The 57,671-nt window shown below is 37.9% G+C and carries 38 protein-coding genes and 1 pseudogene (2 of these 39 only partly in view); 16 read left to right on the forward strand and 23 right to left on the reverse strand.

The window, feature by feature from the left end:
• The 3 genes from ABD909_RS02930 to ihfB all read right to left on the reverse strand — a co-directional run.
• On the reverse strand, positions 1–734 hold the 5' portion of the coding sequence (locus ABD909_RS02930) for a class I SAM-dependent methyltransferase (RefSeq protein ID WP_345096467.1). The gene continues 199 nt to the left of window position 1, outside the view; 734 of the gene's 933 nt are visible here — the first part of the coding sequence; it begins with the start codon at positions 732–734; its stop codon lies off the left edge, out of view.
• A gap of 149 nt (positions 735–883) precedes the next feature.
• Positions 884–1,180: a lipopolysaccharide assembly protein LapA domain-containing protein gene (locus ABD909_RS02935; RefSeq protein WP_345096468.1), complete on the reverse strand. Its 297-nt coding sequence runs from the start codon at positions 1,178–1,180 to the stop codon at positions 884–886.
• Between the two features lie 8 nt (positions 1,181–1,188).
• Entirely contained in the window at positions 1,189–1,467 is a 279-nt protein-coding gene (gene ihfB, locus ABD909_RS02940) for an integration host factor subunit beta (protein WP_006589974.1), read from the reverse strand.
• A gap of 186 nt (positions 1,468–1,653) precedes the next feature.
• Between ihfB and lptC the strand changes: the two genes are divergently transcribed.
• From lptC to rlmN, 6 genes are all read left to right on the forward strand, one after another.
• Positions 1,654–2,298: an LPS export ABC transporter periplasmic protein LptC gene (lptC, locus tag ABD909_RS02945; protein ID WP_345096469.1), complete on the forward strand. Its 645-nt coding sequence runs from the start codon at positions 1,654–1,656 to the stop codon at positions 2,296–2,298.
• 79 nt (positions 2,299–2,377) lie between these two features.
• Complete coding sequence (locus ABD909_RS02950) at positions 2,378–2,986, forward strand: LptA/OstA family protein (RefSeq protein ID WP_345096470.1); 609 nt, start codon at positions 2,378–2,380, stop codon at positions 2,984–2,986.
• A gap of 6 nt (positions 2,987–2,992) precedes the next feature.
• Positions 2,993–3,787, forward strand: coding sequence for an LPS export ABC transporter ATP-binding protein (gene lptB / locus ABD909_RS02955; RefSeq protein WP_345096471.1), 795 nt, complete (start codon positions 2,993–2,995; stop codon positions 3,785–3,787).
• A 1,145-nt stretch (positions 3,788–4,932) separates the two neighbouring features.
• Positions 4,933–5,397 carry a PTS IIA-like nitrogen regulatory protein PtsN gene (ptsN, locus tag ABD909_RS02960; RefSeq protein ID WP_345096472.1) on the forward strand — a complete coding sequence of 155 codons (465 nt, stop codon included), beginning with the start codon at positions 4,933–4,935 and terminating at the stop codon, positions 5,395–5,397.
• 688 nt (positions 5,398–6,085) lie between these two features.
• Positions 6,086–6,589, forward strand: coding sequence for an invasion associated locus B family protein (locus ABD909_RS02965; RefSeq protein WP_345096583.1), 504 nt, complete (start codon positions 6,086–6,088; stop codon positions 6,587–6,589).
• A gap of 40 nt (positions 6,590–6,629) precedes the next feature.
• Complete coding sequence (rlmN, locus tag ABD909_RS02970) at positions 6,630–7,859, forward strand: dual-specificity RNA methyltransferase RlmN (protein WP_345096584.1); 1,230 nt, start codon at positions 6,630–6,632, stop codon at positions 7,857–7,859.
• Positions 7,860–7,861: 2 nt separating this feature from the next.
• On the opposite strand, the gene ABD909_RS02975 is transcribed toward rlmN, so the two are convergent.
• The gene (locus tag ABD909_RS02975; protein ID WP_345096473.1) at positions 7,862–8,500 is read right to left on the reverse strand and encodes a LysE family translocator; all 639 of its coding nucleotides are present in this window, start codon (positions 8,498–8,500) and stop codon (positions 7,862–7,864) included.
• Between the two features lie 185 nt (positions 8,501–8,685).
• Here ABD909_RS02975 and ABD909_RS02980 point away from each other — a divergent pair, with 185 nt between their 5' ends.
• From ABD909_RS02980 to ABD909_RS02990, 3 genes are all read left to right on the forward strand, one after another.
• Positions 8,686–9,912, forward strand: coding sequence for an argininosuccinate synthase (locus ABD909_RS02980; RefSeq protein ID WP_345096474.1), 1,227 nt, complete (start codon positions 8,686–8,688; stop codon positions 9,910–9,912).
• A 404-nt stretch (positions 9,913–10,316) separates the two neighbouring features.
• A complete protein-coding gene (locus ABD909_RS02985) occupies positions 10,317–11,978 on the forward strand; it encodes a lysine--tRNA ligase (RefSeq protein ID WP_345096475.1) in 1,662 nt (553 codons plus the stop codon).
• Positions 11,978–13,555 carry a peptide chain release factor 3 gene (locus ABD909_RS02990; RefSeq protein ID WP_345096476.1) on the forward strand — a complete coding sequence of 526 codons (1,578 nt, stop codon included), beginning with the start codon at positions 11,978–11,980 and terminating at the stop codon, positions 13,553–13,555. Before ABD909_RS02985 ends, ABD909_RS02990 begins: the two co-directional genes overlap by 1 nt.
• Positions 13,556–13,648: 93 nt before the next feature.
• Here the strand turns inward: ABD909_RS02990 and trxA are convergent, their stop codons facing one another.
• The 14 genes and pseudogenes from trxA to gyrB all read right to left on the reverse strand — a co-directional run bounded on the left by trxA (position 13,649) and on the right by gyrB (position 38,708).
• The gene (gene trxA / locus ABD909_RS02995; protein WP_345096477.1) at positions 13,649–13,972 is read right to left on the reverse strand and encodes a thioredoxin; all 324 of its coding nucleotides are present in this window, start codon (positions 13,970–13,972) and stop codon (positions 13,649–13,651) included.
• A 111-nt stretch (positions 13,973–14,083) separates the two neighbouring features.
• The gene (gene addA, locus ABD909_RS03000) at positions 14,084–17,557 is read right to left on the reverse strand and encodes a double-strand break repair helicase AddA (RefSeq protein ID WP_345096478.1); all 3,474 of its coding nucleotides are present in this window, start codon (positions 17,555–17,557) and stop codon (positions 14,084–14,086) included.
• Entirely contained in the window at positions 17,554–20,676 is a 3,123-nt protein-coding gene (addB, locus tag ABD909_RS03005; RefSeq protein ID WP_345096479.1) for a double-strand break repair protein AddB, read from the reverse strand. The genes addA and addB overlap by 4 nt, the downstream gene beginning before the upstream one ends.
• 265 nt (positions 20,677–20,941) lie before the next feature.
• Positions 20,942–22,425 (reverse strand): annotated as a pseudogene (tsaE, locus tag ABD909_RS03010) (tRNA (adenosine(37)-N6)-threonylcarbamoyltransferase complex ATPase subunit type 1 TsaE).
• 52 nt (positions 22,426–22,477) lie between these two features.
• Complete coding sequence (locus tag ABD909_RS03015) at positions 22,478–24,943, reverse strand: sensor histidine kinase (RefSeq protein ID WP_345096480.1); 2,466 nt, start codon at positions 24,941–24,943, stop codon at positions 22,478–22,480.
• Between the two features lie 38 nt (positions 24,944–24,981).
• Complete coding sequence (ahcY, locus tag ABD909_RS03020; protein ID WP_345096481.1) at positions 24,982–26,379, reverse strand: adenosylhomocysteinase; 1,398 nt, start codon at positions 26,377–26,379, stop codon at positions 24,982–24,984.
• Positions 26,380–27,064: 685 nt separating this feature from the next.
• Positions 27,065–28,063 carry a complex I NDUFA9 subunit family protein gene (locus ABD909_RS03025; protein ID WP_345096482.1) on the reverse strand — a complete coding sequence of 333 codons (999 nt, stop codon included), beginning with the start codon at positions 28,061–28,063 and terminating at the stop codon, positions 27,065–27,067.
• Positions 28,064–28,107: 44 nt separating this feature from the next.
• Positions 28,108–29,427 (reverse strand): bifunctional folylpolyglutamate synthase/dihydrofolate synthase, encoded by a 1,320-nt coding sequence (locus tag ABD909_RS03030; RefSeq protein WP_345096483.1) that lies wholly within the window; start codon positions 29,425–29,427, stop codon positions 28,108–28,110.
• A gap of 4 nt (positions 29,428–29,431) precedes the next feature.
• Positions 29,432–30,352, reverse strand: a complete 921-nt coding sequence (gene accD, locus ABD909_RS03035; RefSeq protein WP_345096484.1) for an acetyl-CoA carboxylase, carboxyltransferase subunit beta — start codon at positions 30,350–30,352, stop codon at positions 29,432–29,434.
• A 487-nt stretch (positions 30,353–30,839) separates the two neighbouring features.
• On the reverse strand, positions 30,840–31,553 hold the full coding sequence (locus ABD909_RS03040; protein WP_345096485.1) for a sulfate transporter family protein: 714 nt from the start codon (positions 31,551–31,553) through the stop codon (positions 30,840–30,842).
• A gap of 766 nt (positions 31,554–32,319) precedes the next feature.
• A complete protein-coding gene (gene coaBC, locus ABD909_RS03045; RefSeq protein WP_345096486.1) occupies positions 32,320–33,717 on the reverse strand; it encodes a bifunctional phosphopantothenoylcysteine decarboxylase/phosphopantothenate--cysteine ligase CoaBC in 1,398 nt (465 codons plus the stop codon).
• A gap of 69 nt (positions 33,718–33,786) precedes the next feature.
• Positions 33,787–35,373 carry a 2-polyprenylphenol 6-hydroxylase gene (ubiB, locus tag ABD909_RS03050; RefSeq protein WP_345096487.1) on the reverse strand — a complete coding sequence of 529 codons (1,587 nt, stop codon included), beginning with the start codon at positions 35,371–35,373 and terminating at the stop codon, positions 33,787–33,789.
• A 2-nt stretch (positions 35,374–35,375) separates the two neighbouring features.
• A complete protein-coding gene (gene ubiE / locus ABD909_RS03055; RefSeq protein WP_345096488.1) occupies positions 35,376–36,158 on the reverse strand; it encodes a bifunctional demethylmenaquinone methyltransferase/2-methoxy-6-polyprenyl-1,4-benzoquinol methylase UbiE in 783 nt (260 codons plus the stop codon).
• Between the two features lie 117 nt (positions 36,159–36,275).
• The gene (gyrB, locus tag ABD909_RS03060) at positions 36,276–38,708 is read right to left on the reverse strand and encodes a DNA topoisomerase (ATP-hydrolyzing) subunit B (RefSeq protein ID WP_345096489.1); all 2,433 of its coding nucleotides are present in this window, start codon (positions 38,706–38,708) and stop codon (positions 36,276–36,278) included.
• Positions 38,709–39,533: 825 nt separating this feature from the next.
• Here gyrB and ABD909_RS03065 point away from each other — a divergent pair.
• Positions 39,534–40,418 (forward strand): ABC transporter substrate-binding protein, encoded by an 885-nt coding sequence (locus ABD909_RS03065; protein ID WP_345096490.1) that lies wholly within the window; start codon positions 39,534–39,536, stop codon positions 40,416–40,418.
• 13 nt (positions 40,419–40,431) lie between these two features.
• On the opposite strand, the gene ABD909_RS03070 is transcribed toward ABD909_RS03065, so the two are convergent.
• Positions 40,432–41,964, reverse strand: a complete 1,533-nt coding sequence (locus ABD909_RS03070) for a YifB family Mg chelatase-like AAA ATPase (RefSeq protein WP_345096491.1) — start codon at positions 41,962–41,964, stop codon at positions 40,432–40,434.
• Positions 41,965–42,374: 410 nt separating this feature from the next.
• On the opposite strand from ABD909_RS03070, the gene ABD909_RS03075 reads away from it, so the two are divergent.
• Complete coding sequence (locus tag ABD909_RS03075; protein WP_345096492.1) at positions 42,375–44,333, forward strand: autotransporter assembly complex protein TamA; 1,959 nt, start codon at positions 42,375–42,377, stop codon at positions 44,331–44,333.
• Positions 44,333–48,976: a translocation/assembly module TamB domain-containing protein gene (locus tag ABD909_RS03080; RefSeq protein ID WP_345096493.1), complete on the forward strand. Its 4,644-nt coding sequence runs from the start codon at positions 44,333–44,335 to the stop codon at positions 48,974–48,976. Before ABD909_RS03075 ends, ABD909_RS03080 begins: the two co-directional genes overlap by 1 nt.
• A gap of 666 nt (positions 48,977–49,642) precedes the next feature.
• Here the strand turns inward: ABD909_RS03080 and ABD909_RS03085 are convergent.
• Positions 49,643–51,409, reverse strand: coding sequence for an ABC transporter ATP-binding protein (locus ABD909_RS03085; protein WP_345096494.1), 1,767 nt, complete (start codon positions 51,407–51,409; stop codon positions 49,643–49,645).
• Positions 51,410–51,623: 214 nt separating this feature from the next.
• Positions 51,624–52,142 (reverse strand): translation initiation factor IF-3, encoded by a 519-nt coding sequence (infC, locus tag ABD909_RS03090; RefSeq protein ID WP_345096585.1) that lies wholly within the window; start codon positions 52,140–52,142, stop codon positions 51,624–51,626.
• A 179-nt stretch (positions 52,143–52,321) separates the two neighbouring features.
• Between infC and ABD909_RS03095 the strand changes: the two genes are divergently transcribed.
• From ABD909_RS03095 to dapE, 3 genes are all read left to right on the forward strand, one after another.
• Positions 52,322–53,104, forward strand: coding sequence for an alpha/beta hydrolase (locus ABD909_RS03095; protein WP_345096495.1), 783 nt, complete (start codon positions 52,322–52,324; stop codon positions 53,102–53,104).
• A gap of 32 nt (positions 53,105–53,136) precedes the next feature.
• Complete coding sequence (locus ABD909_RS03100; protein ID WP_345096496.1) at positions 53,137–53,880, forward strand: M48 family metallopeptidase; 744 nt, start codon at positions 53,137–53,139, stop codon at positions 53,878–53,880.
• A 216-nt stretch (positions 53,881–54,096) separates the two neighbouring features.
• The gene (dapE, locus tag ABD909_RS03105) at positions 54,097–55,269 is read left to right on the forward strand and encodes a succinyl-diaminopimelate desuccinylase (protein ID WP_345096497.1); all 1,173 of its coding nucleotides are present in this window, start codon (positions 54,097–54,099) and stop codon (positions 55,267–55,269) included.
• A 100-nt stretch (positions 55,270–55,369) separates the two neighbouring features.
• Here the strand turns inward: dapE and hemW are convergent, their stop codons facing one another.
• Both hemW and ABD909_RS03115 read right to left on the reverse strand, forming a co-directional pair.
• A complete protein-coding gene (hemW, locus tag ABD909_RS03110; RefSeq protein ID WP_345096498.1) occupies positions 55,370–56,569 on the reverse strand; it encodes a radical SAM family heme chaperone HemW in 1,200 nt (399 codons plus the stop codon).
• Complete coding sequence (locus ABD909_RS03115) at positions 56,566–57,216, reverse strand: non-canonical purine NTP pyrophosphatase (protein WP_345096499.1); 651 nt, start codon at positions 57,214–57,216, stop codon at positions 56,566–56,568. The genes hemW and ABD909_RS03115 overlap by 4 nt, the downstream gene beginning before the upstream one ends.
• Positions 57,217–57,517: 301 nt before the next feature.
• Between ABD909_RS03115 and hrcA the strand changes: the two genes are divergently transcribed.
• A protein-coding gene (gene hrcA / locus ABD909_RS03120; protein ID WP_345096586.1) for a heat-inducible transcriptional repressor HrcA crosses the window boundary here: on the forward strand, positions 57,518–57,671 show its start. 917 nt of this gene lie beyond the right edge of the window; 154 of the gene's 1,071 nt are visible here — the first part of the coding sequence; its start codon is at positions 57,518–57,520; the stop codon falls past the right edge of the window.

Here is a 57,671-nt window from a genome sequence, read left to right on the forward strand (position 1 = left end):
CGGCAATTTGTAATCATGGTGGGTAAATGATCAAACAATTGCCAAATTTCTCCATGGGGTCCACGCCCATAGGCAGGAGGATCGAGAAGAATCATGTCATAGTTTTTTTTACGACGCAATTCACGTTCGACAAATTTTACAGCATCATCGCAAATCCAACGAATAGGATAATCTAATAATCCAGCTTTTTCTTGATTGGCTTTAGCCCAAGCGATGGCTTTTTTGGAAGCATCCACATGTGTAACATTTGCACCCGCGCGTGCACCAATAAGAGAAGCAATACCGGTGTAGCCAAAAAGATTAAGCATTTTGATAGGACGTGTAGCTTGAGCAATTTGTTCTTCCATAAAGCGCCAATGGGCATCTTGTTCAGGAAAAACTCCAACGTGACGAAAGGAGGTAAAACGGCCTAGAAAAGACAATCCATTCCAAGAAAGAAGCCAAGTTTCATCAAGCGGTTTTTTAGGAAAATGCCAACGGCCAACGCCTTCTTCATCTCTGTTTCCAGTGAAAATGGCATCAACATTTTTCCATTGCTTTTGTGATAAAGCTGGTTTCCATAAGGCTTGTCCTTCTGGGCGAATAATGCGGTAAGCCCCATAACGCTCTAATTTTTGTCCATTACCAGAATCAATGAGAGCATAATTTGCACTTGCTCCTGTTTCTAAAATAACAGGCAATTTTTCCTGCGGATATCTATTGTTGTGGTAAGACGGAAAACATTGTGCAGACATATAGAATATCACGATAGAGGTATTGTTATAAAGCTCTCAATTTTTTGTAAGAGCATAAAGCCCTAGAGTCAATTAAGTACGTATAGGAAAAAATAAAAAGAGCAGTTTTTTCTGTATTAGGTACACAAAGAAAAACTTTCACTCAAAATTTATACCATATCTGTGATTGATTTTTTTAATTTTTCAAACTCGGCTTTGCTTTTTTTGAGGGCTTTTTTGCATTTATGATATGCAAACCAATTGCTTAATCCTCCCAACAAAATGCCAATACCCCAAAAAATAAAGAGCCATATAAAAAGAGGAGCGTGATAAGTAAAATTTTCTGAGTTTGTCTGAAAAAGATCAAGCGTCAAAGTAACCGTTTGACGATTAGCTACGATAAAAGCAACCAAAATCGCCGTGGGAATCGCTAAAATAATTGCAAAAAAGATACGTTTAAATGTCATAAATTTACTCATTGATTAAGTCTATCACGTAAATCCTTACCAGTTTTAAAAAAAGGAATCCATTTTTCTTCGACAGCGACGGCATCACCTGTTCTTGGATTGCGACCATTGCGAGCTGAGCGGCTTTTAACGGAAAAAGCCCCAAATCCGCGAAGTTCCACACGATTACCATTTGCGAGTGCTGTTGAAATTTCTTCAAAAATAGCGTTCACAATATTTTCTACATCGCGTTGAAAAAGATGTGGATTTTGACGTGCAATAATCTGTATAAGCTCTGATTTAACCAAAATAGCCTCACTTTCACACCAAAAAGGTTTTCTACAATTGTGCATTTCATACATACACACTACAATATATAAATGAATGAAAATAAAACCAAGAAAAAACAAATTGCAAGAAACAAAATTTGAAAATACCTTTTATAGGGGTTATACAGATGAAAAGACACGGAACATTTAAGAGATTAGGAAAGTATGTCCGTACATAATCATTATAAAGCCTTTTCAATACAATCACCTTTGGCTGATGTTTTTAAAAAAGCATCGCGTCATTCGCGTTATATTGGCATATTAAAGTTTTTTTTACCTCTTGCTGCATTGGCTGTAGCACTCATTTTTTGTTGGTTTACATTTTTTTGGGTTCCCACTGCCTCTGAATCTATGACTTCGAATCATGAAGAGGAAGGAATAACCAAATTGACAATGCTCAATCCCAAATTAGAAGGTTACACACGCTCTCATGAACCTTATTGGCTTAAAGCAGAAAAGGCATTTCAAGATCGTACACATTCTGGAACAATTGGTCTTCAAAATATTACAGCTGAGGTATTCGTTGGCAAACACAAACGGGTTTTTCTTGATGCACGAGGGGGGATTTATGATAATACGGAAGGTTATTTACAGTTGGATAAGCCCTTCACTATTAGAACCAATGACGGAATGATCGCACAATTTATGACAGCAAATATTAATTTATCCGAGGGGCAATTAAATACAAATCAACCTGTCAATATTCAACGCACAGGCTTACATCTTGCGGCAAATGCTTTGCAAATTCGAGGAAAAGGACAAAATATATACTTTCATGGCGGTGTGCATTTGGTAATCGGTCAGCAATGAGATCTAAATGATAAATCTTAAATGATTCCTATAAGCAGTATAGGTATCTGTGAACAGAAGAACTGTGAGAAGTGATGAGATGAAGCCGAGGAGATCATACAAAAAATGGATGAGAATTTCTTTGGCTTTGAGCATGGGAATATTAGGGTTTGAAACAGTTTTTGGATATGCTGAAAGTGTCCATTTTGGTATGAGTTTATCAAATGACAAAGAACCTGTAGAACTTTATGCAGATTCTTTAGAAATACGTGATGAAGAGGGGATAGCGCTTTTTCGAGGTGATGTTTCTGTGGTTCAAGGTGAACGTCTTTTACGAGCAACAAAATTGATTATTTACTATGATAAGACGCATAAAGGAACAGATAAAGCTGAAACAGAGACAAAGGCGTTATCTCCTGCTTGGTTTGGTTCGACAGGTGTTCAGAAAATGGAAGCTTTAGGAAAAGTTTATATAAAAATTGCTACACAAATCGCTACGGGTGATAAAGGTGTCTTTGATGGTAAGTCAAAAATAATGCGCTTAACAGGGAAGAATGTTGTATTAACCGATGGTGATAATGTAGCAACAGGGTGCGCACTCACGGCAGATATGAAAAACGGCAAAGCTTTTTTAGAAGGTTGTGAGACGTCTGAGAAAAAGGGCCGTGTTTCCATCATTTTTAAACAAAGTCAAAAGAATGGCCATTAAGATTTCATGTTTGGAATCAAAAGAAAAAAACAGACGGATAGAGATGATTTAGCAAATGAAGCTTTAAGAAAACGCTTAAATGGGACTTTAATTGCCAGTCATTTGATGAAAATTTACCGTGGAAAACAAACGATTAAGGATGTTTCTTTTGGTATTCGTACTGGAGAAGCTGTTGGCATTTTAGGTCCCAATGGGGCGGGAAAAACGACTTGTTTTTATATGGTTACAGGCCTCATAAAATCTGATGGAGGATCCATTAAAATTGATGGATTTGATATCACATATCTTCCTATGTACAGACGTGCTCGTTTAGGTATTGGCTATCTTCCGCAAGAAGCTTCTATTTTTCGTGGTCTTTCAGTAGAAAATAATATTAAAGCTGTTTTGGAGGTTGTAGAGAAAGACCGTTTTAAACGACGCGAAGAGTTAGATGCTCTTTTATATGAATTTAAAATTGACCACTTACGAAAAATGCCTGCCCTTTCTTTGTCAGGAGGGGAGCGTCGGCGGCTTGAAATTGCACGTGCTTTAGCTTCTCGCCCCAACTTTATGTTGCTTGATGAACCATTTGCAGGAATTGATCCTATCGCTATTTTTGATATTCAGCAGCTTATTCGTCATTTAACGAGACGTGGGATTGGTGTTTTGATAACCGATCATAATGTGCGCGAGACATTAGGACTTGTCGATCGTGCTTATATCATTCATGCAGGTCAAGTATTAGTTCATGGCTCTCCTGATGATATTATAAACAATGTTGATGTGCGCAGAATTTATTTAGGAAATCAATTTTCTCTCTGATGATACTTTCATTTACACTTAAAGAGATCAACATAATGAGCACAAATAGCCATATCTTTAAATTGATGCAGTCAAACATATTTCATGGAAAAGATATGAAATTTAGTTTGATTTTTCATAAGCTATTATTGAGATGCATTTTACTATATTAGCGAAAACAAGAGCCGTTCTTTGGCAAGAACTGTGACGATTTTGTTAAAAAAACTTCAATGGATTAAGAAGATACTATTGAGGGGAAGAAAAGGGAATTGAGTTGGAATAGGCAATAAGATTTTTTCAAAAGATTGTGTTTATAATATTATTGCTAAGAAGCATCTTATTTTATGCTAAAATTTTTTTATAATAAATAGTGGAAAGAGAGTTTCATCAAGATGAATGTTTCATTGCTTTATGTGTTTAGTTTGTTTTTTAGGGTGCTATAGAAAAGATATCACTAGATTAACCTGACAATGAATGGTAAACGAGATTATAAATAAATGCGCGTGTTGTTGGAAGGTATATGGTATTCATAATATTTTTTTGTTGAACAAACATATCGATGATGCTGTTTCGGATATTTTTTGCGGTAGTACCCATGGATTATATTACAGTTATTAAATAGAGTTTGTGATATTTTGTTGCTTTGCATTGCCACTTAAAAATAGGTGCATAGCTATGAATATTAAGCCCAATGCGTAATCCCTTTAAAGTAACCATTGAATGATTTAATGCTTTTGGATCTTATCAGGTAGCACTCATGCTACGCAGGAATTGTCAAAGTAAAGTACCATTTTGTTTAAATGTCTTTCTCATTTTATGGAAGCCGATTTTTAAAAGTTAAAGAGGAAAATCTGATGAAGAAGTTGCACACCAACTTTTATACTGGAAAGCTTCAGAAATTTATAAATGATAGGTTTTGTCACGTATCATAGGAAAATTAAATTTATGGACAATGTCATTTCCATGTTTTTTCATGCTGTTAATTAAGCGTTAAATGACTATTTATTATTGCACTGAGAGCGATATGAGATGAATTGGGCCATTACCCGTTATAAATTGGAAATTAAAATCACATGTGATGATGCGAGAAAGTGAAAGAGCTTTAGAAAACATTCTTTACACATTTGTAGATGAGCATTTTAGCATGTAAAAGGAAAATTAAAGTAATGAATTTGAGTGAGTTAATTGCACCGGAAGCAATTATTCCGGCGCTTAAGGCGAATTCGAAGAAACAAGTTCTGCAGGTTTTAGCCAGAAAAGCTGCTGAGCTGACAAATCTTAGTGAACATGTGATTTTTGATATTGTTTTACAACGTGAAAAGCTAGGTTCAACTGGGCTTTGCGGTGGTATTGCAATTCCTCATGGAAAACTTCCAGAGATTAATCGAATCATTGGTTTATTTGCGCATCTTGAAAATCCAGTTGATTTTGAAGCTCTAGATGATGAGCCAATAGATCTTGTTTTTCTTTTATTAGCGCCTGAGAATGCTGGTGCAGATCACTTGAAAGCTTTATCACAAATTGCACGTGTTTTACGTCATAGCGATGTTGTTCAAAAATTGCGCAACACCTATGATGCCGATGAACTTTATGCTTTATTGATTCAAAATTCAAAATCAAATGCAGCTTAAAGGATGATATGGTGTACGATTGTGGATCATGCACTACAGATATGACGTAAAATAATATAGCGTGTATAAAAATGCGGTTTTTATGTGATTTAAGACACATTCGCAAAAGAATCGTTTTTTGTAAGAACGTGAAATAAAAGAGTTTCTAAGTTTTGCTATTTCTTTTTACAAAGCATTTATTATGCGAAGGGATATTCTATAGCTTGGGGATAGGTGCTTTGAAAAAAGGCAAAATAAAGATATCATCCATGCAATATTGGGTACGTATAAATGTGTTGTCATTTGCAGAAAATAAGAGAAATTTATAGAGTGTTTTTTATGGTATACATTTCAAAAATTTTACAGCGAATTTCTTGCAGTAAAAGAGCATAGTTTATTTCTTAATAGGGAGATGGTATATTCGCACTTTATTTTAAGTTCCAATTGCTTAAAGAGATGTTTTTTATACAAGAAACAAATTTAGTCACATTAAATCAAAATATTGTTTTTTAAATCTGGTTATTGAATAAAAAATTCATATTTGTAACAAAAAGATCAAAATTAAAGGTGAAGAGCAGTTCAGGTTAATATGAAAATATTTCGCTTGTTGAAAGGATGGGGACAACGACACTAAAGCATCAACGAGTTTTTGTTGAGCTTTCCAATAAAGAGAATCTTATTAGAGACTAAAGAAGTGAGCTAAATGAAAATGTTTGAAAAGATTGTCATTGCTGTATCTGTAATGGTTTTGGTTACTACCGGGGCAGTATGTGCACAAACACCAAACCGTTTAAATCAATTTGAGGCTTGGGGGACCTATTCTTATAAATCGTCCAAAGATGCAGTTTGCTATGTGTTGTCGGTACCTTTACAGTCTCTTCCCACAACGGTTAATCATGGTGATAATTTCTTTTTGGTTACAAAGCGCTCTCAGTCTCCTATTTCTTTTGAACCACAATTCATGGCGGGTTATACACTTAAAGAAGGATCAAAAGTTACTGTGACTATTGGAGATAAGGATTTTGATTTTTTCACAAAAGATTCATCGGCTTGGTTATCTTCACCAGAGTTAGAAAAGCAGCTTGTTTCTGCTATGCGTGCTGGAATGAATATGACAGTGAAAGCACTCTCAAAACGGGGAACTTCTACGACCTATACTTATTCCTTAAAAGGGGTTACTGCTGCATTGAATGCGGCAGAGAAATGCCGTTAAGGTTTTTGTAACTTTGAATTATGATATAAATTGGAAAACAATGGCCATTTCCTATGACCTTAAACGAGTTGGACTATATCCATCACGGGAAGCAAATGATGTTGTCGTAAGAGAGAATATTAAGCTCTCTTTAATTGGTTTATCGCAAGATGAAATGGCGCAAGCTTTAAAGACAATTGGTATACCAGAACGTCAAACGCGTATGCGTGTTCGTCAGCTTTGGCATTGGCTTTATGTGCGTGGTGTTTCAAATTTTGATGAAATGCGAAATATTTCTAAACCCATGCAAGAAATGCTTAAGAGCCATTTTTCCATTGCGCGCCCAGAAATTGTTGGTGAACAATTATCAAAAGATGGCACACGTAAATGGCTTTTGCGCTTTCCAGCACGTGGGGCGGGAAGAGCTGTGGAAATTGAAACGGTTTATATCCCTGAAGAAGGGCGTGGGACTTTGTGTCTTTCATCACAGGTAGGGTGTACGTTAACCTGTTCTTTTTGTCATACGGGAACGCAAGTACTTGTTCGCAATCTAACAGCGGAAGAAATTTTAGCGCAATTATTGGTTGCACGTGATTGTTTGGGTGATTTTCCTGATAAGGATACGCCAGATGGGGCAATTTTTCCTATTGAAGGGCGTAAAATCACTAATATTGTTATGATGGGGATGGGGGAACCCCTGTATAATTTTGAAGCAGTCAAAAAAGCTTTATTAATTGCTTCTGATGGAGAAGGGCTTTCTTTATCAAAACGCCGGATTACACTTTCAACCAGTGGGGTAGTTCCTGGAATTATCAGAACAGGAGAGGAAATTGGTGTTATGTTAGCGATTTCACTCCATGCGGTGCATGATACACTTCGGGATATACTTGTTCCTATCAATAAAAAATATCCGCTTGCTCGACTCATGGATGCTTGCCGTCAATATCCTGGTCTCTCCAATGCCAAACGCATTACATTTGAATATGTTATGCTAAAAGATATCAATGATAGTTTGGTTGACGCTAAACGATTGATACAATTGTTAAAAGGTATTCCAGCGAAGATAAATTTAATTCCTTTTAATCCATGGCCGGGGAGTAATTATCAATGTTCTGATTGGGAACAAATTGAGCGTTTTGCTGATGTAATCAACCAAGCAGGCTATGCTTCGCCTATTCGGGTACCGCGTGGGCGTGATATTTTAGCAGCATGTGGTCAACTTAAATCGGCTTCAGAACGTTTACGTAGATCGGAACGTTTTCAGTTGGAAAATGCCATGGATAGCTTATGAACTTAATTTTCAGTTATGAGAAGATGGAAGGCAAAGCTGGTAAAGATACCAGCGATAAGCCAGTTAAAAAAGCGCATATAAAGGGGGTTTTGCTTGAGACTTTTGAAAAGTTTATGCGCCATAAAGACCGTTGAAATTGTAATGGGGAGAGAAATAGGAATATAAGAAAGCCCTAGGATGAGGAGCTTTTGTGTTGCCATAGGGTCATTCGCTTTAATAAATTGCGGCAAAAAAGTTACATTAAAGAGAATAACTTTGGGATTTAAAAGATTAATTCCAATACCAGCAAGATAGTTACGTTTAGAGCTCTTATATTGAGATGGTGCTTGTTCAATAGAAAATGTTGCCTGTTTACGTAATGCTTGAATGGCAAACCATAAAAGGTAAAAAGCACCAGCGGCTTTCAGAAGAACAAAAGCGCGCGGTGAAGCGAAAATAAGAGCAGATAAGCCAAGCGCTACACCTGTCACTTGAATGGCAAATCCTGTTGCACTCCCAAGAGCACACATAATACCAGCTTTTTTGCTTTGTGTAATGGTTCGTCCTATAGAAAGCATCATATCAGGCCCTGGAATAAGTGCTAAAATCAACGATGCCACAGAAAATTGTATCAAAATAGGCCATTCAGGAAAAAATGACATATAAACCTCTTTAATTATTGTGTAAAAATATTCAAATAATTCACACTTCTTACAAAAAATGCTTCTTTACACTTTCTTGTATTCTTTTGCATCTTTTAAATATTGTTCAAAGGGAATTTATTTTCATTGTTTGCACAGTTTTAAATCTTTAAATTCAAGAAAAACAAACACAGTGGAATACTAAAATGAAAAAGTGGCAAAATATAAGAAAAGTTGTTTTAGCTTATTCTGGGGGCTTGGATACGTCTATTATTCTTAAATGGTTACAAAGTGAATGGGGTGTTGAAGTTGTAACTTTTACAGCTGATTTAGGGCAGGGGGAAGAATTAGCCCTTGCACGTCATAAAGCAGAAATGCTGGGTGTGAAAGAAATCTATGTTGAAGATTTGCGTGAAGAATTTGTACGTGATTTTGTCTTTCCAATGTTTCGAGCCAATACTGTTTATGAAGGGACCTATCTTTTAGGAACGTCAATAGCGCGTCCACTCATTTCAAAACGTTTGATTGAAATTGCTAAGGAAACGGGTGCAGATGCAATTGCCCATGGGGCGACAGGAAAAGGCAATGACCAAGTACGCTTTGAACTTTCTGCCTATGCTCTTAATCCTGATATTAAAATCATTGCTCCATGGCGTGATTGGGATTTTAAGAGTCGAACAGATTTGATTAACTTTGCACATGCTCATCAAATTCCTGTAGAGAAGGACAAACAAGGAGAAGCACCTTTTTCGGTTGATGCAAATTTATTGCATTCGTCATCAGAAGGAAAAATTTTGGAAGATCCAGCCACTCCTGCTCCTGAATATGTGCATATGCGAACTCTTTCACCGGAAGCTGCTCCAGATAAAGCAACGATAATCACTCTTGGCTTTAAAAAAGGCGATGCTGTTTTGATTAATGGGAAAAATTTATCTCCTGCAAATTTACTTGCTGAATTAAATAATTATGGACGCGATAACGGTATTGGTCGGTTAGATTTAGTGGAAAATCGTTTCGTTGGTATGAAATCACGGGGCATTTATGAAACACCGGGAGGAACCATTCTTTTGATAGCGCATAGGGCAATAGAATCTTTGACATTGGATCGGGGGGCTGCGCATTTGAAGGATGAATTAATGCCGCGTTATGCAGAACTCATTTATTATGGTTTTTGGTTTTCACCTGAACGCAAAATGTTGCAGGCAGCCATTGATTTATCTCAAGAAAATGTTGAAGGTGAAGTGACATTAAAGCTTTATAAGGGTAATGTGATTGTTGAAGGGCGTCAAAGCAAAAAGTCACTGTATTCCAGTAAATTGGTAACTTTTGAGAATGATGAAGGTGCCTATGATCAAAAAGATGCGGCAGGTTTTATTAAATTAAACGCTTTGCGTTTGCGCACATTGGCAGTACGTTCATCAGAATGCAAATAAATGAATCGCGTATTCCATTTACATTACAGAAGATAATCTTTTTTATAAAGTGTTTCATTTTATCGTTTTTCTAACTTATTGATGTTGGCAAAGTGGTTATTTGCTCGTTTTTTAGTTCAATGCTAGAAAACTTTTTTCTTGCTGATAAGCGTAATAAGCAAAGACTAGAATAACAGCAATTAAAACACAAATAATCAAAATGAGCAGATTACATATTCATAATATTTATAGTTCATTGATATAAAAATAAAAGAAAACAGAAGGACAAGAGTAGGGTAGAACCTAGTTATAACAAGAGCATAATAAAAAGATTTTTGGCAGCTTTTCGCTTACTATTATTGACGAATGAATCCAAGAATCATACACCTTACCGTTAAAGAGTTTAATTTTTTAGGATAAAGATAATGATGCGTGATCAATGTGATGCCCTTAGCCTTACGCTTGAATTGAGAGATGCAGCAGTTCAATCGAAAACTTGGCCCTTTGAAGAAGCACGTAAAATTATCAAACGGTATGAGAAAACAGGTTATCCAGAGAGTGTTTTATTTGAAACAGGCTATGGGCCTTCTGGTTTGCCCCATATTGGCACTTTTGGGGAAGTAGCACGTACAACTATGGTACGTCATGCTTTCCATATTCTCACGGAGAATAAAGTAAAAACAAAATTGCTTTGTTTTTCTGATGATATGGATGGTTTGCGTAAAGTTCCTGATAATGTGCCTGATCGCGAAAAGATGGAAAGCTATCTTGGTCAACCTCTTAGCTGCGTACCTGATCCTTTTGGAGATATTTATCCCTCTTTTGGAGCAGCGAATAATGCACGTTTGCGCGCTTTTCTTGACCGTTTTGGTTTTGATTATGAATTTGCCAGTGCCACTGATTATTATAGCTCTGGTCGTTTTGATGAAACACTTTTAAAAATTCTTGCTTGTTATGACAAGGTAATGGCAATTGTTTTACCAACATTGGGTGAAGAAAGGCGGGCGACTTATTCGCTCTTTTTACCTATTTCTCCCTTTTCTGGTAAGGTTTTACAAGTGCCGATGGTTGCTCGAAATGTTGAAAAAGGCACTGTCACCTATATTGAACCTGAAACAGGAGAAACCATTGAAACAGAGGTAACGGGTGGCAAAGTAAAATGTCAGTGGAAAGTGGACTGGGCTATGCGCTGGACAGCACTTGATGTTGATTATGAAATGGCGGGCAAAGATCTTATCGATTCCACAAATCTTTCTTCTAAAATTTGTAAAACACTTGGTGGAAAACCACCAGAAGGATTTAATTATGAGCTTTTTTTGGATGAGAAGGGTCAGAAAATTTCTAAGTCCAAAGGAAATGGCTTAACCATTGATGAGTGGTTAACATATGCTCCAACGGAGAGTCTAGGGCTTTATATGTTTTCAAAGCCCAAAACAGCCAAACGGCTTTATTTTGATGTTATTCCAAAAGCCGTTGATGAATATTATGCGCATCTTGCAGCTTATGGTCGTCAAAGTTGGCAAGAACGATTTAATAATCCGGTATGGCATATCCATAATGGTTGCCCTCCACAAGTTGATTTGCCTGTACCTTTTGCTCTTCTCTTGAATTTGGTAAGTGCTTCAAATGCAGAAAATAAAGAGGTCCTTTGGGGTTTTATTTCTCGCTACGCTAAAGGAGCAAATGCACAAACTTATCCGGAACTTGATCAATTGGTTCAATTTGCCCTTAAATATTTTGATGTTTTTGTTAAACCTAACAAAAAGTTTCGAGCAGCAGATGACGATGAACGGACAACATTAAGGCAAATTGATGCAAAATTAGCCAGTTTGCCTGAAACTGCTGATAGCAATATGATTCAAAATGCACTTCTTGATGTTGGTCGTTTAATAGAACGCTATCAAGATCATAGCAAAAAAAGCCCTGAAGGGGGTCCAGGAGTTTCAAATGCCTTTTTTCATATGATTTATGAAGTCCTTTTAGGGCAAGAACGAGGACCGCGATTGGGGTCATTTATTGCCTTGTATGGGATTAATGAAATGCGCGCACTGATTGCTGAAGCGCTCATGCGACCTGTGGGGATATAATGGAAAAGCGTGTGCAAGAAGTAAAACGGCGTCGCACCTTTGCAATTATCGCCCATCCAGATGCGGGGAAAACAACGCTAACAGAAAAGCTGTTATTATTTGGTGGAGCGATTCAGCTTGCCGGAGAGGTAAAAGCGAAAAAAGATCGTATTCAAACGCGTTCTGATTGGATGCATATTGAAAGAGACCGCGGTATTTCGGTTGTGACATCGGTGATGACGTTTGAATATGAAGATCACATTTTTAATTTATTAGACACTCCAGGTCATGAGGATTTTGCCGACGATACATATCGCACTCTTACCGCTGTTGATAGTGCTATTATGGTGCTAGATGGTGCACGCGGAATTGAACCGAGAACTCTAAAATTATTTGAAGTGTGTCGAATGCGGGATATTCCCATTGTTACTTTTATTAACAAAATGGATCGTGAGGCACGTGATCCTATAGAACTTTTAGATGAAATTGAAGAAAAACTTGCCCTTGATACTGCACCAATAACTTGGCCCATTGGTACGGGGAAGGATTTTGTGGGAACATTTGATCTTCATCATAATCGGTTTCGTCAAAAAGATAATGAGGTAACACAACAGATAGTTTCTGGACCTCATGAAGTTGGAAATCTACTTCCTGAGTATCAACGTTCAACTTTTATTGAAAGTGTAGAACTTGCACGAAATGCTTGCAAAAACTTTGATCTTCAAGCTTTTCGTGAAGGACATATGACACCGGTTTATTTTGGTTCGGCTTTACGCAATTTTGGTGTTCGTGATTTGATCAATGCGCTTATTGATTTTGGTCAAAGTCCACGTGATCAGGATGCAGATCAACGCAGTATTGTTGCAACGGAATCTAAAATGACAGGGTTTGTTTTTAAAATTCAAGCGAATATGGATCCTAATCACCGTGATCGTATTGCATTTTTTCGGGTTTGTTCTGGAACACTTGAACGTGGCATGAAGACAAAGTTGGTACGAACAGGAAAACCAATGACGCTTTCGGCACCACAATTTTTCTTTGCGCGTTCACGTCAAATTGCTGATCAAGCCTATGCCGGTGATATTGTAGGGATTCCTAATCATGGCACATTGCGTATAGGTGATACCTTAACGGAAGGAGAAGATATTCTCTTTAAGGGAGTCCCCAATTTTGCACCAGAAATTTTGCGTCGTGTGTGTTTAGGCGATCCGATGAAAGCAAAAAAACTCAAAGAAGCTTTGCAACAAATGGCGGAAGAAGGGGTTGTGCAATTATTTATTCCCGATGATGGTTCATCCTCGCTCATTGGTGTCATTGGTGCTTTGCAGATTGATGTTTTAAAGGAAAGACTGAAGATAGAATATGGCTTACCGGTGAGTTTTGAGCCAGCCCGCTTTAATATATGTCGTTGGATTTCAGCGCAAAGCAAAGATGAGTTACAAAAATTTCTCAATAATCACCGTTCTGCCATTGCCCATGATCTAGAAGGAGCTCCCGTTTTTTTAGCAGAAAATCATTTTTCATTGAATTATGAAGCAGAACGAGCACCAAAAATAAAATTTGCAACTTTTAAAGATTATCAAACACGCTCTGAATAAACAGGCATTTTTAAAAAGAGAATTATTTTTATGACATCAAATAAGGAGGAGAGGTAAGATTCCTCTCCTTTTTAGAGAAATTCATGAGTAGATTTAACGAAGTGCCTCTTTAATCCATTCAGAAATACGTGCTTTAGGGGAAGCACCAACTATATTCGATGAAACATTTCCACCTTTAAACATTAACAAGGTAGGAATCGAGCGCACGCCATATTGGGTAGCCAGTTCAGGATTTTCATCGATATTCACTTTGGCAATTTTAACTTGATTTTGCATTTCTGCTGAAATTTCGTCCAAAATCGGAGCAATCATTTTGCAAGGACCACACCAGTGTGCCCAAAAATCAACCACAACAGGGGTGGAAGAATTCAGAACTTCATTTTCGAAATTGCTATTATCAACTGTTATACATGTCATTGATTTATCCTTTATATTCATCTCTTTAGATTGGTACGATAACGATTCATATCAAGTTGTTGCCAAGATAAATTATAAAAAGCTGTAAGGGAAAAAGTTTTTCACAATTTGTCAGGCGATTTCATCAAGCAGCGTATTAAGTTTTTCCGGAGGAAGTTTAAACACTTTTACTTCTTTGCTGTAGACAAGAAGTGCTTGGATATCTTTATCGGGATGAATAGTTTGCAGCAATTTTCGATAAAGAGCCATTTGCAACAAATGGTGTGGAGGGATAGAATCTTCATTTTCAGGTGGGAATCCCGTTTTAAAATCAGCAAAAATTATGCTCTCTTCTGTTATGTATAGACGATCAATTTGACCGGAAACAGCTTGTTCTTTTCCACGAATTTTTACCATACCCATTAAGGGGACCTCAGCACGAGAATGATCAGAAAAGAGTGGAGTGAGGTAAGAATGATCTAAGATCTGCCAAATATGACAAAGTGCTTTTTCTTTTTGATTCTCAAACCAATGAGAAGCTTTGGTATTAAGATAGTGTTGGGCGTAATCTCGACGTTTTTTAGGAGGGCAATTAGGCAAATATTGTAGCAATCGGTGAACAATATTACCATATTCAATGAAGAAAGTTTTGTTGCTGTTTGTTTCTCCTAAGACAGGGGAGATACCCAGATATTTTGGATTTGAGGAAATTTCAGGATCAGCTTCAATAGAAAGGCTAGCAACAGAAGGTCTCAGTGGCTTAGGTAGAGCGGGCTCTGCCGAAATTTTATGAGAAAAAAAGGCAGGCAGAGATGGTGGTGTTTGGCATTTAGCACAAGGGGGCTCTTTGTTAATAGGGGCTGGTGAAGAAGGTGTAATACAATAGCGCCAAGCCGCAATATCTTCTGCTGGAGATTCTATAGCAACGGCATGTGGTTTGAGAGCATCCTTTACCAATTGTAGCCATGTATGAGGGAAAGTTTTTTCACCACTATATCCGCACACAAATAGACGATCTTCAGCACGTGTCATTCCTACATAAAGAAGGCGCCTATATTCTTCTTCTGCGCGTTCTTTTAAGACTGACAATGCTTGTTGAGAGGGAGGTATTCCGAATTTTGCATGAGGGCACCAAATAAAAGCATGTTGATTGCTCCATTGAGCATGACTTGAAGAGATTTTAAGCAAGTGTGGAGCATGTTGAGGGTGCCAAATAGCACTTCCTGGGTCAACCAGAAACACAACAGCAGCTTCTAATCCTTTTGCGGCATGAACTGTCATAATACGGATTTCTTCATGATTTTGATCAAACTCACGTTTAATTTCTGGATCGTTTGCACTTAATGTTTCCAAAAAAGCTTGTAACCCTGGTAAACCGGTTTTTTGAATAGTGAGTGTATAATCCATAAAAGCATCAAGTACGTCATTTGCTTCCACTCCTAAGCGAGCCAAAATCTTTTGGCGTCCCTTATCATTGTTTAGAATATGGCTATAGAATTCAAAAACCGGTATTTTATCTACGAGAGAGCGATAATGATTCAAACTTTCAAAAGCATTTTTAAAAGATGCATGGGATGAGGTATGCATAGAAAGACTTTGCCATAGAGAGCCTGTACGATGTGCGGCAAGCTGATAAAGTTCTTCTTCACTAAGGGCAAAAAGAGGACTTTTTAAAACACAAGCAAGAGAAAGATCATCTTGTGGTTGCAAGACAAAACGTGCCAGCGCCATTAAATCACGCACACTAATGTGCTTGATGAGCTGTAAACGATCAGCTCCAGCGATAGGAATGTTGCGGTATTTAAGGGCACGAGAAAGGGCAGAAACAAAGTGATCACGTTTACGAACCAAGATCATAATGTCACTGGCGCGCATGAGACGCCCTTTTGCTGGAAGCATTTCTCCTTTATGTAACCAGCCAGCAATAGTTTCAGCAATTTTTTCTGCCAAACGTGTTTCAGGTGTGTCTAAACGATCAATGCTTAAATGCCAATCAACAGGAAGCTCGCTTGTTTCTTTAGAAATAGCATCCCATACAATAACCTCCCCTGGGCTATGAACACGAATAGCTTCATGGACTGTTTTGGTATTTTCTGCTGAAAGTCCTTTATAATTTTGGGGTGTTTCAAAAACAAGATCAACACTTTTAAGAATATCTGCTGTAGAGCGAAAAGAATAATTCAGTTGTATTTTTTCAAATTTTTGTTTTGCTTGCTGCGCTTTTTTTTGAATGATGCGTCCATTTTCAGCAAAATTTTCTGGTACAGCGCCTTGAAAAGAATAGATGGATTGTTTTTCATCTCCAACAGCAAAAAGAGTACGTATATTTGAACGTTGACTATATCCTGTAAAAAATTCTTGTGCCAGCAGTTGAATAATTTGCCATTGCTCAGGATTGGTATCTTGTGCTTCATCAAGCAAAATATGATCAAGACCACGATCCAGTTTATAGTGCACCCATTGGCTTGCTCCTTGACGTTGTAACAAAGAAAGTGTGCGCTCAATGAGGTCATCAAAATCTAATAGGCCATTGGCTTTTTTAAGATTCGCGGTGATTTTAAGATAGAGGGCACAAAGCTGAAAGGCAGCCCTATTGAGTTTGACGATTGTTGCGCATTGATATTTTTCTAAAAGAACAGAAAGCTTGTTTTGTTTATCTTCAAGCATTTGTTGAATAAAGGGCCAAATTTTATCTAATTTTTTACAAGATAAACACGAAAAATTGCGTGGTTCACCTTTCGTTGTAAAATAAATATTGGAAACAATATCGATAATGTTTGTTTCATCATGAGCCTTTTCTAATTGAGAAAATTTCGCGATCATTTCCTTAAGACTCTTATTGCCGTTGGTTTTGCAATGTGTAAGGGCATAAAGAGGCAAGCGAGCAGTTTGTTGAATTTTTTCTAGCAATTTTTCATTTGTTTCATCAGCTTCTAAATGAAAGAGCGCACGCAATTTTTCTTCTTCGTTTTCAGAGAGAATAGCGGACAAAAAACCAGCCAATTTATGTCGCTTTTCAATTGCCTCATACAGCAATTGGTTAAGTGTGTGTTCACTGATAACTTTAAGCAGCTGTTTCAAAGCGGATTGTGCATCTTTATGTTCCAAAAGTTGGCGACGGGCTTTTTGGAGGAGTTTTTTTCGACTTATGTCATCAAGTAGTTCGAAATGCCCAGCAATATTGGCTTCTAACATAAATTGATGCAGGAGAGATTCGCAAAATGCATGGATAGTTTGAATTTTTAGACCACCCGGTGTCTCTAAAGCACGCGCGAAAAGTTGACGTGCATAGGTTAATTTTTGCGCATTAATGGGTTTCTTTTCAAGCTGCGAGAGGGTTTGTTGCAGCTGTGCATCATCAAGCTCATTCCAGCTAGAAAGTGTGCGAAAAATCCGTGATTGCATAACAGCAGCAGCAGCTCTTGTATAAGTAAGGCATAAAATACGTGCAGGAGGGGTACCGTTTAAAAGCAAACGAATAACGCGTTCACTTAAAACATGGGTTTTTCCAGATCCCGCATTGGCAGAAACCCATACATTTGTTTTTGGATGTGTTGCCGTTGCTTGTGCTTCAAGAGCTGCTTCAGGAATAGAAAAAAAAGTCATGCTTGATCTGCTTTCTGAAGTGCGCTTGACCATTCCCATAAGCGTGCCAAATGGTCATAGTCACCTTCATATTCTCGTTTAAAAGGAACAGCGTTTGAAAGATAACCTTGTTGTGGATTTTGATAATAATCCATTAATGCGATAAGACGTTTCCATGCACTCTCACCAAGATCAATGGCGCTTTGGTGATCTTTTTCTTCTTTTTTTGAAAAAATTGATTGGGAAGTGATTTTACCTTTTTTATTAAGAGCGACATAAAATAAATTTGTGGGAGTAAGATTTTGAAAATCTGGAAAAGCGCCTTGCATAAACAAAGCTGTTTCTAATGCCAATTGCGGAAACAATAAATCGCGCACTTGTTTTGATGAGGGGGGGGTACTGGTTTTAAAATCAAGTATTTCCACTGTTTTATTTGGCAACACATCAATACGGTCCGCACGTCCCGAAAGGGTGACACCTGTTGTACTTATAGGTATTTTTTGCGATACTACCTCAGCATATCGTTCTCTAGGTCCTAAGCTTTGTTCCCATTGGATTAAAAACGGAGCAAGATTTTCAAAATTGTTCCACCAAATTGCTTCAATATCGGCAGGCAAATTGAATTTATCAAATTCTTGACGTCCGATATTGAGGAGTATATCGAGTGCATTTGCAATATTTGGGTTTTTTACTTGTCTACAGAAAGTCGCAAGAATAACGTGATAAAGTGTTCCGCGTTCAGCAGAGCTAGGAGCATGGATGAGTTCTTTAAGGGGTTTAAGACGTAAGATTTTTTTTGCATAAATGGCATAAGGGTCATAGCGTAACGTTGCTATTTCAGTAACGGAAAAATGGCGAGGACGTGTATCAAGAGGTGGTATAGGACAAGGACGTGTTGCACCAGCAATGATATTTGTATGATCAAGCATTTTCGCCCAATGAAGAAATATTTCACCTCGTGCACGCATTTGTTGCCAAACATGTTTTCCTATAACCGTTTCTAAGCGTTGTAACCAGCGAGAAGGAATGGAAGGCGTATGATTTACCCGCAATGCTCGGCTCATCACCACTTTATCCATTCCCATAGCCCATTGAAAATCATGTGCGGAAAGGCCAATACGCTGTTCGGGTGGTTCGAGAGTGAGCATCATTTTCATTGGCCGCGATAAAAATGCATCATTGCGGGTTGTAATTGGCCATGATCCTTCATTAAGTCCTCCGATAACTACGGTATCAACCGTTTGTAAACGCGATTCCAAAGTACCCCAGATAAATAAACGGGAATGCCCTCCTGGGGAAGGCGTAACAGAACGTGTTGCTATAAGGGCTGAGAACATTGCGGGCCATTCATAAAGAGGGAATTTTAATCCTGATTGATCGCTCACCAATTCACGCAAAAAAGTCAACAAAACTTGACCTGCTTCATGTTGATAAAGATGAGCAAGTGAATTGTTTTCATCACGCCCAAAATTCTCAAAAACCTCAACAGTTGCTACCGCGACCTCGTTGATTGTACATTCCTGCTCTTTTTTCATAAGCGATGCTAAAGGCTCCACAGCTTTGATCAAAAGATCACCAAGCAGGCGTGCTTCTTCGCATTTTTTTTGCTCAAGCACATTGGTTTCAGAAATATTATCAGAATATTTTGCAATCCATTTTTCAAGAAATTTGTCGCATTCGCAAAGATTGATACAACTCGTGTTTCCTCGAAGAACAAAGAGTTCAAAATTTTCTGCCATTTCACGTAAACGATGACGCTCTTGTCCCAATGTGGTGAGTGGATGTTTGAGAAGGGAAAGAAAAGCAATAGGATCATAAGGTTGCAAGACATTTTCTAAAAGAAGCCGAAACAGGGTAGCAGGGAGTGTTTGTGCAAGTGGTATTCCGCCTGAATCATTTGCTTCAATGCCAAAACGCTGTAGTTCAGCTGCGACACGGCGTGCTAAATTGCGGTCATTGGTAATAAGAGCAGCGTTTTTTTGAGGCTTTTCGATAGCATTGCGTAAAACAACAGCAATAGCGAGCGCTTCTTCACGCTCATTTATCGCTTCAATGAATGACCAATCGGCACAAAGATATTCATAATCATCACGGACAATTTGCGCCCAACGCTCTGTTGTGGAGGCAGGTCGCAGCGCTTCTGATAAAAGAGCCATACGCTTTTTCTTTATTGCACTTTGTTGACCAATTTCGCACACATCCATGCGGTGGCATTTCATGAGAGAAAGAAGTTTTTTTAAATGATATTGAGGATGACTAAAAGCATTTATTGTATGATCAAAAACATCACAAGCTATTTTTTCTTTACGGGTTATATTTAATGCGTCCCATTGTTCTTCATCCATTTCAAGATCAAGTCCAGGAAGAACGACAGCACCTTTTGGCAAAGAGGCAATGACTTTTAAAAGATCAGAAACGGCGGGTATAGAACCTGATATACCGGCTGCAAGGATAGGTTTATCAGGCCGAGTCTGCCATAAAGTCTCGGCATGTATTTTAAGGGCTTGATTGCGCCATGCAGCGGGATTATTTTGTCCTCTTTCTTGTAAAATTTGTGGCCAGCTTTGTGTAATAATGGTGAGGAAATCGAGCGTTATTTGCCACCATTCCGCGACCATATCCGGGGCGATGTCTTTAAGTTTTGACCAATCTGCTGCTTCTGTTTCCATCTCATCCATCAGCTGTGTTAAATCTTGCGCAAGCCAAATTGCATCGGCAGTATGAGCGGGAATAAGTACATCTTCTGTACCAAACATGGTACGCAAATGAGCAGGCAAATTTTTACGCCATGGACGAATGAGATGTGCGAGCAGCAAAAGGCGTTCGCTTTCTCCCATAGGAGGATTCAGAGCATTGATATGGTTTTCACTAAAAAGGAAACTTTCTTCATCCACATCGCCCAAAGCGCGAATGGTTGGCAAAAGAGTTGAGCGTGTATCATTTCTTTCCACAAAGGCTAAACGCAAAGCGCGCGCAGCACGGCGTGTGGGAACATAGATAAGGGTATCGGCAAGAGCAGTTTGAAGATCTCCATGAGGTGCAAAGTTATCAATAAGAGCACCAGAAAGCAGTGCATCGACAAAATGCGGTAGAAAAGATATTCCCGGAGAAATAGAAAAGACATGTGGTTTATAGGTCATGTGATCTCATTTGGGATGTGTGGAAATGTTCCGCTTTATTAGTTATTTGTATTTTTTTACTTTATACAATTTTTATGAAGGGTAAAACTGAAAAACTGCGTCTATACAAGAGATTATTAATTTGGATTAAGTAACTTTGATAAAAAGATCCATGCATTTTTATAAAGGGGTTGGGAAAAGAAAAAGGGAGCACGGATATTTTCTTTTTTGCATTCTACAATGAAAATGGCTTATTTTTGTAGAGTTAACAAGAGAAGTCTCTATCCTATTTTGGCAATTTGGCAAAGACCTCTATTTTTTGATAAAGATTTTGTAAAGGTCCAAGCGTTGGGTGTGAGAGATTTCGGGCAAGATAATCTTGCACATGGGGAAGATATTGAAGATAAGATGATTTCCCATCACGCTGATGAAGGTGTAGAAAAATTCCTAATACTTCTGAAGCGCACTAAGCACCCGCAAAAGCATAAAGCTTGCGAAATCACTTTCATCAAAGAATTTTGGCTCCTTATAACGTGCATTGCAATAGATATCTAGAATTTTTGCTTCGAGTGTTGGGGAAATAAACACACGCGCATCTTGTGCTAAAGAAACAAGATCATAGACCGTTGGACCTATTAAGCCATCTTGAAAATCAATCAAACCAATACGGTCAAATCCTTCCTTATGTGCACGCCAAAGAATATTGGGTGAATGATAATCACGCATCACAAAGGTATTTTCTCCTTGGGTCAGATAATCAAGATAAGGCTGCCAACAGGCAAAAAAGCTTTACGTTGTCCTTGATCTAAGTTTTTTTGTGTTTGAAAGGGTATATACCAGTCGAGCAACAAGGAGAGTTCTGCCTGTAGTGCTTGGCAATCATAAGGGGAATTTGCAGCGAAAATGTTACAAATTGTTTTTGGGAGGACCATGATTTTTGATGAAAAGAAGAAAGCAATTTGCTACAGGCGATGTAACGCTCTTCTAAAGGATAACCGCTTTGATCTAAAATTCTTTCATTCCCAAAATCAAAAGGCCTTTTTCAAAATCTTTGACAAAGATATGAGGAGCAGAAAAATCATTCTCTAATATGAGTTGATTAATTCCAACCAATTGGCGAAGATCTTTTGTAAGCCGTGCCATTGTTATGTAAGAGGGATCGGTATTTTGTTTCATCTGCATGGTTAGTACATCCATAAGAACTTCTTTATACTGCCCATTATACAAGAGTTCATAGGTATGCCCTGAGACATCACCAGCCAAAAAATGACGATGAACGTGACCACGTCCATGGATTCTTAAAAATGTGCGAATTGCAAAAGAGCGCTGTAGACGCTGAAGAGAATGTTGTGCTGCTGTAAGCGTCACATGACGCCCATAGTCTCTCTGTTGTAAAGTAAGTGAAAAAGTAATCGGTTCTAAAAGCTCTACCCCTTTTTCTGGCCATTCAATAAGTAAAATGCTTTGCTCACGTGCTTCATGAAGACCTAATTCATCAATTTCTTCTGCCATAGAAAGGCGATAAAAATCTGCATGAATAATTTCAAATTTTGGAAGGTAGTAGTTTTGAACAAGAGTAAAGGTAGGGCTTGGAACATCCAGAGTAGTGTCGTTTGCAAGTGTGTGGATGATTGTCCGCGCAATGGTTGATTTTCCTGCTCCAAGATCACCTTGCAGTGTTACTAGGTCACCGGGCTTTAAAGCAAGAGCTAAATCTTGCGCAAAAAGTTTGGTTGCTTCTTCATTTTCAAGAAAAAAACTAAAATTCATTAAACAGTTCCCTGCAGGGATGAAAAAATTATATCACAAATAAAAGATGAAATTAAAAAACTTTATCTCCTTGGGAAATTGGGAAAAAACATTTCACTGTTGTTCCTTGTCCCATGCCGGTGAGAATTTCAACATGTCCACCATGGAGCTCAACAAAGCTTTTCACAAGGGACAGACCAAGACCTGCTCCAGCGCGCCCACCATGATGTGAATGGGAAGAAAAGCGTTTAAAAATGCGATCGAGAATATCTTCTGGAATATCAGATCCTTCATTGTGGACACTGAAGACGATGTTATCATCTTGTTCATCGACACAAAATTCGATTGTACTTGCTTCGGATGCAAAGTTAAGAGCATTGCTGAGAACATTAACAAAGATTTGATGCAAACGTGTTGCATCCGCAGAGATACAATTTAAGGAAGGAGAAATTTGTTGTAAAAGCGTGATATGGCGTCCGTTAAGACGCTCTTCTACACGTGTGACTGCCTGTACCATAGCATCGGCAATATTAACCGGCTGTATGTCAAGCTCCATAATACCAGCATCAAGGGTTGCAAGATCAAGGATATCATTAACAATATTCAAAAGGGTACCGGATTCTGAATGAATATGCCCAAGATATTCCTTTTGGCGTTCATTAATAGAGCCAAAAATTTGATCACGTAAAATATCAGAAAATCCAATAATATTGGTGAGGGGAGTACGCAGTTCATAAGAAACATGTTGAACAAATTCATTACGTAAACGATCAGCACTTTCTAAGGCTTCATTTTTTTCTTGGAGAGCACGTGCGACATGAACGGTATCTGTAACATTGACGAAATTAAGCATCGTCTGCCCATCAGGAAGTGGTACAAGTTTATAGTCAATGATCATGCCATTTGTAAGGTCTATACGACCTGAAATGGTGTCACGTTTTTCAGCAAAACCTGTAATAAATTTGGTAAACTGATCCCATTCTTGTCGCAAAGTTAAAGCCGAACAATGGTTTCGTAATTGTGTAATATGGGTATCTTCTACCAATAAATTATAAGGAAGAGACCATAATTTTGACAAAGCAGGATTTGATAAGCGAAGGCGCCCATCCGTGCCAAAAACCACGACGCCTTCTGAAAGGTTATCAAGGGTTTCACCTTGTATTTTAATAAGGGTGTTATAGCGTCGTTCAAGATCAATTTTTTCTGTAAGATTTTCATAAAGCCAAGTGACGCCTCCTTGGGGATGAGGGTTTGAGATAACACGTATTGTGCGCCCATCTGGCAGATTCCAAATTTGTTGGTTTGATTCTGTTTGCCGATAGGCTTTGAAAAGTTCTTCTTTCCATGCACGCCAATCTGGGTGTTCTGCAATGAGTCCTTTTTCTCGCAAATGTTCAAGAAGCAATGTATGACTTGGTTCACTTTCTAAAAAAGAACTCTCCAATGGCCATAAAATTTTAAAAGCATGGTTGCAAAATTTTAATTTTTGGTTGGTATCGAAAACAGCGACAGCTGTTGAGATTTGGTCGAGTGTTTCACAGTGGTTTTGAAGAACGCATTTTAGTTCATTGGCTAGATTTTCATATGCGCTGTCATCATGCGCAAAGGCTGCCATTCCTTCAACTGTTGTAATCCGTGTGAGGTGAAAATGGTGCCGCTCTCCATCAATGACAGTATGAACATGCTCTTGAAAAATTGTTTCTTCTTCATCTGTTTTGTTTTGTGTTGTTTCACTGAAAAGATCATCTACTTCATTACGACCTTCTTGAAATCCTGTCATTTCTTTAAAGGCACGATTGGCAAAACAAACTTTTCCCTCACAATCTCGTATCCATACCGGTTCTTGAATGCAATCAAGGAGATTACGCTGCATTCTAATTTCGATAAGGATTTTGGCGATATCTTTTTGTAAACGTGCATTTTCGCTTTGCTGTATTGAGATATCTTGAAATCGTGCAATAGCCACTGTTCCTGCAATAACTCCTGTAACCTGTAACAATATATTATTTGTCGTGGTGATAGAAAGTTCAAAAGGATGTGCTTTGTAACGCAATTGCGTTAATGCATAATCAAGTTCTCGACTTGAATTTTCTTCAAGCCAGAGCTCAAAACACTGAAAATCTTGCTGAAGAATTCCTACTTTTTGTAACGCGCTAATGTTACCAACCACACGAGGTGAAGCGCTTGGGTTTTCCCAAATAAGAAGAAATTGCCCCGTTTCTTCTAGAAGCCATTCATAATATTTAAGTTTTTCAGAAGAGTTTATTTGGATTGTTTGCTGAGATTTCCATGAAGCTTTCTTTTTGCGCCTCATAAGAGCTATACAAGTGAGAAGCAAAACACAAGAAATTCCTTCGAAGAGAATGACAAGGATCCACGGACCATCTGGCAAAGTAAAGGTAAATGGTAGATATGTTTCCAACGATTGGGCAACAACATATGTTGGAAAAAAAAGGAAAAGAAGACAAAAGATATGCGTACAGATTCGGATCATTTTTTGAGCTTTTTCTTTGGAGTCATAGTCACCAAAGCTGAACACGGCATTTTTTCCTTTTTCTTTTAACCCAAGAAAACATTTTAGTAACGATAATAATTTGGTTTATAAGGCCCTTGTGGTGTAACTCCAATATAGGCAGCTTGTTCTTCTGATAAAACGGTTAATTTTATTCCTAAGCGGTTAAGATGTAGACGCGCAACTTTTTCATCAAGATGTTTGGGTAAAACAGCTACTTCATTTTTATAATGTTCTGAACGGGTAAAAAGCTCAATTTGCGCTAAAACTTGATTGGTAAATGAGGCTGACATAACAAAAGAGGGATGCCCCGTAGCATTACCAAGATTAAGCAAACGCCCCTCAGAAAGCAAAATGATGCGTTTTCCATCGGGAAAGGTGATCATATCGACCTGTGGTTTAATATTAGTCCATGGCAAATTTCGAAGAGCTGAGACTTGGATTTCATTATCAAAATGGCCAATATTTCCAAGGATGCACATATCTTTCACTTGCCGCATATGGTCTAAGCGGACAATATCTTTGTTACCTGTTGTGGTGATGATAATATCGGCACTGGAAATGGCATCATCTAAATGAACCACTTCATAGCCATCCATCGCTGCTTGAAGAGCACAGATTGGGTCAATTTCTGTTACTTTAACACGAGCTCCAGCTCCTGAAAGAGAAGCTGCTGAACCTTTGCCTACATCACCATAACCACAAACAATGGCTGTTTTACCAGCTATCATCACGTCAGTTGCGCGCCGAATGCCATCCACAAGTGATTCTTTGCAACCATATTTATTATCAAATTTCGATTTTGTAACACTATCATTAACATTAATAGCAGGGAAAGGCAAAAGTCCTTTCTCTTGTAAGTGATAAAGGCGATGTACGCCCGTTGTAGTTTCTTCACTCACACCTTTGATTGCAGCGCATTGACGTGTGAAAAATCCCGGTGTTGTGTCTATACGCTTTTGAATTTGTTTGAAAAAAAATGCCTCTTCTTCTGTTTTAGGATAAGAGAGAATATCGTTATTTTTTTCTGCATGGTATCCCATCAGAATGTAATTTGTAGCATCAGCTCCATCATCTAAGATAAGATTAGACGGCTTTCCATCAGGCCATTGGAAAATGGCATCTATATAAGTCCAATATTCTTGTAATGTTTCACCCTTGACCGCGAAAACAGGGGTACCAGTAGCTGCAATAGCTGCTGCTGCGTGGTCTTGTGTAGAAAAAATATTGCTAGAACTCCACCGTACATCAGCTCCCAGTGCTTTCAGTGTTTCAATCAAAACAGCCGTTTGTATGGTCATATGCAATGAACCAGAAATTCGCGCTCCGTATAAGGGTTGCTGAGAAGAAAATTCTTTACGACACGCCATTAAACCGGGCATTTCTGTCTCGGCTATATCAAGTTCTTTACGACCATAAGGAGCAAGTGCAATATCTTTGACAACATAATCTGGGGTTGTCATTTTTATTCCTCTAAAATTGTTTTTTCTTTAAACGGTAGGAGAAATTAAAAAAAAATGCAAGCCAATAGAAAGATTTCTTTATGTGAAAAAATCCTTATTTAAAGTTTCCATAAATTTATGCAGCAAATAAGTATTTATCTGTATGATATTCATTGATAAAATAGAGAGGCTTAATTTTCTTAAATAAGCAAAATTTACCAATATTTGTTATTTTTAAACTATGTCAGTTTTTGTATATATGCTAGATTGAGATGAAAGTTTTGCATATTTGGTTGATTTATCTGGGATAAGAAAAAGTCAAATTCATTTTGGAAGAAAATAACACTATCAAGATAAAAACAAACTTCTAGATCTGCCATTTTCCTTTACTGAAGCTTTATAACTTTCAAAACCATTCAAGCAATATCATTTTTAATAATGAAAATTACAGAATGCCTTACACTTTTTTATAGATTCTCTAATGAGATCATGACCTGTTATGAGGAATAGCACCTCATTGTGCTGCATATCATATACTTGTTTAAAAAGACATTTCACTTTATTATGAGTTTTATTTTCCAGTGCTTACTCATCAATAATATAATGCGAGCTTATTGAAAGCATTTTTACGCTTTTAAGTATAAGGCTTTAATGCTAAAAATACGATTATAAATCAATAAGCTAACTAATATTTAGAGAGTTTTTGCTAGGCTGGTAAATTTTTGGAAAATTGGCCATATGGGCGAAATCGCCAGAGATAACTTGGCAAGAGAGCAGCCATTGCTCTAGGTGTAATACCAACACCTTCTAAAGTATATCCTTTTTCGCGAGCTTCTTGAGAGACGATATTGTCCACTTGTAAGAAGCGTATTTGATGTTTTGTTACGAGTGTTGGTAATAAAGGCAATCTACCAATAGCTCCCAAAAAAACTCCCATCAATAGTCCTACAGAAAGAGGCATAGATAAAATTATTTTTTTACGATGGATGATTTTAAGTATGTGTTCAAGAGTATTTTGGAAGGTAATAATCTGGGGACCACCAAGATCATAACTTTTTCCAAAGACAATTTTTCCTTCTAGAGCGCGCACGACAAATTCAGCAATGTCACCAACATATACGGGCTGTAATTTACTTTGTCCTCCTCCAAAAAGAGGCATAATTGGCAAAAAACACGATAGGTTTGCTAAGGTGTTAAAGAAACAATCTTCTGGTCCAAAGATCACGGATGGGCGCATAATAATTGCTTGAGGATGCGTATTTTGGACGATTTGTTCACTCATAAATTTGACGTGTGCATAAAGAGATGAAGCATCTTTATTGGCAACAAGCGTTGACATATAGAGAAGGGGAATACCGGCTTGAGCTGCTAATTCAGAGACATTTTGTGCACCATCAATTTGTGTATTCTGAAAGTTTGATTGATTTGTTTGCGTTAAACTACCAGGAAGAAAGACTGCACCATCTGCTCCAAACAAGGCACGCTCAACAGAGGCACGATGCTTGATATCGGTTTTCAGCATTTGAGTTTGTCCTACTTCTCCTACTTGGAGCATATAATAAGCTTTTTGTGGACAACGAACAGCAATGCGCACACGATGCCCGCGCTTGGTTAAAGTTTCAACGACATGCCGTCCCACAAAACCAGTGCCACCAAAAACGGTGATCAATTTAGGATGTTGATAAAGTGCACAATCGAATTGCATGATTAAAAAGTCTATCTTTCAAAAGCTCCATGGACACTCAATTTCTAACATGGAGGTGTTTTATTGTCACGTAAAATATCGCCAGCAAGGTAAAGGGAACCACCAATAAGAACAATAGCCTCTTTATGCTCTGTGTTAATTTTCTGTAAAGCATCTTTGAGATGCGTGCTTGGTGTGGCACAAAGCCCTACTTTTTGTGCTGCTTCAGCTAAAATTGTTGGACAAGTGCCTGCATTGTTGTCCGTTAATGGGATCGTATAAACTTTGTCTATAAGATTTGCGAGAGGGCGAAAATAACCGACAGCATCTTTGCTATTGAGCATACCAGCAATCATAATAAAAGGACGGTTTGTTTTTTTTCTCCACTTAGTAAGTTCTACGGCAACAACTTTTCCAGCAGCGGGATTATGACCACCATCGAGCCATAAATCAATACCAGGGGAGAGTTGATCAATCAAATATCCATGGGTGAGATGTTGCATTCGTGCTGGCCAGTAAATATTTCGCAAAGCATGACTTATTGCTTGTTCTGAAAATCGAAAACCAGCTTTATGCACTGCTTCAAGGGAAGCTCCAACATTAGCAATTTGGTGGGTTCCAATAAGGTTAGGCAGTGGAAGATCCATGAGACCTTGATTGTTTTGAAAGACCATACGCCCGTGTTCTGTATAGCTTTGATAATCTTGATTAAAGAGTAAATATGGTGCTTTGTTTTTATCTGCAAGGGTTTTTAAAACAGAAAGAGTTTCATTATGATCTTGCTTACCAATAACCACTGGAACATTAGATTTGATGATTCCCCCCTTTTGAAAAGCAATTTGTGCAATTGTGTTTCCAAGAAAGCTCTCATGATCATAATCAATGGGCATAATCAGGGAGACAGCTGGTCTGCTAATCACATTCGTAGCATCAAAACGCCCCCCTAACCCAACTTCTAAAATAACGGCATCTGCTGGATGTGTACTAAACAGCATAAAAGCAGCAGCTGTGAAGATTTCAAAAACAGTAATTGGATTTTGACGATTCACTTTTATAATTTCATCAAGAGTTTGAGCCAATTGGCTCTCTGTAACAAGTTGCCCACCTTCCTTTTGACCTAGTCTACAACGTTCATTCCAGTTTACCAAATGAGGTGAACTGTATACATGAACGTGGTAGCCGGCACTTTCCAAAAGAGCACGACAAATTGCTGAAGCTGAACCCTTGCCATTTGTTCCGGCAATGTGGATAACAGGCGCAAGCTTTAAATGTGGATTACCAAGATGCTTTAAAAGATGCAGAATACGCTCTAAAGAAAGATCAAATTTTTTCGGATAACTTCTTAGTAAATCATCTATCATTCTTTGGACTTGGCTTTTTTCCATGAAGTTAAGCTGCTTTTGTTTTAGAAAATGGTAGATGAGAATTGGTTGGAGAAGGGCTGGAAGGATTAACAGCTACAGGCTGTTTCAGCATCAAGCGTAAAAGCCGTGCAATGGTTGCTTTCATTTCTAGACGCGATACAACCATATCAATCATGCCATGTTCGAGGAGATATTCACTACTTTGAAAACCTTCTGGTAAAGTTTCACGTATGGTTTGTTGAATCACTCGTGGCCCCGCAAAACCTATCATAGCACCAGGTTCGGCAATGTGAATATCACCAAGCATGGCGTAAGAAGCAGTAACACCACCGGTAGTTGGATTAGTAAGAACCACAATATAGGGAAGTTTTGCTTCTTTTAGCATTTCAATAGCTACAGTTGTACGAGGCATTTGCATCAAAGAGAGTGTACCTTCTTGCATGCGTGCACCGCCAGACGCAGCAAAAAGGACTAAAGGGCATTTTTCGGCAATTGCAGTATCAAAAGCTTTGATAATAGCTTCTCCTGAAGCCATACCAAGGGATCCTCCCATAAAGGCAAAGTCTTGAACGATAGCTATAATTGGTAAGCCTTCAAGAGTACCGCGTGCACTTAAAATATTGTCATCAACTCCAAGTTTAGAACGATAATCTTTTAATCGGTCAATATAACGTTTTTCATCACGAAACTTTAAGGGATCTGTTACAACTTTTGGATTTTCAAGAGGCGTATAAATGCCATCATCAAAGAAATGCATGAGACGATTTTTGGCACTAATGCGCATATGATAACCCGAACTAGGGATTACATATTGATTCATTTCTAGGTCTTTATGGAAGACCATTTCACCACTGGTGGGATCTTTAATCCATAGATTATCTGGAATTTCACGGCGTCCCAAGATAGAATTAATTTTAGGACGAACATAATTTGTAATCCAGTTCATCTTAATAACCTCTCTTTAATATTATACACTTTTCATATGATTTCAAAAAATAGAGAACTTAAATGATCAGACTCACTTTGCCAGTTGGATAAACAAGTCTATTTAATATTTTTTGCACTATACGTATAACTCCAACCCTATTGTCTTTGATTTTTTATCCATGATATAAAAATCTCTTTCTTGTACAGGTTAACAACTTTCACATTTGTTTCTTGATGAAAACGAACATTCAATGAGCCATTAACCTTGGCATCCTTAACGTAAAAAGACTTTATACTTATAAAATATCACTAAGGCCAAACTGTTCTGTAAAAAGAGTCAATATGATAACGTTATGCTAACGAAACGCTAGCACCAGAGCAAGATTTTTTTCAAGAGATTTCTTTGATAAAAGAAATGAAAGTCATTCTTATAAAGCATACAACTTGTTTTCTACTCTCTTTCACTTATGTGCTTTATTGGGCTTTAGACTAAGTGTTATACTTTTTTACCAAGTACTTTCATTGGTTTTTTGAGAAAGCATTTTGTGTAAATATGTCATAAAGGCGGCGGCAAAAAGCGGTGTTGCTAAATTAACAATGGGAATCGAAACAACAAGCGCGATTAGCAATCCTGCACCAAAAACCGTTATGTAATGCGTGTGTAAAAAAGCATGTGCTTCTTGTTCTGATCGAAAGCGATAGGCAGCAAATACAAAATATTCACGTCCAAGCAAAAAACCGTTAATAACATAAAAGGCAATTAAATTAACACCTGGCACGAAAAATAAAATCAAAGCAATTCCATTACCAAGAAGACTTAAAAGAACAAATTTCAAGGAGAGAATAAAAGAGCGTCCAAACGACAGAGCATGTCCAACAGGCTCGTTTGGATAATCCTCTTTTTCAATAATTTCAGCAGCAGAATCAATGAAAAAACCGCCAATCATAGCGGTAATTGGGGCAATTAAAAAAGCCATCAGTAAAGCCAAACCAAGATTAAAAATAATAAGCATGCCAAATCCTAACCATCCTGCCCAACTAGGCAATCCGGGAAGAAAATGCGCAACCCAAGGCCAAAAATAGGAGATAAAAAGCTGGCGTACAGACAGCCATAAAATGACTAGCACAATAACAGTAATACCTAAAGCTTTCAAGATCATAATACGATATTGTGGGGTCAAAAGACGCTGTAACGCGCGATATGCAGCAGTAAAAATCATAACACCTGAGTAAATAAGAAAAAAACAGGGAAAACAAGAGAGTGTGTGGAGAGTATTTTACATATGCATTCAAGTTTTATCTCTTCTATTAATTTTTTTATTAAAGAAAAATAATCAAGAGACGATATTCTTACAGATTTCTCTTTAGTACAGTAATATAAAACGTGTTCATATATTGAAAAATAAGAATGTTTTCTCTGTTTATTTTCAATTTTTTTATGCGTAAGCCTAAATGTATAAATATGAAATTGAACAGAATGTTCAGATGAAAATTTATAACCAGCCAGCTGAGAAGTAAATCACATAAATGGTTAGCAGGTGAAATTTACCTGAAAGAAGAATATGGTTACAGATTGATAGAATAAAAAATCTTCATTTTTTAGGGTAAAGTGAAGAGCGAACATAATATTTACGATAGAATTTTTCCGCAGAGCTCATAGTATGAACAAGAAACAATAAAGCCCACTAATACTAGGTTAAATAGATGGGAATGTGTAAAAATTTTATTTCTTTTAGAGGGAAGCTTAATTTGTGCCAAGACAATAATTTTCTTGAAGACATTTTTGTATTGTATTTTATTTAAAGTATTTATATTCCCAGTTCCCAGTTCCCAGTTCCCAGTTCCCAGTTCCCAGTTCCCAGTTCCCAGTTCCCAGTTCCCAGTTCCCAGTTCCCAGTTCCCAGTTCCCAGTTCCCAGTTCCCAGTTCCCAGTTCCCAGTTCCCAGTTCCATTTATATTTTCATTTGGAATAAGGCATCTTTTGCATCATTGATGAGTAGGAGTATGGGACTTAAAGAATGATACAATAACCTTTGCTAATTTTTCTGCAACTTGCTGTTTACTCATATGTGGCCATTGTTCGATATTTTCTTTACTAACGAGATAAACTTGATTTGTATCAGCGCCCATAACACTTGTGCCATCAGCATGAAGAGAAATATCATTTGCAAGAATAAAATCAGTACCTTTTTCAAGACATTTTTTTTGTGCATTAACAATGAGATCAGAAGTTTCAGCAGCGAATCCGATTACCAATGGTGGGCGGTTTGCAGCATGCCCAATCGTTGCTAAAATGTCAGGGTTTTCGACCATAAGCAAAGAGGGAGGTGTTTTATGAGCACTCTTTTTGATTTTGTGCAAAGATTGTGTTTGGCTGCGCCAATCGCAAACGGCGGCGACAAAAATGGCGCCATCAGCAGGCAATGCGGTTTGCACGGCTTGTAACATCTGTTGTGCTGTTTCAACATAAATGGTTTTTACAGCTGGTGGGTTAGCAAGATGAACAGGTCCACAAATAAGCGTGACTTTTGCTCCTAAATGTGCGAGAGCTGTTGCAATAGCATGTCCTTGTTTACCAGAAGAGCGATTAGCAAGATAACGCACGGGATCAATTGGTTCATGGGTAGGACCAGAAGTAACAATGAAATGACGCCCAGCAAGTGGTTGTTCATGCACGCCTAAAAGAGTCTCTACGGTAGCGACAATAGTTAAAGGTTCGCTCATACGCCCACAACCTATTTCATCGCGCTCAGCCATTTTACCAATTTCTGGTCCGACAATATGAACGCCATCTGCACGCAATGTTGCGACATTGCGAAGGGTTGCCGGATGTGTCCACATCGCTGGATTCATCGCTGGTGCAATTAAAAGCGGACAACGTGCCGCTAAAAGCACGCAATCAGCTAAATCATCTCCTACACCATTGGCTATTTTGGCAATGCGATTTGCTGTAGCGGGCGCTAAAATGATGAGATCAGCATTATGTGCGAGACGGATATGTTCAATATCATGTTCTTCTTTGCGTGAAAATAAATCACTATATACAGTACGACCGCTGAGAGCTTCAGCAGCTAAAGGTGTGATAAATTTTTGCGCTGCTTTTGTCATAATAATGTTTAAACATGCGCCACGTTCTTGTAAACGGCGAATGAGATCAAGCGCCTTATAGGCTGCAATACTTCCTCCAATAATGAGAAGCAATGACTTTGATTGCAATGATTGCTGATTGATACTGCTTGCTAGAGAAGAGGGGATCGTTGGAGTGTTGGGATTGCTAAGAAGGCGGCGAGCTTCCTCTTCCATAGAAATGCCATTTCTCGCGGCACGTATACGTAAAGCTTCCTTAACTTCAGGAGAGAGGTTACGAATGGTAAGACTAGCCATAAAATACCTCCAAGAAAAGATTTGATTGCAATGATTTCACTATTGCTATTTTGTAGCATAGTGAGCAGATTAGAAAAGGTAAAAAAGATAAAAAGTAAGACAAACACAACAAAATGCAATAATGAACAGACTATAGCGGCCACAACGGTTGGTGCGGCTTTGTTCCACAGCGAGTCGTTTAAGAGTGGTGGGAGAAAGATTAAATCCTGTTTTTTTGATTTGATTAAAGTTTTCTTCCATACGTTGGAAGTTTTGTATCAATTGTGGAGTATTGCGAGCCAACGAAAGGAGAGCTTGTGCTCCTTCACTAAAATCTTTTACCATTCCTATAGGTCCTAAATTTTTACCAATCCATTCTCTCACAACGGGTTCAGAAGCTTTCCACATATTAAAATAAGGGTCCAATGTGCGTGCAACACCTTCAACAACAACCATCGTTTTTTGGAGTAATAAAAGTTCAGGTCGTGTTTGCATATCAAACAATTCAGTAACTTCAAACAACAGTGTGAGCAACTTAGCCATGGAAATACTTTGTGCTGATTGCCCATGGATTGGTTCACCAATGGCGCGATTGGCTTGTGCAAAGCTCTCAATATTGTGGTGTGGAGGTACATATCCTGCTTCAAAATGCGCGCGTGCAACTCGGTGGTAATCACGGGTAATAAAACCATAAAGAATTTCAGCAAGGAAATGCTGTTCTTTTTTGCTAAGTCGTCCTGTAATTCCTAAATCGACAGCAACAATACATCCTTGTGAGTCTACAAATAAATTACCAGGATGCATATCAGCATGAAAGAAACCATCTCGCAATGTATGACGCAGAAAAGACTGAATAAGGGTAATAGCGAGAGCCTGCAAATCAAAACCCGCTTCTTTGAGAGCAGAAATTTCAGATATTCTTATACCATCAATCCATTCCATTGTGAGAACATTGCGTCCTGTCCGTTCCCAATTAATTTTGGGTACGCGAAAGCCTGCATCATTTTGAATATTTTCAGCCATTTCTGATATGGCAGCTGCTTCTAAGCGTAAGTCCATCTCAATACGTGTGCTTTGTGCCAAAGTGTCCACCACACAAACAGGACGCAGTCTTCGAGAAGCTGGTACATAACGTTCTTGTAAATGAGCAATGAGATAGAATCCTCTAAGGTCTTTGGCAAAACGGCTTCTGATATTGGGGCGAATAACCTTAACAGCGCATTTTTTTATATGACCATTTTCATCATAATATTCAGCGGGATGAACTTGGGCAATAGAAGCAGCAGCAATAGGTGGATAAAAATTCACAAATAAATCATTGATAGAGCGACCAAGCGAATGTTCAATTTGTGCAACAGCATCAGGGCAAGAAAATGTTTGGACACGATCTTGTAACTGTGCTAAATCCTCAGCAATATCATGTCCAACAACATCGGGTCTAGTAGCAAGAAATTGACCAAGTTTTATGTAAGAAGGCCCAAGCTTATTGATAGCATAAGAAATATTTTCAGATCGTTGCTTCTTTTTCGCTTTGCGTCGTGCTAATGTTCTTCCTATACGATGACATAATGCTGGAAATCCTTTAAGATTATTGTAAGGCAGGGCATTCAAAACGCCTTCACGTGCTAGAATCCATCCTGCGCGCAATAATTGAAAATAAGTGGAAATTTGCACCATTTTTAAATTTTCCAACCTGAATGTAGTGCTGCGATAGCACCGGTAAGATTGCGGTATGATACCCGCGAAAAGCCTGCATCATTAATCATATGGGCAAAATCATCTTGTTTAGGAAATTTACGAATAGATTCAACTAAATAACGATAAGCATCAGCATCATTTGCAATGATTTGACCAAGTTTCGGGATAGCATGGAAAGACCAAAGATCATAGATTTTGTCGAGCAGAGACATTTCGACATTTGAAAATTCTAAACATAAAAACCGCCCTCCTGGTTTTAAAATACGAAAAGCTTCTTTAAGAGCTTTATCAATATGAGGCACATTACGGATTCCAAAGGCAATAGTATAGGCGTCAAAACTCTGATCTTCAAAAGGTAGATGTTCTGCATTAGCTTCAACAAAATCAATCAGAGAAGCAAGACCATTTTTTTGTGCACGCTTTTTACCGACACTGAGCATTGAACCATTAATATCAAGTACTGTAACGTGGGCTTTTTGGCGTGAAGCCTTCAGAATGCGAAAAGCAATATCACCAGTCCCACCAGCCACATCAAGAATCCTCCAATTGGAAAGTGCTGGAGGAGAAAGCCATGCAACCATAGAGTTTTTCCATATACGGTGCAGCCCTAATGATAAGATATCATTCATCTTATCATAATTTTCCGCGACAGAGTGAAACACACTATCAACCATGGACTGTTTTTGCGCTTCATCAACTTTTGTAAAGCCAAAAGAGTGCTCCATACCACCCTTAGCTCCTACGCGCTCTGTTTCAGCTGCCATATACATGACCTTCCTTATTTTTCTTTGATCGTAAATGAAAAGAGAGGAAATGTTCAAATACGAAAAAACAACGTATAAAACCACAACGCTTATACAGCCAGAAACAAAAGATTATCTTTAGATATCAAGATTAGCAACGCTTAAGGCATTATCTTGAATAAAAATTCGCCGAGGTTCCACTTCATCACCCATTAAACGAGAAAAGAGTGAATCTGCATCAGTTGCGTCATTGATTTTAACTTGTAAAAGAGAGCGCGCATTGGGATTAAGTGTTGTTTCCCAAAGTTGCTCAGCATTCATTTCCCCAAGACCTTTATAACGCTGGAGTGTAATACCCTTTTTACCATTGGCAAAAATGCTTTCTAAAAGGCTCATGGGTCCAAAAATGCGCTCTGATTTATCCTTGCGGTGTAGAAGAGGAGGAGGATTATATATTTCTATGAAATTTTTGGAAATGCGATCAATTTGGCGCGCGTCGGCTGAATTTATAAGCCCCCCATCGAGGGTAAGGATATCTTTAACGCCGCGCAAAACACGTTCAAAACATAAATCTCCATTTTGTGTATACAGACCACTCCAACCGCGTTCCATATCATCGGCAATTAAATCAAGACGCTGTGCGATGGTATTGGCCATTTTTTGCGCCTTTTCTGCTGTTACTAAGACTTCAGGATTAAAAGCTCCAACAATTGCTGCTTGTTCGACAATGTTGCGGTCATAACGGGTGTGAAGACCATTTAAAAGTTGCCGTAATACACGAGCATCTTTGGCAAGCTGGTATAAATCAGCACCTATCCGAACTTCCCCTGTTGAGAGTTCTAAAGCTGCTTCTTCTAACCCAGCATCGATTAAAAATTCTTCAAAAGCTGCTTCATTTTTAATATATTGGGAAGACTTACCACGTGACACTTTATAGAGGGGGGGTTGCGCAATATAGAGATGTCCACGTTCTATCAATTCAGGCATTTGTCTAAAAAAGAAAGTAAGCAGCAAGGTACGAATATGAGCACCATCAACGTCAGCATCTGTCATAATGATAATTTTATGATAACGCAATTTATCCGGTGAAAATTCATCTTTGCCAATGGAAGTCCCAAGAGCAGTGATAAGTGTTCCAATCATATCGGATGAAAGCATGCGGTCGAAACGTGCCCGTTCAACATTCAAGATTTTGCCGCGCAGGGGCAAAATCGCTTGATTTTGACGAGAACGTCCACTTTTTGCTGATCCACCAGCAGAATCTCCCTCAACGATAAAGATTTCCGATTTTGCTGGATCACGTTCTTGGCAATCGGCAAGTTTTCCTGGGAGAGAAGTGATATCAAGAGCGCCTTTTCGTCTTGTGAGTTCACGCGCTTTGCGTGCTGCCTCACGTGCTGTCGCAGCTTCTACGACCTTACTGATGAGTAGCTTGGCTTCATTAGGATGCTCTTCCAGCCATGTTGAAAGACCTTCATTGACCAAATTTTCGACAACGGGGCGCACTTCAGAAGAAACCAATTTGTCCTTTGTCTGTGAAGAAAATTTAGGATCGGGAACTTTGACAGAAAGGATAGCAGTGAGGCCTTCACGACAGTCATCACCGGTTAAGTTGACTTTTTCTTTTTTTGCGATGCCTGAAGATTCAGCATAACCATTAATTTGACGCGTCAAAGCGCTCCGGAAACCTACCAAATGGGTTCCACCATCACGTTGCGGAATATTATTGGTAAAACATAAAACTTTCTCATGGTAGGAATCATTCCACCATAAAGCAACATCGACACTCATACTGTTTTTTTCACTGGTAATGTAAATAGGGGTGTCTAAGAGAGCCTTTTTTGTTTGATCAATATATTTTACAAATTCAATTAATCCACCTTCATAATGTAATTCGACGGATTGAATATCAGCATGACGTTCATCAACAAGAAGAATATGTATGCCAGAATTTAAAAAAGCGAGTTCTCGCAAACGGCGTTCTAAAGTTTCAAAATCAAATTCAACCATTGTAAAAGTTTCAGAGCTTGGTAAAAATCTGATTTCTGTTCCACTTTCTCTATCGCAATCGCCAACAATTTTTAGTGGGGAATCAGCAACTCCGTGAGTAAATGACATTTCATGAATTTTACTATTACGTTTGATTTTTAATTGAAGCCAAACGGATAATGCATTCACAACAGAGACACCAACACCGTGTAAACCACCTGAAACTTTGTAAGAATTTTGATCAAATTTCCCACCAGCATGAAGCTGTGTCATAATCACTTCAGCTGCTGAAACACCTTCTGTTGGATGGATATCCGTTGGAATTCCGCGTCCATTATCACGCACAGAACAAGAACCATCAGCATGGAGTGTGACATTTACAAGAGTAGCATGACCGGCTAAAGCTTCGTCAATAGCATTATCTACGACCTCATAGACCATGTGGTGCAAGCCTGAACCGTCATCTGTATCGCCAATATACATACCAGGACGTTTACGTACAGCTTCAAGACCTTTGAGCACTTTAATAGAAGCGGCACCGTAGTCATTGCTAGATGTCGGTGAGGTTATTTCATCACTCATAAGTTAATCCACTTCTGTATTCAATTTACAATACCCCAAGAGCTTTTTTAAAGCTTAATATTTTGATCAGTTATTTATGGAATAACCATCTTAAACATTTATCGTATATCAGATTTATATTCAACATCTGTTAAGAGATAATTAGAGAGAATGAATTTTTCACACAATGTTTTTACATACAGAAAATACAGGCAATTGGTCTGTTAAAATTCATCTTATAGAGCGTTCATATTGTTAAAAGATTGTGACGTGCGTTTTGCTGTAACGACCAAAAGTGAAGTATTTTTGCCTCATTTTTGTTAGCAAGCAGAAGATTGCAGTGAAATATTTGAGGATATCACAAAACATAAACAAAAAGATTGCCATGCATTAATTGATAATAATGGATTGTTTGTATATCACAAAGGGGCGATATGTAGATAAAAAAATCAAAGAATCCAAAAATCTTCATGCAGCATTTCTTTCAAGAAATGCGCGTAAATGTGAAGTAAAATGGCACTCTTATTCTTTATGTAAGAGGCGTGAGGTACCACTTGAAAGACAACATCAAAAAGAACTTGAGGAAGCAATAAACTAAGCAATCTTAGAGAAATTTATGAATGTATGTTCAAAAATTCTCTCTTGAATGCGTTTATTTTGAGAATTGGGCATAAAAGCTCTATTATTCTCAACATGTTCTAGTAACTATAGACAAACTATTCATTTTGATAGCTGTTAGAGAATAGTAAAAATTTTAATTCACTAGAGGAGCGGATATTTCAGTTCAATGCATTAGATATGATGACTGAGAAGAGTTATATTTTAGCTTTGCAGGGGGTCAAGATTTTGAAAATAAAGAAAATTATAAAGGGATTCAATGCTCTTATTGGAATTTTATTTGCAGTGTGGGGATTTTTGTTTTATTCGTTTGCAGATGCTGAAACGGTTGTAAAACTCCCTTCTTTTTTTAATTCGCATGAACATTTTGTGCAACCTGATACAACAGATATAATTCGTTTGCGTTTTGTAACAACTTTTGATTTTCCTCCCTTTAACTTTCTTGACAAAACAGGACATCTTGCGGGTTATCATACCGACTTATTGCGTGCTATTTGTTCAAAATTAAATCTTGAAAAACTCTGTGAGGTGGAAGTTGTTCCTTGGGAAGAGCTGGTAGACCATGTTAAGAATGGTGGTGCAGAAGTCATTATTGCAGGTTTAAAAGAAACAAGTAAAACTCATCAAGATCTTGTTTTTACGAGGTCATATTTACGTTTTCCAGCAAGGTTTGTTGCGTTTCAATTTATGGCCTCTCAACTGGTAAATTTTGATGAGTCAATAAGCGATAAACTAGTACATTTAAACAGTGGCGTTTTGTCGAAAACTGTTCATGAAAAGCTGTTTCGTAGTTATTTTCCAGAAGCCAAATATCAAGGATTTCAAAATAGGGAAGAACTCTATAAAGCGCTACAGGATCATAAAATTGATGTTATTTTTGATGATGGATTTGCATTATCTTTATGGCTAAATGATCCAAAATCTGCTGATTGTTGCCATTTTGTTGGAGGAGCGTATATGGCTCCACAATTATTGGGGCAAGGAATGCAGCTTGCTGTTGCAAAAAAGAACGACAAATTGGTCGCTATACTCAATTATGCTCTAAAATCATTAGAAGATGATGGTAAACTTACAGAACTTTATCTGCGTTATTTTCCGATTAGTTTTTATTGATAATTCTTTGTCTTTAAAAAAAAGCAGTCAACCTTTCAGTGCCCAACCGGTAAGAAATAGCTTCTGCCAAATGATGACGTGCAAGATGCTCTACTTCGTCGAGATCAGCAATGGTACGTGCAACTTTGAGAATGCGATGATAGGCGCGTGCAGAAAGATTCATCTTTTCACTCACATCGCGTAAGAGTTTCGCAGCATTTTTATCAGGTATGGCAATTTGTTCGATAATTTTGGCAGGACAGTCGCCATTGGTGCGAATCTGATCAAGACCCAATGTTGTAAAACGTTTGGCTTGAATAGCACGACATCGTGCGACGCGCTTTGCAACATCGCAGCTTTTTTCTGATTGTTCCGGTTGCATCAGATCCATAGCTGTTAGCGCTGGGACATCAATCCGTAAATCAATTCGATCGAGCAGAGGACCAGAAATACGTGACTGATAATCGATTTGACAACGTATTCCTTTAGCGCAAACATAGTTTTTTTCGCCAGCCATACCACATCTGCAAGGGTTCATTGCTGCAATGAATTGGAAGCGTGCAGGATAGCTGATATGGTGATTAGCACGGGCGATAACACATTCTCCACTCTCTAAAGGTTGACGAAGAGAATCAAGAACTTGTGGAGAAAATTCAGGTAATTCATCAAGAAAAAGAACGCCATTATGCGCAAGTGAAACTTCTCCAGGCCGTCCTTTGAGACCACCACCGATCATTGCGGCCATAGAAGCAGAATGATGGGGAGCACGAAAAGGGCAGTGGAATGAAAGAGTATTATGGATTGTTTCTCCTGTAATAGAAGCTATCAGAGAGACATCTAAAAGTTCTCGGCTGTCAAGTGGTGGTAAAATGGAAGGTAAGCGTTGTGCTAACATAGATTTTCCTGCACCAGGGGGACCGACAAACAAAAGGTTATGCCGTCCAGCAGCACAAACTTCTAATGCACGTTTAGCGGTTTTTTGTCCTTTAATTTCGCAAAGGTCTGGCAGTTCAGTTTGGATCGTATATTGACGCGGCTGTGGACGTTTTTGAATTTGGGTTCCCTTAAAATGATTGACCATGGTAAGGAGAGTTTCGGGAGCAAGAATATTCATCTCTGCATTTGCCCATGCTGCTTCAGGTCCGCATTGAAAGGGACAAATTAAGCCTTTATCGAGTGATAAGGCTGTCATTGCGGCTGGTAAAACACCATTGACGCTAGTCAATGAACCATCTAGTGACAATTCACCTAAAATGACGTAATCTTGCGCGACTTCAGGAGGAAGAATCCCCATAACAAGCATTAAGCCTACAGCGATGGGCAAATCATAATGTGATCCCTCTTTAGGGAGATCAGCTGGTGCAAGATTAATCGTAACCCGTTTATTTGGCATAGAAAGGCCACAAGCCTGAAAAGCTGCTTGTACACGCTCACGGCTTTCTGCAATTGCTTTATCGGCTAGTCCAACAATAGCCATTCCTATTTTACCAGAGGAAACCATCACCTGTACATCGACAGGTACTGCTTCTAGACCGCGAAAAGCAACAGTTGTGACACGCGCGATCATCAGTTATCCCCCCCTTTAAACTTGAAAAAGACAATCATATTTGCACATAAAAATCAAGCAATATATATATGGTTTTTTGGAGGGAGAGATCTATATACATGTGCGGATTTTGTAGTGCTTTCATGGAGAGTTATTTGCATAAATTTAACCATAATTATATGCGGCGAAATAAAAGATTTATAATGAGGAAGATGAATGTGGTAGGAAGAAAGGAGCGCGGCTATTTGGTTACAAAATAGTGCAAGATTTTATGAATGTTCAAGGGGAGGGCGATGTTATGTATTGCAAGCAAAATTGTTATTTTATGTGATCAAACATGTGAAATATCCATGGTAGGCGTATTTATCTTTCTTGTTTGATGTTATTTATAGTATAAAGTGATGTAAAATCTATTGAAGGTATCTGATTTGATGGTATACCAAACGGGAGATTTTTTTAAATCAGGAACCATGCGCAGTGTATGTATAGCTCTCTGCTTTATCTGTAGTTTTCCTCAGCCACTTGCAGCATTTGAATTATTTGGCATTCCTTTTTTTTCTCAAAAGCACACAAGTTCCTCTTCTAATATAAGCGGTACAGAGAAATTTTATAAGGTTGATGTCGTTGCACCATTAGGTGCACCATCAGAAGGTATTAAAATAGTCAAATCTGTTTCTTCTCTTATTGCTGATAAAGATAAAGCGTCTAGTTCTTCTGGTTTGTTAGCGAAAGCCCGTTCAGATTATCGTGCAATTCTTTCTGCTCTTTATGCTGATGGACGCTATGGTGGTGTTATTAGTATCAAGATTAATGGTTTAGAAGCTGCTGATTTAAGTTCTATGACTCAACTACCAGCACAATCCAATATTGTTATTACCATAGATGCCGGTCCACAATATGTTTTTAATGTTGCAAGCATCAATAAAGTTGCTCCATTCGTAAAATATAAACTCAATAGAATGCCGACAATTGAAGAATTAGGTTATAAAGTTGGGTTTATTGCCAAATCTGAAACCATTTTAAAAGCGGAAAGATGGGCGATTGAAGGATGGCGTCGACAAGGATACGCTAAAACTAAAGTTATAAAAAGTGAGGTTGTTGCTGATCATACAGCACACCTCATTGATGCGCAGATTGTCATTGATCGTGGACAAGAAGCTTATTATGGTCCCTTAACTGTACGTAATGTGAGTAAAAAGCCACACATAGATTCAGATTATATTGCTTGGATGACAGGATTAAAGGTAGGTCAAAAATACGATTCTCATGCACTAACCAAGGCCAGTGAGAGGCTTGCACGGCTTAATGTTTTTCGTGCTGTGAATATACGTGAAGCTGATATGATTAACCCTGATGGTAGTTTACCGCTTACGCTTGTTTTAGAAGAACGCAAACCCCGCCGTTTTGGTGTAGGTGGTAGCTATTCAACATTAGATGGTGCTGGTTTTGAAACTTATTGGATGCATAATAATCTTTTTGGCCATGCGGAGCATCTTAAATTTGAAACAAAAATAAGCAATATTGGCAGCAACAAAGGAGAATCGTATAATCTGAAAAATTTTGATTATCTTTTTGGTGCTACATTTATAAAGCCTGGCATATTGACCCCCGACACAGACTTTAGGACAGATCTAAAAATGCAGCAAGATGTTTTAGAGAACTATACAACAAAAGCCATCAAAGGAAAGATCGGTGTAACACATGTTTTTAATGGTCATCTATCGGGACAGATTGCTGTAGAGGTTTCTAATGGTTATTCACGCGATATTTATTTTGGGAGCCGTAATTTTACGACAATTGGCTTACCCAGTGGTTTGATTTACGATAGTCGTAATAATAAGTTTAATGCGACGAAAGGTTTGTATGGAGAAGTAATTATTGAACCTTTTTATGAAATTCGCTTGGGTAATTTGGTGACAAAAGTGGCTGTAGAAGGTCGTTCTTATTGGTCATTGGATGAGAAGGATCGTTTTGTTTTTGCAGCACGAGCGAAGCTTGGTACAATTATTGGGAGTGATACAGCACAACTTCCTTCAGATACGCTTTTTTTTGCTGGTGGTGGCGGATCTGTTCGCGGTTATGCTTATCGTAATATTGGTATAAAAACAGATCATGATGCTATTGTTGGTGGACGAACGCTTGTTGAAGGGGCAGCAGAGCTACGTTTGTCTTTAAATGATAAGATAGGGCTTGTCAGTTTTTTGGATGGGGGGTTTGCAGGGGAAAAGGTGCATTTTGATTTTCCTCAAAAAATGAAATGGGGAGCAGGTATAGGAGGTCGCTATATGACAGATATTGGGCCTTTACGTGTTGATTTAGCTTTTCCTCTTAAGCGAGAGAAAGGTGATCCTCGCATTGGTTTTTATGTGGGTATAGGACAAGCGTTTTAATGAAGAAAACTATGCGTTTACGGACTTTCTTATTTGGACTTTTGTGTTTTTTATTAAGCATTTTTATTTTTGCGCGAGAAGTCAATACACCCTCTAGTCAAACGCATATGGATGATCGTTCATGGTTTATCTCTCTCATTGAACGCGGACTTTCAACACCTAATCGCCAAGTTCGTTTGCATAATGTGCAAGGGGCATTGTCTTCTCAAACGTCAATTGATACCATTACAATAAGTGATAAAAAAGGTATTTGGTTGAAAATTATCAATGCTAAAATGGATTGGAATCGCCTCGCATTGTTAAGAGGGCACATAAGTATTAACCAGCTTTCTGTAGAACGCATTATGTTTTTACGCAAACCACAAGGCGGTTCTTCTCTTATTTCTTCTCTTGAGACGGAAAAAATTTCTTTACCAAAATTGCCACTTGCCATTTCTATCGATACGCTTACAGCGCAACATGTGGCGTTTGAACAAGAACTTTTTGGTTTTTCGGCTGATATGTTCTTAAAAGGAAATCTAACCTTAACAAATGGTGACTTTGATATTAATGTAGCAGCTCACCGTTTAGATGCGCAAGGGTCTTTTTCTCTTTTAACGAAGATATCTGATAGTAACCGTACGGCTAAAATTGATATTTCTGCGAATGAACCGCAAAATGGCATTTTGGTGAATATTTTTAAACTTGAAAAGCGTCCCGCATTAAGTCTCACCATTAAAGGAGATGGTACTTTTGATGATTTGATTGTCAAACTTTATTCGGAAGTTGATCACCATCCTGTTTTAGATGGCCATCTTATGCTTACAAATTTTGCAGAAGGGCACAGTTTTTCTACAAAGCTTGTTGGCACATTTGGTTCTTTAATGCCTTCTCAATATCGTAACCTCTTCGTATCTGATGTAACGTTAAAAGCAGAGGCAAGGGTGACAAAAGAAGGTATAACACACCTTGATCGTATAGCGCTTCAGAGTGAAACAATGAATGTTATAGCGAATGCTGAAATTACCGCAGATGGATTTTTGCGACGGCTTTTTGTTGATGGAAAAATGGCTTTTGATAAAGAAAATAGGGTTACGCATTCCCTATTAGAAGTGCCAATGTATGTGGATAATCTTGCTTTAAATATTGATTATGGTCGCGAGGGGAAACAATCTTGGAATGGACGGCTTGTTGTTCATCATGTGAAGGATAAAAATATTCATATTCGTGATGCGATTTTTGATATGGGGGGAGTAAGCGAAAATCTTGATAATGCAGCTTCTCGTCATGTTGGTATTCAGGTTAAGGGAATACTTAAAGGGATTGAAAAGCGTAAGGATACTTCGGAAGAAGATTTAGGCCAAACAGTTCATGTGCATCTAGATACGGATATTTTTTCTAGAAAACCAGTTTTAATTCATGATTTCAGTATTACGGGGCAGGGTTTTTCTGCTTGGTTAAAAGGAAAAATGGATCATTTTATTTTTAAAGGTGATCTTGGCTTTAAAACGCAAACACTTGCTCCTTTTAGTCGCTTGAGTAAACAAGCATTTGCTGGTAGTGCAGATATTACAGCTAAGGGAACAATTGGTTTAATGAGTGGCGTTTTTGATCTTCAATTGTCAGGGACAGCTGATGATATGAAAATAGGCATGGAACCTTTTGATCGTTTTTTCAAAGGAAATTTTACGCTTTCAGGTGGTGCTGCTTATGATGCGACGTGTTTAATTTTGCATAGTTTGGATTTGAAAAGCCAATACGCGGATATAAAGGCGGATGGGTATTTTTCAAATGAGAAAGCTAAAATGGATTTCTCTGCTCAAATATCTGATCTTGCGAGATTAGATCCAAGAGTAAAGGGTGCCCTTACGATCCAAAGCACAGCTAGGGGGCACAATAGTATTATAAATTTTAATACACGGGCTCATATTGCTGAAGCAGTTTTAATGGGAAAGAAGCTGCAGAATACAACCTTTACGATGAAAACACTGGTAGATAATACATCGTCTGTTACTTCTGTAACGGGTTCTGTAAAGGGAGAAGGAACTTTTGCTAAGAACCCCTTATATTTATCGGCTTCTTTTGAGGATTCTGATCAGATTGGCAAACTTGAAAATATCGATATAAAAGGAGGAAATGCAAAAATAACCGGTAATCTTTCTCAAACGGAGGGTTTTGTTAAAGGTGCTTTGAAGGTTGATGCTGATGATATTTCAGTGCTTTCAGCGTTATTTTTGCAGGAAGGCAGTGGAAAAGTAAAAGGAGATTTTGTTTTTGATGAAAAAAATGGCAGGCAAAAAGCCAGTTTAAAGGCTCAAGTTGACCATTTAAGCTTTGCAAAGAATAGAATTAAAAAGTTAGAAGCCAAAGGGGACATCTTTGATCCTTTTGGTATGATACAGTTTGAGGGTTTTATGAATGCAGAGCATATTCAAACCCCTTTGATGATAGTTAATCGTCTAAATGCTAAAGCTAATAGTAAGGATAAGCAAACAGTTTTTACGGTTCAGGCTGTATTGCCTAATAATACAAACGCACGGCTTTCTGGCCATATGGCTACAGCGGAGCTTTCAGAAGGTATAAGGCGAGAAGTGCAAATTGAAACCATAGATATTAAACAACGCAATCTTCATGCAACATTGCCTAAAGCAGCTACAATTGTTTTTGATAAAGATGGAATAACAGTAAATGACTTAGGAATTGCAATTGACGGAGGTAAAATTATCTTTGCAGGAAATATACAAGATAGCCTTAATTTGAACTTTACAATGAAGACATTTCCTGTGGCGTTAGTCAATCTCTGGAAATCTGATCTTGGAGCATCTGGTACAGTAACAGGGCAGGTTATGATCCGTGGTAACTTAGAAAAACCTGATGTGAGCTATGATATAAAAGGTGAAGGATTGACAACTGTTGCACTGCAAAACAAAAAAATAATGCCTTTTATGCTTACTACTGCAGGTAAAACGGTAGATCAAACCCTTACTTTAAATGCAAATTTAACGGGGGAAGGAGTACGAGCACAAGCACAGGGGCATATGTCTTTATATAAAGACAAGTTTGATCTCCATGTTAATTTGCATGATTTTTCTGCACGTTTGATTAATAATTTTATTGAAGGGCAAGCTCTTGGAGGAACGATTATAGGTCAAGTTAATATTGATGGAACAATAAAGGACCCCTCTGCTCATTTTGAGTTTTCTAGTCAAAACTTAACTGCTATGACGCATAAAGGACCTATATTATTCACTATAAATACGCGTGGTTCTTACAAAAAATCAGCTTTTCGTATTGAAAAAATGGTAGCAACGGGAGATAAAGGATTAGATCTGTCTATAAATGGGCCTGTTACTTTACACAATTCAGGGACAAAATTGAGTGTTCAGGGTACCATGCCTCTTGATTTTGTTGATCTCTTATTAGCGAAGCATGGTGCGCATGTGATGGGTATTGCTAAAATTGATGCCACTCTTAATGGTGCATTAGATAAGCCGCAATTGCTGGGAAATTTTTCTATATCTAATGGTAGCTTTTTTGATTCAAAAACCAATTTAGGATTGCACAATGTAACGCTTGAAAGCAAACTAAATGGCGATCACATTCTGATAGAGAAAGCCTCAGCTTCTTCATCTGAGGGAGGGGCAATTTCTGTTTCAGGTCGTATCACGAGTGATCTGCAGCCAGATTTAGTATTTTATCTTGACCACGCTAATTATAATGATGGTTCTATGATTCTTGCAACATTGTCAGGAAATATGACAATGACGGGCGATTTTTTAGATAATCTTGTTATTGGTGGTGATATCACAGTTGAAAAGGCTGAGATTTTTGTTCCCGATCATTTTTACAATGCAAAGTTTCTTGATATAAAAAATAAAAATTTAACAAAATCGATTCAGAAAACGCTTGAACGTGCTGATGTTAAAGATACCAACACAAATCGTGGTATCTCTCAGGAGTCTTCATCTGTTGTATTATCAAATATACGTATTACGGCGCGCAATCAATTTTTTGTGCGTGGTAGAGGGTTAGATACTGAATTGGGAGGACACATTAACATAGCAGGTCCATTGCATGATGTGCATCCTGTTGGGGAGTTTCAGATGATTCGGGGACGTTTTGACATTCTTTCACAGCGTCTTAATTTTTATCAAGGGCACGCGAGTTTTAGCGGTAATCTTAATCCCACGATTTATTTTGTGGCAAATAAGAATAGTGGAGATATTCACGTCACTGTTACTGTAAGTGGAATGATTGATGATCTTAACATTAATTTTTCTTCACAACCAAATTTGCCGCAAGATGAAATTTTGGCACGTTTGATTTTTAATCGCTCTCTTAATGAACTATCACCATTTCAGATTGCCCAGCTTGCAGCAGCCGCAGCTGATCTTGCAGGTGCTTCTAATACATCTTTATTGAATACTCTACGGGCTAAAATTGGTCTTAATGATCTTGATGTTATCGTTGATGAAAAGGGGAATACCGGCTTACGTATTGGACACTATATACACAACAATGTTTATTTAGGTTTTGAAGCAGGATCAAATGGAATGACGAAGGGAACAATTAATTTGGATATTTCGCGTCATCTTAAAGCGAAAGGTGCCATAGGAAATGAAAAAAATTCTAGTATTGGTATATTTTACGAAAGAGATTATTAAAAATTACAGGTTTCAAATTCTCATTGGTTAAATTTTATATACTTAAAGCTCTCCTTTGGAGAAATATTGAAGTATAGGCTAAGAATTTCACAACAGAAAAAGCTAGATATGAAATGTTTTATTTTTTTATTTATTGTGTTCTTTAATCAGAATTCCATCTTTTATGAAAAATAGTATATCATTGTATTTTTCATTTATATATATTTTACATTTCCTGGTATTCTCAATACCATCTCACCAGAATTATCCACAAATAGTAGAATTTAAAATCTATCAAGCACGAGCATTTGTTACGCTTATGGAGATACAAACGGCATTACCACAGTTTTACTATCATTGTCCTTGGTAAGATTTTCTAAATTTGCATATTAACTCTCTTCATGCATATGAGATTTCATAACATTTTATAAATATTTCACTATTTATTTGACGAAATAGGAAACTCTCGATATTGAATTTTTCTGTTTTAAAAATAAAGTGAATTTTTTTAACAAGATTACAAATAAGATTTTTGATTTTTATACCAATTTTAGAAAGTTATTTTCAATAAGCTATGATTTTTTCTCATGGCTGTATTTCAAAGAGGATATCTTTCGCTTCTTTACAAAGGGATAAACCTCTTTGCATTTTTTATCTGATCTGAAATCTTAATTTAAAGTTTAGAGATTAGGGTTTCTGTTTTTTGAATTGGATATTATGAAGTTTTGTGTAAAAACCATTTTCCTTTGCCAGTAATTCTTGTTGGCTACCTTGTTCAATTAATTGCCCATTTTTTATAACAACAATTTTATCAGCACGAACAATTGTTGAAAGGCGGTGGGCAATGATAATAGTTGTGCGTCCTTTGATGAGGTGATAAAGTGCTTCATTAATTTGTGCTTCTGTAGGCGAATCTAATGCACTTGTTGCTTCATCAAGAATGAGAATTTCACTATCATGAAGCATTGCTCTAGCGATAGCAAGTCGTTGTTTTTGTCCACCTGAAAGATTACAGCCATTGTCGCCAATTTGTGTATCATAGCCATTTGGCAGCTCCATAATAAAGTCGTGAGCATTGGCTGTTTTTGCTGCTTCAATAATGTCATTGTCACTGGCACCCTCTCTGCCAAGCCCGATATTATATTTAACAGTTCCCTGAAAAAGAAAAGTATCTTGTCCTACATAAGCCATTAGGTCTCGCAAGGAACGAAATGTTGTATAGCGAATATCTTGATTATTAATCAAAATGCGTCCCTTTGTTGGGTCATAAAGGCGCATAATAAGGTTAATAAGGGTTGATTTTCCTGAACCCGATGGACCCACCAACGCTGTCATTTTTTGAGGTTCTATTTCTAGATTGATATTTTTCAACACCATTTTTTTATCTGTATATGCAAAAGAAACATTTTCAAAACGGATGCTTCCTTGAGTTTTATCTAGATCTTTAGCATTTTCATGTTCTATAACCACAAGAGGATGGTCTAGTATCTCAAACATTGTGCGAATATTAACCAAACCAGCTTCAATTTTGACTCGTACATTTGCGAGCCTTTTTGCAGGTTCATAAGCAAGAAGTAAGGCGACAATAAAGGACATAAATTCACCTTGAACACCTGCACGTTGGGTCGCAAGATAGCCAGAAAAACAGATAATACCCGCAATAGCAATACCAGCGAGTGTTTCCATAATCGGATTTGTAATGGCTTGAAGTGTTGCAATAGTGTTTGCTTGTTTTTCAACATGACTAATAGCATTGTTCATATGTTTTTTCATGAGATCTTCTAATGAAAAAGCTTTGATAACTCGAATGCCGATAGAACTTTCTTGTATAATTTTGATAATTTCACCAAGTGAAAGGAGTTCTTTTTCGACAAGGCTGCGAACACGTTTTAAAGCCATTCGAACTCCTAAAAAAGCGAGTGGTCCTACTATTAAAGTAATGGCGATTAAGATAAAATTTTGAAGACACATAACAAGCAATAAGCCACTAACGGAAAGCAAATCACGCACAAAAGTTGTAATAATTGTATCAATGATATTACGTACTGCTGTAGCATTGTGGGTTACACGGACAAGAAGATCAGATGAAGTATTATTGTGATAAAAAGCGACTCCTTGTTCCATAAGACGCGCATAAATTTTACGCTGTTGTTCAGCAACGATACTGTTACCTGCTTTGCTTAAAAAGTAAATTTGGGCAAAAGTAGCAATTCCTTTGAGAATGAAAATGAAAGCGATGATGCTAGAAATTAAAGCAATCATAGCAAAATTCTTCCCCTCAATGATATAATTGACAACGTCACGCATAATCCATGCACTGGCAGAGGTTGTGCAAGAAATAATAATCATTGAAAAAATAGCAGCACCATACCAACGCGCATGTTTACGAAAATTTTCTCGCAAAAGACGAATAACAAGGTGCTTATCAAAAGCGGAAATTTGTTTTTTTATCATGAAGGGTTTTTATATTTTATCGTTCTTTTATGCAAGCTTGAAGCATTTTTACTTCAAGCTATTTCATTCTTTCGAGAAAATACTTTTTTATAAAATAAAGAGGTTAACTACATTCACCATCCGATTAAAAAGCACCACAACAATATCCTATGATGCTTGTAAAATGCCCTGTACATGCACTCTAGATATTTTATTATACGATTTCAACAAAAAATCATTTAGCTGCTATCACCATCATCATTTGACGGCCTTCAAGTTTTGGTTCAGATTCGATTTTAGCAATTTCACTTGTATCTTCTTTAACCCGCTGAAGAAGTTTTAATCCAAGATCTTGATGTGCCATTTCACGACCACGAAAACGCAAAGTGACCTTCACTTTATCACCGTTACCAATGAAACGATGAATGGCTTTGAGTTTTACGCCATAATCATGAACATCAACATTTGGACGCATCTTAATTTCTTTAATTTCAATGATTTTTTGCTTTTTTCGTGTTTCAGCTGCCTTTTTTTGGGTCTGATATTTTAATTTACCCAAATCAATGATTTTACACACGGGAGGCTCAGCATTTGGTACAATTTCAACTAAATCAAGCCCAACTTCTGCAGCCATAGCAAGGGCTTCTTGTATTGCAACAACCCCTTGATGTTGTCCTTCATCATTGATAAGTTGCACACGAGGAACCCGAATATCTCGATTTGAACGTGGTCCGTCTTTTTGGTTGGGCGTTATTTTAAACGTTTTGCGAATGGTTTATGCTCCTTAATTTTGAATTATCTACGATGCCACTTAATATACAATTATACACAGAAAAACAACTAGCATTTGTGCTTTTTTCATATTTGATTTATGATTTTAAGGATAGAAATTTTCCCTTTAATAATAAAAATACTTTATAAAGGAGAAGAATCATGGATCAAAATATTCCGTGCCAATTTTTTTCATTTGAAGGTACTCCTCTTGCAGTACGCCATCGAAAAGGTCACGGCTCTGTTGGTTTAGTTTGGCTTTCTGGCTATCAATCCGATATGTTAGGAAACAAGGCTCTGTTGATTGATCAGTTTGCTCAGCAGAACGATTTGTCTTGTTTGCGTTTTGATTACTCTGGTCATGGAGAATCTGGGGGTGATTTTTTTCAAGGTACGATTTCGCGTTGGGTTAGGGAAAGTTTGGTGGTTTTTGAAACCTATTGTGAAGGACCGCAAATTTTGGTTGGTTCCTCTATGGGGGGGTGGATTGCACTAAGGCTTGCTATGATGCTAGCACAGAAAAACACGACGCTTGCGGGCATGGTTTTAATTGCACCGGCTCCTGATTTTACACAAACTTTGGTGGAACCAGAGTTAGGCTTAGAGGGATGGAAAATTTTAGAAGAAAAAGGATATGTTGAACGACCTGCGGCTAATGATGATGAGGAGCCAATGCCCTTTACAAAAGCGTTGATTGAAGATGGACGAGATAATTGTGTTATGAAGGGATGCATTGATGTTGGCTGCCCGATTCATATTCTCCAAGGGATGGAAGATGATATGGTACCCTATCAGCATACATTAAATTTATTGAATCATTTACCTTTACAAGATGTAACATTGACACTTGTTCGTGATGCAGATCATCGTTTTTCTCGTCCAAAAGATTTAAAGTGTCTTGAAACAGCATTGCGGTCATTGATTGACCACATTAATGCAAGATAAAGGCCAAATTTATCAACATAAAGATATAATACATGAGTGTTTATGAACATTTTATTTTCTCTGATCAGGTTATACCTCTACGGGTACGCGAAAATAAGTGCGCGCGCCGTCTTACATTACGTATTGATGCGAGTGGTCAGGAGATTTGTATAACAACACCACCAGCGATAAGCTCCTATTCTGTTCAAGATTTTATTGAGAAGCACCGATCTTGGATTGAAGCACGTCTTTCTCGTATACATATTTCTCATGAGAATTCTTATCTCAAAGAAGGGACAACGATTCCTATATTAGGTATTGCACATACTATAAAACATGAGAAAGGACGTGGAATCACAGAAATCGTTACAGGGGATATGGGGCAGGAGCCTCAAATTATTGTTTATGGTCAATTAGAATATTTGCCAAGACGTATTGCTGATGTTTTAAAAAAACAAGCTGCGCTCATTATAACGCCATTAGTGGGTTATTATGCACACAAAGTAGAGCGTAAAGTGAAGTCAATTTGTTATAAAGATACGAAAAGTCGTTGGGGTTCTTGTTCCATAAGAGGAAACCTCTCTTTCTCGTGGCGCCTTATTATGGCGCCAAAAGAGGTTGTTGAATATGTTGTTGCGCATGAGGTTGCCCATCTTATTGAAATGAATCACGGGCCAAAATTTTGGGCTCTTTGTGAAAAACTTTACCCAAACAGTAAAACATATCGTGCTTGGTTAAAGGAAAATGGTCGTATGCTACAAGCAATCGATTTTCATTCCTATAAGCTAGAAGTATGAAAAGACGTAAAGGGGATAATATTTTTTGGAACTTTTTACCAAGTATTTCATTATACAGATATCTCGTCGCATGATGAGGAATTCATTGAAGCCTCAGCAATATTGTCTTCCCCTGCTTAAGTTTGCTGAGTGTCTTCAATGTTTTTACTTTATTTTTTTTGTAATTCAGCTTAATAATCTTTAATAATTCTTAAAGTTCAGATAGGAAGAGCAGTTATGCCTGTCCTTACAGATCCACTTAAGCTATTACAGGCGCTTATTCGTTGCCCTTCTGTTACACCGCATGAAGCGGGTGTTTTGTCAACTTTGGAACAGTTTCTAGAAAAAATGGGGTTTTGTGTTGAGCGTCCTATTTTTTCCGATAAAAATACAGAAGATGTTGAAAATCTTTATGCAAAAATGGGGAGAGAAGGTCCGCATCTTATGTTTTCGGGACATACGGATGTTGTACCACCAGGAGTATTGGAACAGTGGATCTATCCACCTTTTGAGGCGGTAATAGATCAAGGGAAATTATACGGGCGAGGCGCTGTTGATATGAAGGGCGGTATTGCTTGTTTTGTTGCAGCACTTGCTCGAGTTCTGGAGAAACAGTCCATTAAAGGCATGGTAAGTCTTCTCATTACCGGTGATGAAGAAGGTCCTGCATTGAATGGTACGGTAAAACTTCTTAAATGGGCACAACAAAGAGGTGAAAAATGGACTGCTGCGCTTGTAGGAGAACCAACAAGCGTAAAGACTGTTGGTGATGTGATAAAAATTGGTCGCCGAGGATCAATTTCCGGTATTGTTACCGTTAAAGGTCGCCAAGGGCATGTTGCTTTTCCTGAGCGGGCAGCCAATCCATTGCCTTTAGTCAGTAAACTTATTCAAGCTTTGACACAAACTGCTTTAGATCAAGGGACGGAAAATTTTCAACCCAGTAATTTAGAATTAACAGCTATTGATACAGGCAATTCTGCGGTAAATGTGATTCCAGCACAAACGATTATCCGTTTTAATATCCGCTACAATGATCTTTGGACAAAAGAAACACTGATGAGGGAAATTGAAAAACGTCTCACTTCCGTGCAGTCAAAAAATAATAGTGATCAGTTACCCTTTTATCAGCTTGAATGGATTCCAAGTTTGGGTGATGTTTTTTTGACCAGAAGTGATAAACTCATTCACACAGTATCAAATGCTATTAAAAGCATAACAGGGTATATACCAGAATGTTCTACGTCAGGGGGAACTTCGGATGCTCGATTTATTAAAGATTATTGCCCCGTGGTTGAATTTGGTTTACCGGGGCAAACGATGCATATGGTTAATGAATGTGTAGATCTTGATGCAATGGAAACTCTCACAGTTATTTATGAACGTTTTATTACTGATTTTTTTGCATAAAAAGAAGCACTTGTTTTTTCAAAAACATTTTTATCATACACTAAAAATCAAAAATATTCTATCACAGTTGATATGCTCATAGGTTGGAACCATAAAGATTTTAATTTGCCAATTGGCTGATGATATAATCAAGAAGGATTCGTCCTTTTTTTGTTGCTTTCAGGTGTTGGTTTCCTAGCATTTTTACCAGACCTTGTTGTTGTAAATCTATAAGCTTTTCCATTGGTAAACTTTTAGGATTTAAAGTGTCATAGCGTGAAAGATCCAAACCTTCGCTAAGACGCAATCCCATAAGAAGCATTTCATTTGCTTGTTGCTTAAGAGTCAATTGTTCTGTTTCAATACAGCCATGTCCTGTTTTTTCTACCAATTCAAGCCAATGCTCAGGATGTTTTTCATTGATTGTCACATAGCGTTTACGGCTTTCAATTTGAGAATCAGCTATTTTTAAAGAGAGAGAGGAATGATTTTGTGCATACTCAATAAAACGTCCATGGGCTCCTGGACCAAAGCCTGCATATTCATGATAACGCCAATAGAGAAGATTATGTGCTGATTCGGCACCAGGCATTGCATGATTTGAAATCTCATAAGCTGGCAATCCATGCAGTGTGGTTATTTCTTGGGTGAGATAATACAGATCTGCTGCAAGTTCTGATGCGGGAAGAATAAGTCTTCCAGCATCATATAGCCGTTTAAAAGCGGTTCCTTCTTCAATAGTTAGTTGATAAAGAGAAAGATGATCAGCCGCCAAATCAATGGCTTGAAAAAGTTCACATTTCCACTGTTCAAGCGTTTGTTCTGGGCGTGCATAAATGAGATCAAAAGATAAACGCGGAAAGATTTCCCGTGCTAAAGCAATAGCATGAAGAGCTTGTTGCACATCGTGGAGTCGACCAAGTTGTCGCAATGCTTTGTTATTGAGTGCTTGTATGCCTAGGGATAAGCGGTTAACACCTGCTGCACGATATCCGCGAAAGCGTTCTGCTTCTACACTTGATGGGTTGGCTTCTAGTGTGATTTCTGCTTTATCATCGATTGTCCATTTTCTTGCCAGTGCTTGCAATAAAGCATCAACAGTTTGCGGTGTCATAAGAGAGGGAGTTCCCCCACCAATAAAAATACTGGTAATATGACGTGGACCTATTTTATGATATTGCGTTTCTATTTCACGTTCAAAGGCGGTTACAAAACGTGGTTGATCAACACCATGAATGCGAACATGGGAATTAAAATCGCAATAAGGACATTTTGCAACACAAAAGGGCCAGTGAAAGTAAATGCCAAACGGTGCGTTCATGAGAGTGTCAAAAGGCTTTCGGCTAAAAGTTTAAATGCGCGTGCACGATGAGAAAGAGGAAGTGCTGTATCATTGAGTTTCCAGCCATGTTTTTGCTCCGTTGACATTTCTCCAAAGGTATTGACATATCCATCTGGTAAAAAAATAGGATCAAAACCAAAACCTTTATCTCCTCGCGGAGGCCAAATGAATGCCCCTTCAACGCACCCACGAAAATAAACTGCATGAGTATCGGGCCATGCAATGCAAATAACGGATATAAATCGGCATTTTCGTTGGCTTTTTTCATGCGCTCCATTTTTTTGCAGTTCATCTTCTATTTTTTGCATAGCTTTTGAAAAATCACGTGTACCATCGGGCTGAAGAGCAAGGTCTGCTGTATAAACGCCTGGTGAACCACCCAAGGCATCCACTTCCAAGCCTGAATCATCAGAAAGAGCCGGAAGTCCTGTATTTTTTGCTGCGGCAAAGGCTTTAATATAGGCATTTTCTTCAAATGTTGTCCCTGTTTCTTTGGGTTCGGGCAATCCAAGCTCTTTTGCAGATTGTATTGTTAAGCCAAATGGCGCAACCAAAGTGGAAATTTCATGCAATTTGCCGGTATTATGTGTTGCAATGACAAGTTTTTTGGCTGCTATACTTCTCATATATTTCTCCAGAAGTAAAAAGAGGGGACTATTTTATACTAAAAACCAACGACAATGCTTACATATACAAATTCTGCCAGATTTTATACGATATCATCTTTTTATATGTTTATTATTATTCTACTCAAATGAAATTTTTCATATTTTATAATAACAATGAAAGATATATGGACGGTCTATTTTTTAATGGTAGCATTTTTATGATAAATATATGATATGTTACACGACTTTAGACTATTTGACCAAATCTTGGCAAAACTTATATAAGAGAGAACTGTCTTAAAGTGGTGAAACAATTGTGATGAAGCACAAACCTATTGATGATGAACTAAAATATCTTGATGAGCGTTCGCGGGATATCTTTCGCCATATTGTGGAAGCCTATCTTAATGATGGTGAACCCGTGGGATCACGAAATCTTTCAAGACTTTTACGTCAGACATTATCACCAGCCA

The organism is Bartonella acomydis, from assembly GCF_039543025.1.
Taxonomy (GTDB): domain Bacteria; phylum Pseudomonadota; class Alphaproteobacteria; order Rhizobiales; family Rhizobiaceae; genus Bartonella; species Bartonella acomydis.

Excerpts from the sequence above, each read along its gene's own strand:
- addA (WP_345096478.1), bottom strand. The coding sequence starts at position 17,557 with ATGACTTTTTTTTCTATTCCTGAAGCAGCTCTTGAAGCACAAGCAACG.
- ABD909_RS03085 (WP_345096494.1), bottom strand. The coding sequence starts at position 51,409 with ATGATAAAAAAACAAATTTCCGCTTTTGATAAGCACCTTGTTATTCGT.
- ABD909_RS02990 (WP_345096476.1), top strand. The coding sequence starts at position 11,978 with ATGGAAAAGCGTGTGCAAGAAGTAAAACGGCGTCGCACCTTTGCAATT.
- rlmN (WP_345096584.1), top strand. The coding sequence starts at position 6,630 with ATGGCCATTTCCTATGACCTTAAACGAGTTGGACTATATCCATCACGG.
- ABD909_RS03095 (WP_345096495.1), top strand. The coding sequence starts at position 52,322 with ATGGATCAAAATATTCCGTGCCAATTTTTTTCATTTGAAGGTACTCCT.
- lptC (WP_345096469.1), top strand. The coding sequence starts at position 1,654 with ATGTCCGTACATAATCATTATAAAGCCTTTTCAATACAATCACCTTTG.
- ubiB (WP_345096487.1), bottom strand. The coding sequence starts at position 35,373 with ATGGTGCAAATTTCCACTTATTTTCAATTATTGCGCGCAGGATGGATT.
- lptB (WP_345096471.1), top strand. The coding sequence starts at position 2,993 with ATGTTTGGAATCAAAAGAAAAAAACAGACGGATAGAGATGATTTAGCA.
- addB (WP_345096479.1), bottom strand. The coding sequence starts at position 20,676 with ATGACCTATAAACCACATGTCTTTTCTATTTCTCCGGGAATATCTTTT.
- ABD909_RS03040 (WP_345096485.1), bottom strand. The coding sequence starts at position 31,553 with ATGATTTTTACTGCTGCATATCGCGCGTTACAGCGTCTTTTGACCCCA.
- ubiE (WP_345096488.1), bottom strand. The coding sequence starts at position 36,158 with ATGGCAGCTGAAACAGAGCGCGTAGGAGCTAAGGGTGGTATGGAGCAC.
- ptsN (WP_345096472.1), top strand. The coding sequence starts at position 4,933 with ATGAATTTGAGTGAGTTAATTGCACCGGAAGCAATTATTCCGGCGCTT.
- ABD909_RS03070 (WP_345096491.1), bottom strand. The coding sequence starts at position 41,964 with ATGATCGCGCGTGTCACAACTGTTGCTTTTCGCGGTCTAGAAGCAGTA.
- ABD909_RS02980 (WP_345096474.1), top strand. The coding sequence starts at position 8,686 with ATGAAAAAGTGGCAAAATATAAGAAAAGTTGTTTTAGCTTATTCTGGG.
- ABD909_RS03075 (WP_345096492.1), top strand. The coding sequence starts at position 42,375 with ATGGTATACCAAACGGGAGATTTTTTTAAATCAGGAACCATGCGCAGT.
- ABD909_RS03080 (WP_345096493.1), top strand. The coding sequence starts at position 44,333 with ATGAAGAAAACTATGCGTTTACGGACTTTCTTATTTGGACTTTTGTGT.
- ABD909_RS02985 (WP_345096475.1), top strand. The coding sequence starts at position 10,317 with ATGATGCGTGATCAATGTGATGCCCTTAGCCTTACGCTTGAATTGAGA.
- hemW (WP_345096498.1), bottom strand. The coding sequence starts at position 56,569 with ATGAACGCACCGTTTGGCATTTACTTTCACTGGCCCTTTTGTGTTGCA.
- ABD909_RS02935 (WP_345096468.1), bottom strand. The coding sequence starts at position 1,180 with ATGACATTTAAACGTATCTTTTTTGCAATTATTTTAGCGATTCCCACG.
- ABD909_RS02965 (WP_345096583.1), top strand. The coding sequence starts at position 6,086 with ATGTTTGAAAAGATTGTCATTGCTGTATCTGTAATGGTTTTGGTTACT.
- ABD909_RS03030 (WP_345096483.1), bottom strand. The coding sequence starts at position 29,427 with ATGGAAAAAAGCCAAGTCCAAAGAATGATAGATGATTTACTAAGAAGT.
- trxA (WP_345096477.1), bottom strand. The coding sequence starts at position 13,972 with ATGACATGTATAACAGTTGATAATAGCAATTTCGAAAATGAAGTTCTG.
- accD (WP_345096484.1), bottom strand. The coding sequence starts at position 30,352 with ATGAACTGGATTACAAATTATGTTCGTCCTAAAATTAATTCTATCTTG.
- coaBC (WP_345096486.1), bottom strand. The coding sequence starts at position 33,717 with ATGGCTAGTCTTACCATTCGTAACCTCTCTCCTGAAGTTAAGGAAGCT.
- ABD909_RS03115 (WP_345096499.1), bottom strand. The coding sequence starts at position 57,216 with ATGAGAAGTATAGCAGCCAAAAAACTTGTCATTGCAACACATAATACC.
- ABD909_RS03100 (WP_345096496.1), top strand. The coding sequence starts at position 53,137 with ATGAGTGTTTATGAACATTTTATTTTCTCTGATCAGGTTATACCTCTA.
- ABD909_RS02975 (WP_345096473.1), bottom strand. The coding sequence starts at position 8,500 with ATGTCATTTTTTCCTGAATGGCCTATTTTGATACAATTTTCTGTGGCA.
- ABD909_RS02950 (WP_345096470.1), top strand. The coding sequence starts at position 2,378 with ATGAAGCCGAGGAGATCATACAAAAAATGGATGAGAATTTCTTTGGCT.
- ahcY (WP_345096481.1), bottom strand. The coding sequence starts at position 26,379 with ATGACAACCCCAGATTATGTTGTCAAAGATATTGCACTTGCTCCTTAT.
- ABD909_RS03025 (WP_345096482.1), bottom strand. The coding sequence starts at position 28,063 with ATGCAATTCGATTGTGCACTTTATCAACATCCTAAATTGATCACCGTT.
- dapE (WP_345096497.1), top strand. The coding sequence starts at position 54,097 with ATGCCTGTCCTTACAGATCCACTTAAGCTATTACAGGCGCTTATTCGT.
- gyrB (WP_345096489.1), bottom strand. The coding sequence starts at position 38,708 with ATGAGTGATGAAATAACCTCACCGACATCTAGCAATGACTACGGTGCC.